Source organism: Adhaeribacter aquaticus DSM 16391 (genome assembly GCF_000473365.1).
Classification (GTDB): domain Bacteria; phylum Bacteroidota; class Bacteroidia; order Cytophagales; family Hymenobacteraceae; genus Adhaeribacter; species Adhaeribacter aquaticus.
Genome location: NZ_KI421517.1, coordinates 3,882,001 through 3,939,671, shown reverse-complemented (window position 1 = coordinate 3,939,671; position 57,671 = coordinate 3,882,001). Strand labels below are relative to the sequence as shown.

General features: G+C 43.3%; 47 protein-coding genes (1 of these 47 running past the window's edge). 19 read left to right on the top strand and 28 right to left on the bottom strand.

Features of this window, described 5'->3' with window-relative positions; all coding sequences use genetic code 11:
* Positions 1–523, top strand: partial view of an energy transducer TonB gene (locus ADHAQ_RS0119630; RefSeq protein WP_026464390.1) — the 3' portion only. It extends 155 nt beyond the left edge of the window; only the last 523 of its 678 coding nucleotides appear in the window; the start codon falls outside the window, past its left edge; its stop codon occupies positions 521–523.
* 39 nt (positions 524–562) lie between these two features.
* On the opposite strand, the gene ADHAQ_RS0119625 is transcribed toward ADHAQ_RS0119630, so the two are convergent.
* The 6 genes from ADHAQ_RS0119625 to ADHAQ_RS0119595 form a co-directional block, all read right to left on the bottom strand.
* Positions 563–1,354, bottom strand: a complete 792-nt coding sequence (locus ADHAQ_RS0119625; RefSeq protein ID WP_084523912.1) for a hypothetical protein — start codon at positions 1,352–1,354, stop codon at positions 563–565.
* 356 nt (positions 1,355–1,710) lie between these two features.
* Positions 1,711–4,650 (bottom strand): DNA polymerase III subunit alpha, encoded by a 2,940-nt coding sequence (locus tag ADHAQ_RS0119615; protein ID WP_026464388.1) that lies wholly within the window; start codon positions 4,648–4,650, stop codon positions 1,711–1,713.
* Positions 4,651–4,660: 10 nt separating this feature from the next.
* The gene (gene dinB, locus ADHAQ_RS0119610) at positions 4,661–5,827 is read right to left on the bottom strand and encodes a DNA polymerase IV (RefSeq protein ID WP_026464387.1); all 1,167 of its coding nucleotides are present in this window, start codon (positions 5,825–5,827) and stop codon (positions 4,661–4,663) included.
* A gap of 108 nt (positions 5,828–5,935) precedes the next feature.
* Positions 5,936–6,691: an SOS response-associated peptidase gene (locus tag ADHAQ_RS27385; RefSeq protein WP_051360045.1), complete on the bottom strand. Its 756-nt coding sequence runs from the start codon at positions 6,689–6,691 to the stop codon at positions 5,936–5,938.
* 622 nt (positions 6,692–7,313) lie between these two features.
* A complete protein-coding gene (locus tag ADHAQ_RS0119600) occupies positions 7,314–8,354 on the bottom strand; it encodes an LLM class flavin-dependent oxidoreductase (protein WP_026464386.1) in 1,041 nt (346 codons plus the stop codon).
* Positions 8,355–8,411: 57 nt separating this feature from the next.
* Complete coding sequence (locus ADHAQ_RS0119595) at positions 8,412–8,681, bottom strand: ArsR/SmtB family transcription factor (protein WP_034257488.1); 270 nt, start codon at positions 8,679–8,681, stop codon at positions 8,412–8,414.
* 305 nt (positions 8,682–8,986) lie between these two features.
* Here ADHAQ_RS0119595 and ADHAQ_RS0119590 point away from each other — a divergent pair, with 305 nt between their 5' ends.
* Positions 8,987–10,372: a four-carbon acid sugar kinase family protein gene (locus ADHAQ_RS0119590; protein ID WP_026464384.1), complete on the top strand. Its 1,386-nt coding sequence runs from the start codon at positions 8,987–8,989 to the stop codon at positions 10,370–10,372.
* A 31-nt stretch (positions 10,373–10,403) separates the two neighbouring features.
* Here ADHAQ_RS0119590 and ADHAQ_RS0119585 read toward each other — a convergent pair whose 3' ends face one another.
* The 4 genes from ADHAQ_RS0119585 to ADHAQ_RS26380 all read right to left on the bottom strand — a co-directional run bounded on the left by ADHAQ_RS0119585 (position 10,404) and on the right by ADHAQ_RS26380 (position 18,029).
* Positions 10,404–11,897 (bottom strand): GntP family permease, encoded by a 1,494-nt coding sequence (locus ADHAQ_RS0119585; RefSeq protein ID WP_026464383.1) that lies wholly within the window; start codon positions 11,895–11,897, stop codon positions 10,404–10,406.
* Positions 11,894–12,853: a D-erythronate dehydrogenase gene (denD, locus tag ADHAQ_RS0119580; RefSeq protein WP_245590643.1), complete on the bottom strand. Its 960-nt coding sequence runs from the start codon at positions 12,851–12,853 to the stop codon at positions 11,894–11,896. Before denD ends, ADHAQ_RS0119585 begins: the two co-directional genes overlap by 4 nt.
* Positions 12,854–13,122: 269 nt before the next feature.
* Positions 13,123–14,748, bottom strand: coding sequence for a SusD/RagB family nutrient-binding outer membrane lipoprotein (locus ADHAQ_RS0119575; RefSeq protein ID WP_034256935.1), 1,626 nt, complete (start codon positions 14,746–14,748; stop codon positions 13,123–13,125).
* A 26-nt stretch (positions 14,749–14,774) separates the two neighbouring features.
* Entirely contained in the window at positions 14,775–18,029 is a 3,255-nt protein-coding gene (locus tag ADHAQ_RS26380; RefSeq protein WP_051360044.1) for a SusC/RagA family TonB-linked outer membrane protein, read from the bottom strand.
* 290 nt (positions 18,030–18,319) lie between these two features.
* Here ADHAQ_RS26380 and ADHAQ_RS0119565 point away from each other — a divergent pair, with 290 nt between their 5' ends.
* The gene (locus ADHAQ_RS0119565; RefSeq protein ID WP_026464380.1) at positions 18,320–18,880 is read left to right on the top strand and encodes an RNA polymerase sigma-70 factor; all 561 of its coding nucleotides are present in this window, start codon (positions 18,320–18,322) and stop codon (positions 18,878–18,880) included.
* 119 nt (positions 18,881–18,999) lie between these two features.
* Here the strand turns inward: ADHAQ_RS0119565 and ADHAQ_RS0119560 are convergent, their stop codons facing one another.
* Both ADHAQ_RS0119560 and ADHAQ_RS0119555 read right to left on the bottom strand, forming a co-directional pair.
* Positions 19,000–19,467, bottom strand: coding sequence for a cupin domain-containing protein (locus tag ADHAQ_RS0119560; protein WP_026464379.1), 468 nt, complete (start codon positions 19,465–19,467; stop codon positions 19,000–19,002).
* 152 nt (positions 19,468–19,619) lie between these two features.
* Positions 19,620–20,000 (bottom strand): hypothetical protein, encoded by a 381-nt coding sequence (locus ADHAQ_RS0119555; RefSeq protein ID WP_026464378.1) that lies wholly within the window; start codon positions 19,998–20,000, stop codon positions 19,620–19,622.
* 553 nt (positions 20,001–20,553) lie between these two features.
* On the opposite strand from ADHAQ_RS0119555, the gene ADHAQ_RS0119550 reads away from it, so the two are divergent.
* Positions 20,554–21,435 (top strand): alpha/beta hydrolase, encoded by an 882-nt coding sequence (locus ADHAQ_RS0119550; protein WP_245590642.1) that lies wholly within the window; start codon positions 20,554–20,556, stop codon positions 21,433–21,435.
* Positions 21,436–21,541: 106 nt separating this feature from the next.
* Here ADHAQ_RS0119550 and ADHAQ_RS0119545 read toward each other — a convergent pair whose 3' ends face one another.
* Positions 21,542–22,603, bottom strand: coding sequence for a flavin monoamine oxidase family protein (locus tag ADHAQ_RS0119545; RefSeq protein ID WP_026464376.1), 1,062 nt, complete (start codon positions 22,601–22,603; stop codon positions 21,542–21,544).
* A gap of 132 nt (positions 22,604–22,735) precedes the next feature.
* Positions 22,736–24,142, bottom strand: coding sequence for an Nramp family divalent metal transporter (locus ADHAQ_RS0119540; RefSeq protein ID WP_169728018.1), 1,407 nt, complete (start codon positions 24,140–24,142; stop codon positions 22,736–22,738).
* Positions 24,143–24,330: 188 nt separating this feature from the next.
* On the opposite strand from ADHAQ_RS0119540, the gene ADHAQ_RS0119535 reads away from it, so the two are divergent.
* Complete coding sequence (locus tag ADHAQ_RS0119535; protein WP_026464374.1) at positions 24,331–24,840, top strand: 2'-5' RNA ligase family protein; 510 nt, start codon at positions 24,331–24,333, stop codon at positions 24,838–24,840.
* A gap of 257 nt (positions 24,841–25,097) precedes the next feature.
* Entirely contained in the window at positions 25,098–26,006 is a 909-nt protein-coding gene (locus tag ADHAQ_RS26375) for a YihY/virulence factor BrkB family protein (protein ID WP_034256934.1), read from the top strand.
* A gap of 41 nt (positions 26,007–26,047) precedes the next feature.
* On the opposite strand, the gene yjjX is transcribed toward ADHAQ_RS26375, so the two are convergent.
* Positions 26,048–26,608, bottom strand: a complete 561-nt coding sequence (gene yjjX, locus ADHAQ_RS0119525) for an inosine/xanthosine triphosphatase (RefSeq protein WP_026464373.1) — start codon at positions 26,606–26,608, stop codon at positions 26,048–26,050.
* Between the two features lie 370 nt (positions 26,609–26,978).
* Between yjjX and ADHAQ_RS26370 the strand changes: the two genes are divergently transcribed.
* On the top strand, positions 26,979–28,181 hold the full coding sequence (locus ADHAQ_RS26370; RefSeq protein ID WP_051360043.1) for a mannonate dehydratase: 1,203 nt from the start codon (positions 26,979–26,981) through the stop codon (positions 28,179–28,181).
* Between the two features lie 73 nt (positions 28,182–28,254).
* Here the strand turns inward: ADHAQ_RS26370 and ADHAQ_RS26365 are convergent, their stop codons facing one another.
* Positions 28,255–28,821: an HNH endonuclease gene (locus ADHAQ_RS26365; RefSeq protein ID WP_034256933.1), complete on the bottom strand. Its 567-nt coding sequence runs from the start codon at positions 28,819–28,821 to the stop codon at positions 28,255–28,257.
* Positions 28,822–29,456: 635 nt separating this feature from the next.
* Here ADHAQ_RS26365 and ADHAQ_RS0119505 point away from each other — a divergent pair.
* Positions 29,457–32,858, top strand: coding sequence for a DEAD/DEAH box helicase (locus tag ADHAQ_RS0119505; protein WP_051360042.1), 3,402 nt, complete (start codon positions 29,457–29,459; stop codon positions 32,856–32,858).
* A gap of 132 nt (positions 32,859–32,990) precedes the next feature.
* Positions 32,991–33,785 (top strand): hypothetical protein, encoded by a 795-nt coding sequence (locus ADHAQ_RS0119500; RefSeq protein ID WP_026464371.1) that lies wholly within the window; start codon positions 32,991–32,993, stop codon positions 33,783–33,785.
* A 426-nt stretch (positions 33,786–34,211) separates the two neighbouring features.
* On the opposite strand, the gene gdhA is transcribed toward ADHAQ_RS0119500, so the two are convergent.
* Positions 34,212–35,552, bottom strand: coding sequence for an NADP-specific glutamate dehydrogenase (gene gdhA / locus ADHAQ_RS0119495; protein ID WP_026464370.1), 1,341 nt, complete (start codon positions 35,550–35,552; stop codon positions 34,212–34,214).
* A gap of 476 nt (positions 35,553–36,028) precedes the next feature.
* Positions 36,029–36,928: a hypothetical protein gene (locus tag ADHAQ_RS0119490; RefSeq protein ID WP_026464369.1), complete on the bottom strand. Its 900-nt coding sequence runs from the start codon at positions 36,926–36,928 to the stop codon at positions 36,029–36,031.
* Positions 36,929–37,265: 337 nt separating this feature from the next.
* Here ADHAQ_RS0119490 and ADHAQ_RS28405 point away from each other — a divergent pair, with 337 nt between their 5' ends.
* Positions 37,266–37,403, top strand: a complete 138-nt coding sequence (locus ADHAQ_RS28405; protein WP_169728017.1) for a hypothetical protein — start codon at positions 37,266–37,268, stop codon at positions 37,401–37,403.
* Between the two features lie 127 nt (positions 37,404–37,530).
* Here ADHAQ_RS28405 and ADHAQ_RS0119475 read toward each other — a convergent pair whose 3' ends face one another.
* A complete protein-coding gene (locus ADHAQ_RS0119475; RefSeq protein ID WP_026464368.1) occupies positions 37,531–38,316 on the bottom strand; it encodes a ThuA domain-containing protein in 786 nt (261 codons plus the stop codon).
* A 266-nt stretch (positions 38,317–38,582) separates the two neighbouring features.
* Entirely contained in the window at positions 38,583–40,712 is a 2,130-nt protein-coding gene (locus ADHAQ_RS26360) for an acylase (RefSeq protein WP_051360041.1), read from the bottom strand.
* Positions 40,713–41,205: 493 nt separating this feature from the next.
* On the opposite strand from ADHAQ_RS26360, the gene ADHAQ_RS0119465 reads away from it, so the two are divergent.
* From ADHAQ_RS0119465 to ADHAQ_RS0119455, 3 genes are all read left to right on the top strand, one after another.
* On the top strand, positions 41,206–41,784 hold the full coding sequence (locus tag ADHAQ_RS0119465; protein WP_026464367.1) for a Crp/Fnr family transcriptional regulator: 579 nt from the start codon (positions 41,206–41,208) through the stop codon (positions 41,782–41,784).
* A gap of 161 nt (positions 41,785–41,945) precedes the next feature.
* The gene (locus tag ADHAQ_RS0119460) at positions 41,946–42,821 is read left to right on the top strand and encodes a pirin family protein (RefSeq protein ID WP_026464366.1); all 876 of its coding nucleotides are present in this window, start codon (positions 41,946–41,948) and stop codon (positions 42,819–42,821) included.
* A 45-nt stretch (positions 42,822–42,866) separates the two neighbouring features.
* Positions 42,867–43,466 (top strand): NADPH-dependent F420 reductase, encoded by a 600-nt coding sequence (locus ADHAQ_RS0119455; RefSeq protein ID WP_026464365.1) that lies wholly within the window; start codon positions 42,867–42,869, stop codon positions 43,464–43,466.
* A 297-nt stretch (positions 43,467–43,763) separates the two neighbouring features.
* Here the strand turns inward: ADHAQ_RS0119455 and ADHAQ_RS0119445 are convergent, their stop codons facing one another.
* Positions 43,764–44,669 (bottom strand): class I SAM-dependent methyltransferase, encoded by a 906-nt coding sequence (locus ADHAQ_RS0119445; RefSeq protein WP_026464364.1) that lies wholly within the window; start codon positions 44,667–44,669, stop codon positions 43,764–43,766.
* A gap of 272 nt (positions 44,670–44,941) precedes the next feature.
* On the opposite strand from ADHAQ_RS0119445, the gene ADHAQ_RS0119440 reads away from it, so the two are divergent.
* The 3 genes from ADHAQ_RS0119440 to ADHAQ_RS0119430 all read left to right on the top strand — a co-directional run bounded on the left by ADHAQ_RS0119440 (position 44,942) and on the right by ADHAQ_RS0119430 (position 46,800).
* A complete protein-coding gene (locus ADHAQ_RS0119440) occupies positions 44,942–45,373 on the top strand; it encodes an SRPBCC family protein (protein ID WP_026464363.1) in 432 nt (143 codons plus the stop codon).
* Between the two features lie 58 nt (positions 45,374–45,431).
* A complete protein-coding gene (locus tag ADHAQ_RS0119435; RefSeq protein ID WP_026464362.1) occupies positions 45,432–45,866 on the top strand; it encodes a VOC family protein in 435 nt (144 codons plus the stop codon).
* 328 nt (positions 45,867–46,194) lie between these two features.
* Positions 46,195–46,800 (top strand): hypothetical protein, encoded by a 606-nt coding sequence (locus ADHAQ_RS0119430; RefSeq protein WP_026464361.1) that lies wholly within the window; start codon positions 46,195–46,197, stop codon positions 46,798–46,800.
* A gap of 162 nt (positions 46,801–46,962) precedes the next feature.
* Here ADHAQ_RS0119430 and ADHAQ_RS0119425 read toward each other — a convergent pair whose 3' ends face one another.
* Positions 46,963–47,634: a hypothetical protein gene (locus ADHAQ_RS0119425; protein ID WP_026464360.1), complete on the bottom strand. Its 672-nt coding sequence runs from the start codon at positions 47,632–47,634 to the stop codon at positions 46,963–46,965.
* 333 nt (positions 47,635–47,967) lie between these two features.
* On the opposite strand from ADHAQ_RS0119425, the gene ADHAQ_RS0119420 reads away from it, so the two are divergent.
* Together ADHAQ_RS0119420 and ADHAQ_RS0119415 are read left to right on the top strand one after the other, a co-directional pair.
* Positions 47,968–48,387 carry a hypothetical protein gene (locus ADHAQ_RS0119420; protein WP_026464359.1) on the top strand — a complete coding sequence of 140 codons (420 nt, stop codon included), beginning with the start codon at positions 47,968–47,970 and terminating at the stop codon, positions 48,385–48,387.
* A gap of 124 nt (positions 48,388–48,511) precedes the next feature.
* Positions 48,512–48,916 (top strand): hypothetical protein, encoded by a 405-nt coding sequence (locus ADHAQ_RS0119415; protein ID WP_026464358.1) that lies wholly within the window; start codon positions 48,512–48,514, stop codon positions 48,914–48,916.
* Between the two features lie 109 nt (positions 48,917–49,025).
* On the opposite strand, the gene ADHAQ_RS0119410 is transcribed toward ADHAQ_RS0119415, so the two are convergent.
* The 3 genes from ADHAQ_RS0119410 to ADHAQ_RS0119395 form a co-directional block, all read right to left on the bottom strand.
* Positions 49,026–49,907: an SDR family oxidoreductase gene (locus tag ADHAQ_RS0119410; RefSeq protein ID WP_026464357.1), complete on the bottom strand. Its 882-nt coding sequence runs from the start codon at positions 49,905–49,907 to the stop codon at positions 49,026–49,028.
* Between the two features lie 274 nt (positions 49,908–50,181).
* Positions 50,182–51,252 (bottom strand): class I mannose-6-phosphate isomerase, encoded by a 1,071-nt coding sequence (locus ADHAQ_RS0119400; protein ID WP_026464356.1) that lies wholly within the window; start codon positions 51,250–51,252, stop codon positions 50,182–50,184.
* A gap of 10 nt (positions 51,253–51,262) precedes the next feature.
* Positions 51,263–52,558 carry an MFS transporter gene (locus tag ADHAQ_RS0119395; protein WP_026464355.1) on the bottom strand — a complete coding sequence of 432 codons (1,296 nt, stop codon included), beginning with the start codon at positions 52,556–52,558 and terminating at the stop codon, positions 51,263–51,265.
* 231 nt (positions 52,559–52,789) lie between these two features.
* Here ADHAQ_RS0119395 and ADHAQ_RS0119385 point away from each other — a divergent pair, with 231 nt between their 5' ends.
* Positions 52,790–53,185 carry a T9SS type A sorting domain-containing protein gene (locus tag ADHAQ_RS0119385; protein WP_026464354.1) on the top strand — a complete coding sequence of 132 codons (396 nt, stop codon included), beginning with the start codon at positions 52,790–52,792 and terminating at the stop codon, positions 53,183–53,185.
* Positions 53,186–53,358: 173 nt separating this feature from the next.
* Here the strand turns inward: ADHAQ_RS0119385 and ADHAQ_RS0119380 are convergent, their stop codons facing one another.
* The 3 genes from ADHAQ_RS0119380 to ADHAQ_RS28400 form a co-directional block, all read right to left on the bottom strand.
* Positions 53,359–53,835 carry a hypothetical protein gene (locus ADHAQ_RS0119380; RefSeq protein WP_026464353.1) on the bottom strand — a complete coding sequence of 159 codons (477 nt, stop codon included), beginning with the start codon at positions 53,833–53,835 and terminating at the stop codon, positions 53,359–53,361.
* 56 nt (positions 53,836–53,891) lie between these two features.
* On the bottom strand, positions 53,892–56,780 hold the full coding sequence (locus tag ADHAQ_RS26355) for an Ig-like domain-containing protein (RefSeq protein ID WP_281172392.1): 2,889 nt from the start codon (positions 56,778–56,780) through the stop codon (positions 53,892–53,894).
* Positions 56,768–57,671: immunoglobulin domain-containing protein (locus ADHAQ_RS28400; protein ID WP_034256932.1), on the bottom strand; the 904-nt coding region annotated here is incomplete at its 5' end. The genes ADHAQ_RS26355 and ADHAQ_RS28400, both read right to left, overlap by 13 nt.

Genomic DNA, 57,671 nt, shown 5'->3' with positions numbered 1-57,671 from the left:
ACGTTTTTTTAGTTCCAGACCAGGCGCTTTGGCCATAAAAGGCCAATATCAAGAAGATACGAAAGTGGGTACTTGGGAATATTACGACCCTTTTAACGGTGGACTGGTTCAGCAATATAATTTTACCGAAAACAAGCTGGAATTTACTACCCCATTAAAGGCTCTGCAAAAAATTGCAGTAGAAGAAAATGGGCAATTTATAGAGAAAGAACCGGATGAAGTACCTTATTTTATAGGCGGTGACTCCTTTTTATATGGGTACCTGGGAGCTAATACTATGTTCCCAACAGAAGCACTCCGGCGGCATTTTTCCGGTAGTGTTTTCGTTACGGCCCTTGTCACCAAAGATGGTCAACTAATTGATGAAAAAGTTGAAGAAGATCCGGGAATGGGATTAAAAGAAGAGGCCTTACGGGTAGCAAAGCTTCTGCCTGATGAATTTATTCCAGCTAAAATGATGGGCGAACCGGTTAATACCCGGGTAACCTTTGAAATGAGATTCAGATTTATGCCATCCCGGTAGGAAAGGTATCAAACCCCTCCTACCTTACCTAAACAGTTCTTATTTCTTATTTAAATCTACCGGATCAAAAGATGTAAAGGCGGTTTCGGGCACCTCCTCTAATACCTGAATATCCGTTATTTTGGCTTGTCCGCGGTCACCGGAAAGCTTTATTTTACCATATGTCTGGTAATTAAGCCAAGGCATGACAAACATTGGCACCGAATCATTTGCACTTTTGAAAAAAGCCCATTGCGCTACCAGGTGGGTATTCTTGTCCACGTATACTTTATATTTATTTTCTGGCGTTACGCCCACGTTTTCGTAAGTCAGCTGCAACACATGTGTTTCTGGTCCGGTCGTTAATTTTTCCTCACCCAGGTATTTTAAGGTTACGCCAGAATCTTTTAACTTATAAGGCATTACAAGCCAGTACGAATCGTTAATCCAGGCTTCCTTGCCTTTTTGCAGGTACTTGGCGAGTGAATCTGGTTGGGTTACTTCTGCCCCGTTTCGGAATACCTTTCCTTTTCCGGTATTTATATTCACCAATGTTTTGGTGTCATCCTTTAAATTTTCTACCCGGACATCACCTGTAAATTTATCCCACAAAAGCTGGCGGTTATTAAAGAAATTCCAGGCAATGTAGCGGGTGGCATCCCAATTTTGGCGACCGCCTTGTGCTGCCATCACCGAATCGGCCAACAGAATTGCCTTAGCGTCAGAACCGGCTGCATTGAAACCTTCCATAGGTGGGTTATCTATGTCCGCATTTTCTTTTGGTTTACATAATTGAAAAACAAATAAACAGGTAAACAAAGCCAGGTTTGCAAATTTAAAGGCAGCTTTCATTTTTTGATAATTAGAAGTGATTGTTGGGAATGCTAAATATATAAGTAATAATCTTAACTTCTATATATTTATGTTTACCAGCTCGATAACGGTTTTAAAAGTTCTGTAAATAGGTTTAAAAGACAGAAAAAGGAGAATATACCTCGCATAGAGGAATGAACAATAACGGGAGGATTAAACTAAAAATCAATTAAAGACCAGACAAAAAAAAGAGGCTAAACGTTTTAAGTTTAACCTCTTTTTACTTCGCTACACTTTCAAATTAGCTATATCTATTTTACGAAACTGGCCTCTACTTGGTTTTGATAAATCTGCTATTTTGTAAACTTTTTTGAGTTTATCCCGGGTTGCTTTAATCAATACCGGGGATCTTTCTGGAATGGCAACTTTGCCATTTTTTCTACTTCCATGCTTGGGAAGCCGAATTCTTCTACCACTTTGCCGTACAACAAATACACCCCATTGCCTTTAAAAGGCCATACTTTTAAGGAAGTAGGAAAATGCGTGGTGTCAAAAAAATCACCGGCCGCATCCAGGAAAGTCCCAAACTGCATGATCTCTCCCCTAACAGTACGCACGTATTTGGATGTTACCAGAATGCCCATCATGCGTACTTTCTGCCCTACATACTGCATCATGTCTGCCGTCAGCACATCACCGCGCGAAGCAGTCTGGAGTAAGTTAAAATAAGAGGAAGTAACCGGAAAGCCCAGCAATTCTATTTCGTCGTAGGCATCTTCAACAGCAGTATGGCATAATTCCGGTAAGGTGAAAGTCTTGGTTTGCGCCTGAAATAAAGCTGGTGTACCCGAAGCATTTACCTTATGACCGATTAACAAATGCGCTTCCCAGAGCAGGGTCTTTTTATCTTTTTGGGTAAAGCGGAGCGCCTGCATCCGGATTAAAATCAAAAGGGGTTCCAGGGTTAGTTGGGTCCGCTGAATAAAATCTTCCAGGCTGGTGTACAAGCCATTTTGCTCCCGTTCCAGAACAATTTGCTGCCCCAGTTTATGCTCCAGGTTCTGGATATGAACAAAGCCTAAATAAATATCCTGTCCGTAAATGGTGGTGGTGTACAAACTATGGTTGATGCAGGGCAAGTGAACAACCGCTCCGGCTTTCTGCGCCTGTTGCACGTAAACCCAGGTTTTATAAAAGCCGCCGAAATTATTGATAACGGCTACCATAAACTCCAACGGGAAATACGTTTTGAGGTAAAGGCTCTGAAAACTCTCGACGGCAAAAGAAGCCGAGTGCGCCTTGGAGAAAGAATATCCCGCAAACGATTCCACCTGCCGCCATACTTCTTTGGTAATGTGTTCGGGATAGCCTTTCTCGCGGCAATTCTCAAAAAACTTCTCTACCAGTTTCTGGAATTCTTTTTTAGACCGGTACTTACCGCTCATGGCCCGGCGCAGCACATCGGCATCTGATAAATCGAGCCCCGCAAAGTGGTGACACACTTTTATTACGTCTTCCTGGTACACCATCACCCCGTAGGTTTCTTTCAGCTGTTCTTCCATTACCGGGTGCAGGTATTCTATTTTATCTGGTTCGTGAAAGCGCTGGATATAGGCCCGCATCATACCCGATTGTGCTACACCTGGCCGGATAATAGAACTGGCCGCCACCAAAGATAAATAATTATCACACCGCAGTTTCTTCAGCAACCCCCGCATAGCCGGACTCTCGATGTAAAAACAGCCAATGGTATCGCCGGACTTTAGCTGTTCTCTTACTTTCTCGTCTTGCTTAAAGCGTTCTACCTGGTGGGCATCAATGCGTATTTTCTGGTTATGTTGCACCAGTTGCACACACTCTTTAATATGACCGATACCTCGCTGACTCAGGATATCCAGCTTCTCAAAACCAATATTTTCGGCTACGTACATATCCCATTGGCTCGTCGGAAAACCTTTGGGCGGCATATCCAGCGCCGTAAAACAAGTAATCGGTTCTTCCGAAATCAGCACACCCCCGGCATGAATAGAGCGCACATTCGGAAAATCGGTGAGCATCTGGCCGTATTGCAATATTTGCTGGGTCAGGTGGTCGGTATTAGCAGTGGCATACGGATTTGCTACCAGGGCATCCAGTTCGGTTTTCGGCAAGCCATATACTTTGCCTAGTTCGCGCAAAATAGAGTTTTGCTGAAAGGTACTCATGGCGCCCAGTAAAGCGGTGTAATCTTTCCCGTAGCGTTTAAAAATATAATCCAGCACTTCGTCGCGTTCGTCCCAGCTAAAATCAATATCAAAATCAGGCGGACTGGTGCGTTTGGGATTCAGAAAACGCTCGAAATACAAATCCAGCTCTATGGGATCTACGTCGGTCAGGCCCATGCAATAGGCCACCACACTGTTGGCACCACTGCCCCGCCCTACGTGGTAAAAATTCCGCGCCATGGCGTACCGGACAATGTCATGGGTAATCAAAAAATAAGAAGCAAACCCTAACTTATCGATAATGGCCAATTCGTGTTCTACCCGCTGTTTGGCTATTTTATGGTGCCGCCCATACCGGTTTTTGAGTCCGTCCCAGGCCCATTTCTCCAGGAGTAATTTGTCGTCGTAAGCGGTGTTGGTAAAATGGCGCTTGTTCCGGCGCTGGTTAAAATCAAAACTAAAAGCAGCTTGTTGGATTAATTTTTCGGTATTGCGAATAAGCTCCGGAAACCGGGCAAATTGGGCGAGCAATTGATTACACGCTATAAAACAGGCATCTTCCACCAAGCCATGTTCCGGCGTTAATTGGCTCAACAGAATGTTATTATCAATAGCCCGCAAATGCCGGTGCAACGCGTAACCTTCCGTGTTCTTACAGGTAAACAGCGCCTGCATCAGCAATTTAGAACCATGCTGCCGCAAATCTGAGAACAGTAATTTATTTATGTCGGCCGGAGCCACCCCGATAAATTCGTGGTCGCGCAGTTTTTGCAGATTACCGGAGGCAAACGGATAGATAATAATGGCCTGAGAGAAAGCTGGTGGCACATCCGGCAATGACTTATGCGCCAGTAAGTGTTCGCTCAGAAACGTATTAAGCTCCTGCAACCCTACCTGATTTTGTACGATGCCGGTATAGAGCAATTGATTATCACGGCGGAACTCAATCCCTATCAGCGGCTGAATATTTTGTTCCTGACAAGCCTTGATAAAAGGAAATATGCCGGAAGTATTATTAATATCGGTTAAAGCCAACGCTTTGTAGCCCTGCGCCACGGCCTCCAGAGCCAGGTCTTCTACGGAGAGCGTACCAAACCGCAAACTGTAATACGAATGTACAAAAGCCAGCATCTAGTCCTCCTTAAGCCAAACCAGCCCGTAACCCCACTGCCCGCTGCACCGCCGCCTCGCCGTAGCGATACCGGATTTTATCCATCGCCTGGTAAAGGTTAGCCAGTTCAGTAGTATCCTCAAATAGATCTATCTGCTGAAAACCCTGTACTAAATTACTTAGCCGAACACCCAGTAAACGAATCAACATCCGCCGGTTATACAACTTCTGGAAAAGCTCTTTGGCTTTCCGGATTAAAATATGATCGGAGGCATTATAAGGAATAGCTATTTGCTGGGTATGCGTATCAAAATTGGCGTAGCGGATTTTAACGGTAATGCATCCCGCCAGCTTTTGCTGTTTACGCAACTCAAAAGCCAGGCCTTCGGTCATGGCTACCAGCAGGTTATTCAGAAATATTATATCGGTGGTATCGGTGCTAAACGTGCGTTCAGTGCTGATAGACTTCTGCTCGGAATAAGGAATTACGGGTGCGCGGTCGATGCCATTGGCTTTTTCCCAAATGTGCACACCTTCTTTACCCAATACTTTCTGCATCATCTCCACGGGTACCATAGTGAGCACCTCGATGGTAGGAATACCCATGTTGCGCAGTAATTGGTAATTCTTTTGACCTACGCCGGGTATTTTTTTAATAGAAAGTGGCGCCAGAAAAGGCTTTACTTCCGGCTGACAAACCTGTTTGGCTCCGTTAGGCTTAGCCTGGCCGGTTGCAATTTTAGAAACCGTTTTATTGATAGATAAGCCAAAAGAAATAGGCAAACCGGTTTCCCTGATAACTTCATTTCGCAGTTCATTGGTCCATTGCCAGGTACCATAAAACTTATCCATACCGCTTACATCCAGGTAGTGCTCATCTATAGAAGCTTTCTCGTAAACCGGCGCTTTATTAGCAATTACCTGCGTTACCAGGTTAGAGCAGTTGCTGTAGGCTTCTATATCGCCCCGCATCACAATCGCTTCGGAGCAAAGCTGCCGGGCCATTTTCATGGGCATACCGGCATGCACGCCATAAAAGCGGGTTTCGTAACTGCAACTCGCTACTACACCTCTATCCGAAAGGCCGCCAATAATAATGGGCTTATCCTTCAGCGCAGCATTACGCAGGCGCTCACAAGACACAAAAAAAGTGTCCAGATCCAGGTGGGCAATGGTACGATTATCTGCTACAATCATAAACTTCTACATTTACTAATATTTTTAGCAAATACGGAAGTTTAATATAGTAAAGCTATATATATGCGAATTATTTATTCACATAATTACTAACATTTTTAGCAATAACTATTTAGAATTTAATTTAGGAGCTACGTAATGGCCTAACATACTTTCATAATCGTCAATGGCCATTACGTTCATCAACCGGCTTTCGTAAGGTTGTAGCACATTGTACCATTGTTTTTCCTGTAAGCGGTTATCCATCCAGATTTCTTCGGTCTGGGGCGTTAAGATAACCGGCATGCGGTCGTGGTAAGGCATTACGGCGCTATTGGCACTGGTAGTAATAATGGAAAAGTAGCGGGCCAATTCGCCGGTTTCCTGGTTCAGGCTTTCGCGCCAAAGACCGGCTAAGCCAAATGGTTCTTCGTCTTTTTGGGTAAAGCGGTATTTCTGTTTTTGGGGCTTTGTCTTCTTTAAGCGCTCTTTCTGCGCCTGGCTCCGGATCGGGTTGCCAAATAAGTCCAGGCCTAAATCAGATTCGGGTTCAGCGGATGGTTCCTCTGGTTCTATTTCTTTCCACTCAAAAAAGCCATCTACGGGTATAATGCAGCGGTTACGGGGCAGTAAGACTCTAAAGCGCGGAATAAAAAGCAAATTTTCCTGTCGAACATTAAAGGGTAATGTGGGCTTGCCATCCGGTTCTTTTTCCGGAGATGCCCAGGTAGCCATTAGGGCTTTTTCGGCATCGGGTAAAATAACAGGCAATTGCTGAGATGGCCGGGCATCAAAATTCTTCTCAAAAGGTACTCCTTCCAGTTTAGCAGCAAACCGATGTTCTTTCGGTACTTTCTTTTTATCCAAAGAGGCGCGTCCGCACATAGCCTTACATTTAGTTCCTGTTATTAATTACTGTTAATCTATTATTTAGATGCTTATCCACAATAGCAGCCTATTATTACCCTTTATTTGTCCTGTAGCCACTATCTTATATTTACCGTATTTTATAAGATGATAAATTCTATATTTAGTCTCTAAGTAACTTTGCATTTTCTTAAGAAAAACCTTTATTATAAACATAAGACACCTTCTTATGTTTAAGAAATACTAAGTTATTCCGAATATAGCAAAAGTAAAGATACATGATCCTTTCCACATGCTACTATATCCTGATTATTTAAGGATTAGCTTTGGCCTAAAATAAAACTTAAATTTAACAATAAGTTTATCCTGTAATGTTACCAAGTGCGGTCAGATAAAAGACCTAGAAACAACAACTGATATATTGCTAAAATCAATAATTTATATTATTAATTACTAACATTTTATATTCTCTTTAATCTGGTTTAAATCAGTTTACATATGCAGTATCGTATATTAGAAAATAATCCAAACAAGAACTCTCCAACTCCATAAGAGGATATCTTACAGAGTTGGAGAGCTATTGATTCTTATAAGAAAAGCCGATCTTATGGGGTAAAATACCGGCATAAGCCAGAGATTCTTACAAGTTAGCTAAGCTTGCTTTTACCTGCTGCTCTTGCTGAAGGCGGGAAAGTATTTCATAAGATCGCAGGCGAGCCGCATGATCGTAAATATGGGATACTACCATTATTTCATCTACCTGCGTTTGATCCAGAAACTTCTGCAGCTCGTTTTCTATTGTTTGAGGTCCGCCTACGAAAGCGTACCGGAACATTTGCTCCACGGCGTATCGCTCGTTTCCATCCCAGTACAGGTCTACGTCATCCACTGGTGCCTGCAGCGGCATGGTATTACCCCGAACTACTCCCAAAGCAAATAAATACAAAGAAGTAGCTAATCTGTTGGCTTCTTCGTCGGTATCGGCCGCCACTACATTTACACAAGCCAGTGCTTTCGGCTCTGATAAACTTTCGGAAGGCCGGAAGCTATCGCGATAAATTTTTAGAGCCGAATCTAATAAGGCTGGAGCAAAATGGCTGGCAAATGCAAAAGGCAGCCCTAACATACCCGCTAATTGCGCACTAAAGGTACTGGAACCCAATAACCAGATGGGTATTTGTAGCCCTTCCCCAGGAATGGCCCGCACGCGGGCTTTAGGATCAGCCGGAGCAAAATAATTCTGCAACTCCATTACATTATTAGGGAAATCATCTACCGAGCCATTTAAGTGGCGCCGTAAAGCCATGGCTGTAACCTGGTCGGTACCGGGGGCGCGGCCTAAACCCAAATCTATCCGGCCCGGGTAAAGCGACTCTAAAGTACCAAACTGCTCGGCTACTACCAAGGGCGCATGATTAGGCAACATAATGCCTCCGGAGCCCACCCGTATTTTAGACGTGCCACCAGCTATATGGCCTATTAAGACTGCTGTAGCAGTACTGGCAATGCTTTTCATGTTATGGTGTTCTGCCAGCCAGAAGCGTTTGTAGCCCCAGTTTTCGGTATGCTGCGCCAGGTCTAAACTGTTGTGCATGGCTTTAGCCGGTGTACCGCCGGCGGTAATGGTTACTAAATCCAGTACGGATAAATCTATATCGGAAAGCTTTTTATGCGTTTGCATCTTTACTTATATTTATATATTCGAAAGTTTCGATTGATTAACTAAAATTTTTATTACTTAAAGTGTTTGTATAGCCTGTACATACTCCTGCCACGTAGTTTGGTTAAGGGTATACAGGTAGTAACGGCCATCCTTTTGCGGCTCAATTAAACCGGCTTCCGTTAACTTTTTTATGTGGTGACTGATTGAAGGCTGCGCCAGATTTATAATATTGCCAAGTTCCATACACTCTACCCTACCATCGTGCTGGTGCATGTACTGCAGAATTTTTAGCCGGTTTATATCCCCTAAGGCTTTGGCTATTTTTTCAACCTGCTTTAATTCCATTTCTGCTGATATATTGATAAATGCAAATCTATAGATTAATAAAGCCAATAACAACCAGAAAAGTTTCCTTACCTTATAATCTAAATTTTTTAGCAAGCTCTTACCCGCATTCTGGGTTAAACATTATTGGTATATTTCACCTTCTTTCCTACCCCCTGGTTTAACCAAAGTAAATTAAGGTTCCGTTTTTTAAAAGTGGCTGAAGGAGATATCTTCTTTTAAAGCTTCTATATCGTTTTTACTATTTTTTCCCTAGCTTACAACCAGGTTATAAACTTTTAAAACCGACATAGAATTGCTTTTTTATGATAGATCAACTACCGGCAGAATATTCTGGAGAACTGTTACCTGCCATACGGGAAGAATTTCTAAGCTTAGGTAAAACCCTGGTAGTTCTGGACGATGACCCCACCGGAACGCAAACCTCTTATGATGTTACCGTACTTACTTCCTGGCAGGTTCCTTTACTGGTAGAAGAATTGCAAAAGAAGCCTTCTGTTTTATTTATTCTGACGAATTCCCGGAGTTTACCGGAACCGGCTGCCGTCCGGCTTACTTTAGAAATCGGGCAAAATTTAAAAGAAGCTTCCCAATTAAGTTCACAGGAGGTTGTTGTAATAAGCCGGAGCGATTCTACCTTACGCGGCCATTTCCCGGCAGAAGTAACTGCACTAGCCCAGGCCATGGAGTTAGGAGAAGCTGTTTGGATTCTATTACCCGCTTTTATTGAGGGTGGGCGGTACACCATAAACGATATCCATTACCTTAAAGAACAAGGCGAGTGGGTGCCAGTAGCAAACACCCCGTTTGCCCAGGATAAAGTTTTCGGCTATACTCATTCTAACCTGAAAGAATGGGTAGAAGAAAAAACCAAAGGCCAAGTAAAAGCAGCAGAAGTCATTTCTTTTTCCCTGGAAGATATTAGGTTGGGCGGGCCAGAGAAAATCCGGCAAAAACTGGCAACCTGTCATTCCGGACAGGTATGTATTGTAAATGCCGCCTCTAATAAGGATTTAGAAGTATTTGCTCATGGCGTATTGTTGGCGGAGAAACAGGGTCAGAATTTTGTTTACCGGTCTTCGGCTACCTTTGTACCCATTCGGGCAGGTATGGCACCGGGCAAAGTTTTTAAACCAGAGGCTAGAACGGAGAATAAACATGGGTCTTTAGTTGTAGTTGGGTCTTACGTTCCCAAAACCACTGCCCAGCTGGAATATTTACTTAAGCAGAAAACCCATTACCCTATCGAGGTAAATGTTCCATCCCTCCTGCAGGCCCCTCAAGCTTCCGCGACTTATGCCACTTCCATTATAAACCAAACAAATGAACTTCTTGCGGCCGAAACCGATGTCGTGATATATACCAGCCGGGATTTACAAACCGGCCAGGATGCAGAGAGCAATCTTAGAATAAATAGCCTGGTTTCCAATTTCCTGGTGCACATTGTCCAAAGTTTAACTGTTCGTCCCCGGTTTTTGGTGGCCAAAGGCGGTATTACATCCAGCGACCTGGCTACAAAAGGACTTCAGGCTGAAAAAGCTTTAATTATGGGGCAAATATTACCAGGGGTTCCTGTCTGGAAAATGGATGAGAAAAGTAAGTTTCCGCACCTGATATATGTTGTTTTTCCTGGCAATGTAGGTGACCATACCGCTTTAGCCGAAGCCTGGAAAAAATTAAAAGGAGACTAGGTTTAGCAAAGGCTGTAAAACCTACAAGCCTTTAAGAAGCTTTGGAAATGCTTACCACCTGGGTAGCCTGCCGACGGGCAAAAAACAGGATAACTACCAAAACCAGCAAAGGAAAAAACGGATCTAAAAAATTACCATCAGCGCTAAAAATCAGATTAAGTAAAGCAATGCTGCTTCCCCCAATAGCCCAGGCAATGGTGGTCGTCACCGACCAGGTTAACATTTGCTGCTTTACCTCCTTTATGCCCATCATGCGGTTTACTACCCAAAACATACTATCGTTGAAATAACTAAAAAACAAGGAACCCATGGTTGCCGCCTGGGCAGCAAAGAGCATATTTACGCCTGGTACCTGCGCTAAAACAGGAGCACAAATTGAGCCGGCTGTTACCATGGCTACGGTGCCGGACCCCTGAATCAGCCGCACCAAAGTAGCTACCACAAAAGGAATCATGATGGGGGAAATAGGTAAACTGGCAATTTGGCTGGCTAGCTGGGAGCCGGCACCACTATCGCGTACGACGGTGCCCAAAGCCCCACCAGCACCGGTTACCATTAAAATAATGCCAGCTGATTGCAAGCCGGCTTCCAGTTGAGTACTAACGGTATGCTTATCCAGGTGGGGCATTAAAGTATAAACGGCTAGCAAGGTACTTATGGAGAGTGCTATAATGGGGGCTCCCAAAAAGTTAAAAAGCTGAACCAGCACCTCCCCGGTTTTACCTGCCTGAGAAGTAAGTCCCGGAAAAGCACCAAAAATGGCATCCAGAAAAATAAGTACAATGGGTACTACAATGGGCAGCAACGACAGCAGCAAACTTGGTAACTGTTTAGTTTCCTTTCCTCTTAAATAATTTTCCTGAATTGCTTCAAAACTTTCCGCCACACCATTACCATCAGCTAAATCAGGATATTTTTTCTCCAGCCATTGCGCATAAAATACTACTCCTAATAAACAAGGTATGCTTAAACATAAACCCAACAACATCATGGATCCCACTTCCACGTTAAATAACCCCGCTACTCCCAGAGGTCCCGGGGTGGGCGGAACAGTAGAATGCGTAATTACCAGGCCTCCTGCCAAAGCAACTCCTAAGGCCAGTAATGAACGGTTTCCTTTTTTGGCCAAAGCTTTCGTTACCGGGTACAATATCACAAAAGCCGAATCCACAAAAATAGGAATACTGACCAGGTACCCCGTAAAAGCCAGGGCCCACTCTTCCCGCCGCTTACCTAACCATTTAATAAAGCTATAAGCAATCTGTTCGGCCGCTCCCGTTACTTCCAAAACTCTTCCCATCATGACGCCTAATCCTATTACAATGCCTATACTGCCCAGCGTAGAACCAAATCCCTTCGTGATGGCTCCCAAAGTATCATCCAGCGACATGCCACCCATTACCCCCGCAATAGAGGCGGCTATGAGCATAGCAATCAGGACATGCACTTTGGTGCGCATTACCAGGAATATCAGCACAAACACGGCGGTAACTAAGCCAATAATGGGCAAGGGAATAGCGGTCATACTATTTGTTGCAAATCCTGCTTTCTATACTGCTCTATAAATACATCAAAATTTTTGTCTACCTGAAACCCCAGGGCCAGGGCCCGGCTGTTATCTATAGTGCCTGGCCAACTGCTGACAATCCGGTTTATGGCTTCGTTGGGCTCAAATTTTACCCGCGCCAGGGTTTCGGCATCTGTTTGCTTTTCCAGCGATTCCAGCATCTGATTTACGGTAACCCCTATACCCGGCAAATTTACGGTCCGCCAGCCACCAAATTCGCTTTCCTCCAGTTTGGCCGCATGAATCAGGTTCCGGATGACCGTATCGGGACTGGAAAGCCAAAGCGCTAATTCCGGAGAAACCGGGCATATGGCTGTTTCGCCTTGCAAAGGCTCCCGGATGATGCTGCTAACAAAAGAAGAGGCCGCCAGGTTGGGCTTGCCAGGACGAACACAAATAGTAGGCAGCCGCACCACCCGGCCATCCACCAAACCTTTGCGGGCATAATCGTTTACCAGCAACTCGCCCATAGCTTTCTGAGCACCGTAAGAAGAGCGGGGTGTTACCGCAGTCATATCGGTTACTGTTTCCGGCAAATCGCCGCCAAAAACAGCCAGCGAACTGGAGAACACAAAACGAATACCGGGTTTGGTATGCCGGCAGGCTTCCAGTAGCTGACGGGTAACATCCAGGTTTATTTTCCAGCCTAAATCAAAATCGTTTTCGGCGTGGCTGCTTACGATGGCAGCTAAATGAAAAACAACAGAAGTATTTTGGGTTATTAAAGACTCGGCGGCACCGGACTGGGCTAAATCCAGTTGCAGGCATTTAACCCGGCCATCGGCTGAAGGATTAGCAGGCTCCACTATATCTACTAAAAGCAATTCCGTAAATGCTTCTTCGCTTTTCAGAAGGGCTTTAGCAAGCCGCTGACCTAAAAAGCCACCTCCTCCGGTTATGATAATTTGCATCATTCTGGTTTAGAAAATCTGTTTCAGAACTTAAAATAACTATTAAAGTGAAAATTCTATAATTTACCTATTCTAAAACCATTTTTTTTTAGATAATTTTAAATGTATTCAAATGCTTTAATTTTAAATTCTTTGAAACCAAAGCGTATCGAGGAATAAATACTTATACCTCCTGATTTACTAGGATAGCCTTTATAAAACAAAAAGCTCCAGTAAGAATTAACTTATTCTACCGGAGCCTCTTTCAATTTACGGCCAATAATTAGTCTGGTCTATAATTTATCCCAGAATATGCGGGTTCCTAAATTATTGCCTCCCATACGTTTGATTGCTTCATTTACACTGGCGGCATTCACCGATAACTCCCGGTTTGGATATTGTAAACGGCGGATAAATCCTTTGGCCGGAGAGTTTGGCGTGGTAGACGGATCAGCTCCCGAATAATTCATTGGGGTTAAGCGGGGATATTCCGTTCTTCTGAAATTGGACCAGGCTTCGTACCAACTGCCAAAAGAAGCTACCCAATATTGCGTATTTATTTGTTCAAGGGCCTTTTCTGCATTGGTTAGGTCATACAATACACCTACCCGGGCCACCGGGTCAGAATTGGTTGGATCTCCGGTTTGCATTAAGTAGGCGGCTTTTTGAGCATCCGTAATGTTTACGATATTGGCATTATAATCCCGCATTTGATCCATGTGCGCTTTTATGCCGGTTTCGTAGTAATTTTTAGCTGCTACCGGGTCGGGCGCTCCTAAAAATCCTCGCTGGGTGGCATCGGCCAGTAAAAGCTGGGTTTGGGCATAGGTCACATAATAAATAGGTGCCGATTGGTCTAATACGGTATTGCGTCTTAAGCGGGAGTAACCGCCGGCCGGCGGAGCAGGTAAATTTCCCTGGGTAAAGCCAACCGGTGCGCCCACTTGCTCCGATAAAGTAGTAGTCATGGTTCCTCCGCCGGCACTACCGGCATCCGAATATTTCACTACTATGTATTGTGCCCGCGGATCATTATTGGCTTTAAAGAAATTTACCAAAGGCTGTCCAGCATAATAATTGGCCCTTTCTGATCCCGTCAGTGCCTGCGAAACCGGGTTATTGAATGAAGGCGCAAAAAAGGAGACTTTGGCATTATCAGTATTTGAGGTCATCACGCCTCCTCTGTCTGGTTTTAAGGCAACCGCAATTACAGCTTTTGCTTTATTCTGATCTAGTTCTGTATACCGCATTCCGGCCCGCAACAATAAAGAATTACCTAACCTTCGCCATTGCCCTACGTTTCCGCGGAAAAAAATATCATGGTTGCCCGCGGTGCCGCCTCCGGGCGCACTGTTGCTGGTATTGGTATTTAATTTATCGGTGGCATCCTGCAATTCAAATAAAATACCGCGGGTCGGATCTTCATAAATAGCTTTTTGATCATCCAGGGCCGGTGTCCAGTTACCCGTTGCAAATCCCTGACCTGCATTAAAGTAAGCTACGTCGCCGTAGGTATCCACTAATTCCATATAATAGTAGGCTTTTAGAATGCGAGCCATGCTGTTCAGGTTTATTTGCAGCGGATTCCCTTTGGTCATTTCTATAATAGTAACGAGACTCCGAATGGGATTAGCAAAAAGGGCATTAAACGTCTCGCTGGAGTTTTGGTCAACGTTTACATTATGGTTGCCGCCTTCCAGGGTACCGGTAAAAGGCGTATGAAAATGTTGAACTATTTGCGGGCCATAATGGTGCAGCGGATAATTGCTGCCATTAAATTGAGCACCGGTAAACAGGTAAAGTGGATTGGTGGATTGGGCCAGTACCGGGCTGGTATTTATTTGTTCGAAGTCCTTATCGCAACTACTGGCTCCAGCTAAAAGTACCGCAAGAGCAAAGGATATATATATCTTCTTCATAAGAATTAAAAGCTAGATGAGATAAATTACAATTTAATGTTCACGTTTAAGCCATAGCTGCGGGTAGTAGGCAAGGCATGCGACTCTAAGCCAGTCAGGTTATCAGAGGCCGAATAAGTAGATTCCGGATCCAGGTTGTCTACATATTTTTTAATAACCAGCACGTTGTTTACAAAAGCATTTACATTTAAACCTTTAATAAAGCTTTTGTTTACAAACCGGGAGAAGTCATACCCGATAGAGGCAGTTCGCCATCTTACAAAGCTGGCATTGTAAACAAAAGGAGTGGCCACAAAAGTGTTCCGATAATCGGTATAGAAATCCTGCACGTTTACGGATGTAGTATTTTGCTGATTATCCGACTCCCGGGTACCTGGGAATACCACGCCGTTTTCCCGGCCTACTAAGGTAGCCTTGTGCAAACCATGGCGGTAGTAGTTAAAGTTGGAATTCGATATCAATTTATGACCGGCTTTAAAATCAACCTGCGTAAACACCCGGATGCCTCTGAAGGTCAATGTGTTTAACCAGCCACCGGTATGCGTGGGAATAGCGCTACCAAATGTTACAATATTCCCCTGCTGAATCCGTCCCCCATTGGTTAACAGTATTTGTCCCTGGGCATTGCGCTTGTAATCAAACCCCCGTAAAGATGCCATTGGTTTACCTACTTCATGCGAAAGAATACCTATGAATTCGCCATTACCAGTGTCAAACCGCTGGGCGCCTTCGGCTAATTGTAGTACTTTGCTTTTGTTGTAAGTAAAGTTAAAGGAAATGTTCCAGGTTAAGTTTTCGGTCCGCACTGGTTCTAAACTCAGCAACATCTCAATACCCCGGTTCTGGAGTTTACCTACGTTTACTTTACGTTGCGAGAATCCTGATTGAATAGATACATCCACATTCAGTATTTCATCCACGGTTTTTTTATCATAGGCCGAAATGTCCAGGTTTATGCGGTTATCCAAAGTTCTTAACTCCAGGCCTACTTCTTTTTCTCTTACTTTAAGTGGTCTTAAGTTGGGGTTAGGCGCCACATTGCCATTTATATAGCCCAAGGGCACATTGCCATTGGGAAAAAGGTTGGCATTAATGTTATAGAAAATCCGGTTGGTATATGGGTCGGTATCGCCTCCCACCTCGGCGTAAGCAGCCCGCACTTTTCCATAGTTTAACCAGGCTGGTAAATCGCCAAAGGCTTGGCTAAATACAAAGCTAGTGCTCACAGATGGGTACAGGTAGCTGTTTGAATTTGGATTTAAAGTAGAAAACCAATCGTTACGCCCGGTTACGTTTAAGAACAGGTAGTTGCGGAAAGAAAAATCAACGGTTCCAAATAAAGAATTTACCCGCTTATGGGAAAAAGTATAATTAGGTTCTTTTACCTGCCCGTTATTAATGGAGTACAAATCCCGCACAAAGAAATTGGTCACGTTGGTACCAATTCTGTCCGACTTCTGATCCATGGAGTTACCGCCCAAAGTAGCATCAATGCCAAAAATCCCAAATTCTTTGTTTATCCCAATCAGGAAGTCCATGTTCCGCTCGCGGAAGGTACTCACACTCTGGTAAAATTGCCCGTTAAACCCAAGCCCAACTGTTGCCAGACTGGCTGAGCCGGTAGGGCGGTTAACATTATAGGGATTACTAAAGTAATCCTGACCAAAGCGGCCTTGTACGTACATCCAGGGCATTAACTGGTACCGCAGCGAAGCATTGCCAAACATCCGGTCGCGACGCGATTCTTCTAACCGTTTGTTTATTACCCAGTACGGATTGGTACGAGGCGTAAAGCGCCCGATGTTTATTTCATTACCAAAACTTTCGCCAGGGGTAGTATTAATCCAGGCTGCTTTTAACCACGCTACATCTATGCTGTTGGCCAGCGTGTAAATGCTTTGGTTTACGTTAAAGGTCTGCTCTGAAACAACTGGCGGGTTGTGATTGTACTCGTTCGAATAATTAATATTTAACTGCGATGATAGCTTCTCGGTGAAATTATAATTCATGCCAAAGTTCAGAATCTTTTTATGGAAATCGGAATTGGGCACGATGTTATTAGCATCGGTATTGGCAAACGACATCCGAAAATTACCTTTTTCATTGCCCCCCGACAGCGCTACAGAGTTAGTCCAGGTAGTACCAATCCGGTAAAAGTCTCTTATGCGGTTTTTGTGCGGAAGGTAAGGATGTTCTTGACCATCAAAAGCAATGGTAGGTTTGCCATCAAACTTTTCCCCAAAGCTCCAGCTGCCTGAACCACCCCCGGTGCCCCGGGCTGCCACTACCGTGGAACCTCCTTCTAATACCTGGGGCCTTTTACCGTATTCCCCCTGCCCATATTCGTATTGAAAATCCGTAAAGTCTAAAGCCTGGTCTGCCTGGAAGTTGGAATTGACCTCAATCCCTACCCCGGCTTGGCCTTTACCCGTTTTTGTAGTGATAATAATGGCCCCGTTAGCCGCCCGGAAACCGTACAGCGCGGCCGCCGCCGCACCTTTCAATACGGTCATGGATTCGATATCATCCGGATTGATGCTTTGTAAACCATCTCCGGTATCTGTTCTGGACTGACCGGAAAATTCATTGGCACTGGCCGCATTGGCGGCTCCGCCTGGCGTATTATTAATGGGCACTCCATTTACAATAATTAAAGGAGAGTTATTGCCGCCAAAAGAAGCCTGACCCCGGATCCGGATTTTAGAAGACCCTCCTGCCCCGGTGGGTGGCGCCTGTACCTGCAAGCCGGCCACTTTACCAACCAAGCTATTTCCAACGTTGGTAGTCCGGTTAGCCTGTAAATTTTCGGTACTTACGGTAGCCGTAGAATAACCCAGTTTGCGGGCTTCTCTTTTAATACCCATTGCTGTTACCACTACTTCTTCCAGGGCTTTGGAGTCATCGGCTAAGGTAATATTTACTGTACCTGCGCCAGAATAAGCCCGCTCCTGCGTGGTATATCCAATGTAAGAGAATACTAACGTACCGGCTCTTTCGGGTACGTTTAAGGTATAAGAACCATTAGCATCCGTAGTTGCGCCAATGGTGGTACCTTTCACCAGTACGGTTACACCTGGCAAGGCCTCGCCTTTATTAGAAACTACTCTACCTGTGAGGCGCCAGTCTAAAAAACGATTAAAATTAACTTTGTTGGTGGAGCTATTTTTAAGTAAGTAGTTATTTGCTGCCTCCCCGGCCACAGCTTCTGTAGCTACGGAAAAAGCAGAAATAAACGACATACCCAATACAGCTTTCTGCAACTTGTGCGTAAAGTTTTGCATAGGGATTTTGTTTAAGGTTAACTGAAAGATTTATTTGTGTGGTAATCAAAAACAGCTTTATAAAATCAAATCCTGATATCAACCTTCCATCCTCCTACCTTCACTTATTTACCATACAAGTAATACCTTTTGTGCACCACTTCCTCAACCCCATATTTTTTTATTTTTTCAAAAAATTTGTTTTAAATTTTATTTTCACTATATTCCTGTTAATAAAAAAGCATGTTTTTGAATATTTCAAACATATTCAATTTGTTTAGTTAATATTATTAACCACTATCTCTAAGCAAATGCAACAAGTCTACAATCCAGTTTTAGTTCAAGAAATTGAGGCCTTAAAGCAGGGAGACCGGCAGGCATTTGGGCTTATTTACAACCGCTTTGCACCTAAGCTGTATAGCTTTGCCCTAAAATTGGTTAGGGAAAAAGAAACCGCTGAAGAAATAGTACAGGAAGTTTTTTTAAAACTCTGGGATAGAAAACAGATGCTGGATCCTGAGCAAAACCTGGAGGGGTATTTATACCGCATGGTCCGCAACCTAATATATAACCAGGCCAAGCATGCGGTTTATGAAACGGCTTACGCCAAATACCTTATTGGCAAAGGCAATTTGATGGAGAATTACATTGAAGACAATGTAAATTTTAACGAACTAAAAGAGCTATTAGAGACAACATACGCTGCCTTACCACCTAAACGAAAAGAAGTATTTTGTTTGAGTCGGCTTGAAGGGCTAAGTAATGCCGAAATAGCTGAAAAACTACATACCAGCAACAGTAATGTAGAAAATCATATAAATAAAGCCCTTCACCTGATCCGGGCTAAGCTAAAAAAATATAGCCTCCTGTAAAAGGAAATTTACTAATGTATAAATGGTTTCAGGCAAAATAAAACCTACCCATTAAGGCCAGCACATGGGTAAAGAAGGGAAAATAGTTTAAGTTTTGTGGTGAATTAGCACTTTTTGCCTTATCGGTTTACTTTGATTTTTGTAACCAGGTAAACAAAGGTTGTTCCTTTTTTCAGAATAAGTTGGTGCGGCATATTGGCCGGAATCATAATAATATCCCCTGAGATAAGTACCTGCTGAGTTCCACCTTCTATTTTACCACCTAACAGTTCTGGTCCATTTTCTTTTATATCGCCTTTGTGTTCCCCGCCATAAATAATGGTTGCCTGCCCTTTTTGCACAATAAAAATATCGTCCAGTTCTTTATGTACCTCCACCTGGCCAGATTCTTTCCGTCGAATAAGCTTATAAGTATAAACCGGTCCGCTCTCAACAGTCTGGTTTAAAATATTAGTGCCCGTGTCGGAACCCAAAGCTGTCTTATCCATCAACGTTTTAGGTATGAAGTCTACTTCAGCCGTTTGCGCTTGGCTAAGCTGCATGCCCATAAAAAATACCAAAAAAGTTATGCTAATTTTAAACCACATAAAATTCGTCTTTTCAGGATTGAAAATGATAAGTCCAACCAAATACCAAGCGGAACCGATACTAATTTAGTTAGGGTAAATTAAAAGAATTTATTGCGACCTGGTCTCCGTAATTTGCTTTCCTCGATCAGGCAGCAGCAACATGCTCTTTGTTATGCCTTCCCCAAAAAATCAAAATAAATCCCTAGCCAACACACCCCCAGAAACATTAATATAGATATTAAAATCTTTAACAAGAACTTAATTCTTTTTTTTCTTCCGTTTATTTTATTCTTTTCAAAGGTGGAAATTACCTCATTTTTTTGCTCCTCCGGCTTAGAACTTATTCTTTTATTTAACTGAGCCAAAATTTTATCCAACGCTGGTTTATTTTGAGACAGATCCTGGTCGGGGTTTGTTTCCTGCCATAGTTGCTGAAAAACCTTTTCCTGCTTTTGATTTAATTCCTTGGTTGAAAACCATTTTAGAACCTCCTCTACTTCTTCAGGCGTACATGCTCCATTAAAATATTTTTGTAATAATTCATTGTCCATTCCCTTTCCGGCAGGTTATTATTTATATTATACAATTCAACTAAAATCTTCACCACTCCTTTTGTAAAAATTTTGCTAAAGTTTTAAATTTTTATTTTTAGCCAATTTTAATGTAAACACCATAATAAAATAGTGTTAATCTACATTTAAATTTGAAAATTTCAATTTACTGTATATTTAACAATAAGAGGCTTCTTTTGCAAGAATTTTTATTCTTGATTTATTTTTTGTATTTAAGGGGCGGTAATAATTCAACCTTACCTGGATGACCTAGGTTAAGGTGGGCATTACCTTTTAACTGTTTTTGTAACTATAACTTAGGCTCTTTTATAACAATCAGTTTTTTACTATAATCCATGTCTCCAGATTTAGAATCCTAAACCTCGACTGCAAAAAAGATCTATAGTAAAGAACCAACCTAATTATCCACCTAAGGTAAACCTGGGTAAAATGCTTAGCTCCTCTAGGTTATAAATACGTAAATGCTGGGTTACCTAAAACGATTCCCTCCTTACCCGGTATAAATAAGTGCTAAACTTTCCTAAGGGCAGCGATGAAAGTATACCGGAGAAAAAAGCAGGAAATCAATAGTTGCACAAAAGGAAACAAAAGAGGTTTTTTCCTGGATCGGTTGAAGTTAGGTCAGAGGGGGTTCTGCTGTATTTTTCCCATTTGGTTAATACTTTCTGCTGCTTGTACTTTTCAGGAAAAGAGTCCGGAAAATAGAGAAAAACCAATGATGGTAAGCAAACGAGATCAATATGGAACCGGACGTCTAACCGCCCGGCCACAATCTACTATTTCCAACGCAGTCTTTAAAACAGGCTTACAGCCCCTGCACCTGGATACCGGTAAGGATGCTGTTTTGTATGTACCCCAACAGTATAGTCCGGATAAACCGGCGGCTTTAGCACTAATGCTGCACGGTGCCGGCGGAAACGCGGATCATGGCATGTCCTTACTTCGGCAGTATGCCGATGAGGGAAATATTATCCTGTTGGCTCCTCCTTCCCGGGCAGGAAGCTGGGACATAATCACCAATAGAGCCTTTGGCACCGATGTCTTATTTATTGACCAGGCTTTAAAATTAGTCTTCGAACAATTTACCATTAATCCGGAGCACCTGGCAATTGGCGGATTTTCCGATGGCGCCTCTTATGCTTTGTGCCTGGGCTTAACCAATGGTGATTTATTTACCCACATCCTGGCCTTTTCTCCGGGCTTTGCCTATACCTCCGAACCTACCGGCAAGCCTGCAGTATTTATTTCGCATGGGGTGGATGATCAGGTTTTACCCATTAATCCTTGCAGTCGCCGGATTGTACCTCAACTGAAGAATCAGGGACTGCAGGTGAATTACCTGGAATTTAACGGGCGGCACGAAATTCCAAAGAATATACCCAAAAGTGCGGTTAATTGGTTTATAGAAAAGTAATTGGCACCAGGTTATTTTTGTTACCGGCAAGGCTACTGGGACTAACCAAACTATTTCTTTAGCAACCATAAATAATGGCTACGAAAAAAATAAAAAAGGCTCCCTCTTATTCTTTAGTTAAAATGTTTTGCGCAACAGCTAATCCACTATAAACCGCCCCATCCATGTAGCCACCAAAATAAGGAGAGGTTTCTGTACCCGCCAACCATAACTTATTTCCCATTAAGGCCTTACTATAAAGGGGATGACCGTTGTTTTGATGCGGCATTACAAATTTGGGATAATCCTGGTAAGTGTATACCTCCTTTTGCCAAAGCTTTTCGGTATACGAAAGGTAGGTGGTAGCCTTTTTTCCAAATAACCGGGTTAATTGCTCCAGTAAACTTTCTAATCTTTCATCTTTCGATAAAGCTGTAGCTGCGGAGGTAAGAAACCCTTTTATAGCAAAATGGGTTTCTTCCGGATTACAATGGTCATACATTTCCGGGGCTATGCCCACCTGACTAAACAAGGTGCCGGAAAAACCTTCTTCGCGCCAAAAAGGCGTTTCATATTCCAAAGCAAATTTAATGGACTCGCCCATCCAGGTATGGGTATTTTGCAAGACAGCAATCAACTCATCCGGAAGTGGCGGGTTAAACTTTAAACCGGAGCTAAGCAAGAATGGAGGGATAGTGCTAACCAGGTGCCGACAGAAAAAGCTTTCCCCCTGTGTACTGGTTACCTCTATATAATCCTGGTGATCCGTTACCAGGCTGATGGGAGTGTTCAACCGAAAGTTATTGGACCCAACCTGGTTTGCCAGTGCCTGAATAATGGCCGAAGTTCCTCCTGTCAGCCGGTAGGAAGGCTCTTCGGTATCCGGTATTTTAAATAATTGGGGCTCCTGTAAAATATCTGTTTCAAAAACACTAATACCAGTTTGATACTGCTTATAAAAAGGCAGCGCCAGTTCCTGAAGGATTTGCATTAAATAAATATGCTTATCTGCAAACCAGGTGGCTCCGATTTCCACCGGGGTTTGTCTTCCCGGAGCAGCAACTGTATGAATACGGCCGCCCAATCGTTCTCTTGCTTCTATAACCAAAGGCTTTATACCTGCCTTTTGCAACTGGAATGCCGCCGTTAAGCCACTTAAACCCGCCCCTATTATTATAACTTCCCGCATTTGTTTTGAACATTCACTCCACCAGCAGAGCTTACACACCTGCAAATATAAAAGTCAATTTTACCAACTTGACTAATTTTTATAACCTCTATTGGAACGGAATATAATATTTTAGTCTTAAACCATTTAAAGCTATCCTTTTAAAACCTGTACCATACCATAAATAGCCATAACCCAAATGGTACCTGCACTTAACCAGAAAGCCAGGTCGTAAAAAGTACCTGGCTTTAAAGCTGCCGGCAACCGGCGGTAGCGAAAATGGAGCGCTACAAACACTACCAGCAGCAACAAAAAAGATGTCATAAAGCCACCAATCAGGATCATGCCTACCGGCAGTTTTATAAAAAGAAACAACACACACCAGGAGGCCGGGAAAGCCCAAGCCAACCAGGCCAGCATCCGCTTCCGGGCCGGAAAATCATAAAATTGGAGCCAACCTAATTGGGCAAATACATCCGTAAAAATCCGCGAAAAACTAGCGGTTGCTGTAAAAAGTGTAGAATATAAGGCCATGAAAGCTCCAATCATAAATACCACTTCGGCCCAGGAGCCCAGAGTTTGGGTATACATTTCCGATAGTGTTTTTATAACGGCATAACCTTCCGGTACTAGTTCCTGCCGATGCAATACCGCCGCTCCCAACATATAAAAGGCTGCCGTAACCAATGTATAAACCACCATAGCCAGAAAAGCGTCCAGGTACATAATCCGGATCCAGCCCCGTGCCCTTTTCTCCCACTCCGGCGAATCTTGTTTAGGTCCGGTAAAAGCTGCATACCCTTTTTCCAGGCACCAATAGTTATAATACATTATTTCATCACCGCCAACGCCGGTTATGCCAAAGGCGGCCACCGCCACCATTACCATTTCCGGAGGCAAAGCAAAAGTAAGCCCTTGCTGCACCTCAGGCCATGAAATTTGAAAAGGCGTAAATTGCAAAGCATAAACCGAGGCGAAAGTGAAAACGGTAAAGAACAGCATCATAAATAAAGAAAGCTTTTCAATGGGCCGGTAATAGCCTCTGTAAACCAGTAACGAGGTAACCAAAGTCATAAAAACTGCCCAAACCGAGATAGGGATTGCTGGAACCGCCATGTGCAACGTAATGGCCACGCCTCCAACAATGCCACCCATTTGCAGAAATTTAAAAACCTGAATAAAGAGCCATAACCAGATGCTCCAGTTCACTTTCCCCAACTTCTTGCCAGGTAATTTATTAAGAGCCGTCATAGTGGTTTCGCCGGTGTAAATAGCGTGTTTGCCCCACTCCAATTGCAAAGCTACCTTAACCAAACAACTCAACATAATTAGCCAGAAAGTAACAAACCCGGCTCTGGCGCCTAATGCAGTAGTAGCTATAAGCTCTCCGGAGCCCACTACCGCTGCCGACATAACAAAGCCTGGCCCCAAATACCGCAAAGCCTCCCGTAATTTTTTAGGTGGGTCCTGAATTTTATCCAGGTTGAGGATATAAGGATCCGTGGTTACAGACGCAGTTTCCAAAACAGGTACTTTTACTTTTACAGCTGGAGTTGGCATGGGTAGTATAATTAGCTTCTGCTTTTAATTTAAGGGTTTCTTTCAAAATTTCTTACTTCTTTCTATTTAAGAATCTAAAAATTTAAAAAATTGCAAAAAAAATCATCCCGCTGGTACCTGGTTATAAAATTCCTCCAACCCCAACTGCCCGCTTTTACCTTTATAAGTATCTCCCCGTAAAAAGAAATATGGCCGAAACAGCACCCTTAATTCTGACCCTCCAACTTAATCCGGCAGCTTTTGCTTTCTTCAACCAATTGCGGAAAAAGCATTTTCCTGAGAAAATCAATTACCTGGATGCTCATTTAACCTTGTTTCACCATTTACCTAATGTTCCGGCGGTGAAAGAGCTCCTGGAGGAAGTTGCTGCCAGGCAAAAGGTTATTTCTTTGGAAGTAACTTCCGTAATAAAACTTGGACGGGGGGTGGCCTATAAATTAGAAAGCCCTGTTCTAAAAAATCTACATGCTTATTTGCAAAAGCAATGGCAACCATATCTTACACCTCAGGATAAACAAGGACTTCGCCCCCATGTAACCGTGCAAAATAAAGTAGAACCAGAAATAGCTAATAAGTTGTACGAAGAACTTACAGCAGCATTCGAGCCAATACGGGCCGAAGGAGTTGGGTTTGGGTTGTGGGAATACCGGGGCGGGCCCTGGGGAAAAATTAAAATTTATGATTTTTCAGCTATTTAATTCCCAAAAGCAATAACAACACCCACTTATTGCCTATAAACCGTTTCTTACCTCAAAACCAGGTTAAATTTTGCCTTATAAATCCCTTTCTGCCCTATACCTAAAAATTACTTAAAACAGTTATTAAATAGCCGATCCAGCACTTCTTAAATTCTCTGCTATCCTGACTTCCTAACCCCCGCTTTTATATTACCGTACCTTTAAAATTTACCTGTTTTATAGTTTTGTAACTATATTAAACGCTCTTTAGCTGAAGCATGATTAATAAATTGTCATTTGCCAAACGCTTAATAAAACTTACTTTTAAAGAATTTGCAGAAGATAAGCCCTTAGATTTTGCGGCCATAATTGGCTTTTACACCATCTTTTCGCTACCCGGAGTATTAATAATCCTCATCCGGATTGCCGGAGCAGCCTTTGGGCGGGAAGCAGTAAGAGGCGAGCTGGTACACCAGATAAGCGGCATTATTGGCCGGGACGGAGCGGAACAAATCCAGAGCATCATTGAAAATGCCAGTTTGTCGCCGGCCAGTACGTGGGGTACCATTTTAGGTATAGGCACCATGGCTTTCACCGCTACTACTGTTTTTGTGGCTTTACAAGACGCCCTGAATGCTATGTGGAATGTAAAAGCAAAAGCAGAAAAAGGTTGGCTGAAACTTATTGTTAGCCGGCTGTTATCATTGGCCCTTGTGGTAAGCCTGGGTTTCCTGCTCCTCGTATCCTTATCTATCGAGGTAATGCTGGGCCTGCTGAATGATTTTATCCGACAGAAGTTTTCCGGTATAGCCGTTTACTTAATTACTATAGGCAACCAGATTTTCACGGTTGGCCTCAGTACCGTCATATTCGCGGCTATTTACAAAGTACTGCCAGATGTAAACATCCGGTGGCCAAACGTATGGGTGGGAGCCTTGGTTACGGCCATACTTTTTGTAGTAGGGCGCTTTTGCTTAAATTTTTATTTACAGTACGAGCCCTTAGGCGATACCTACGGAGCCGCTGGATCAGTAGTATTATTACTGGTTTGGGTTTATTATTCTTCCATCATTTTTCTGTTAGGCGCCGAATTTACACAGGTGTACTCCCGTGAAAAAGACCGTAAAATAGAACCAGCTGATCATGCTATTAAAGTAGAACAACACGAAATCGAGAAGGAAGAATAAAGGGTTAACTGAACTTAAAGCTTTTATTTTTTCAGATGAATTTAAGGGACTATTTCTGGTTGATTATACAACTCCGGGTTTTTAAAAGAAACTAATGCCAGTACCACGGCCTGTTCGTCCAGAAGCGTGCGATCTACAGCATTATCGGTAAGCAAGCCAATAGCACCACTTTTTTGCTTTGAATTTGATTTGCTGAATACGATATCATTGGCTTGCCCCAACTCCATCCCCTGGGCTACCAGGTCAGCTATGGCTTTAGGTAAAAAGAAGGTACCCGAACGTGCTTTTCCCAATTGTGTTCCGGAGCGCACCACTACCCAGGCCAAAGCAGCTAATTCATCTTGTTCAAATTGAACGCCTCCCTCAATCCCAATCCAAAAATCCGCCTCCGGATAGGCGGCAAAGGCATGATTTACCCGGTTAGTAGCCCCCATTAGCGTTTCCGCATCCGTCATCGGTTGGTCGGCCACATCGGAGGGTACCGAAACCGGCACCGCCCGGAAAGAGCAATCCGGGAAAATCTTGCTAAAGCCCGTCAGAGCAGCCTCTACTTTTACTGGGTTTTTAGAAGCAACTACAATTATTTTTTCGATATTACTCATGCTATTTTTATTTTCAATCAAGCCTTCCCCCTCTTTCATTCCTGAAATCTGCTTTTTGGGGAAAGCTTGGCTGGCAAAATTAAAAGAAGGCTTTAAAATGCTGCTGTTTCATTGGATCAAATTTTTTACCGACATTACTATCCTTAATCCGAAAAAGCAATATTTTTAATAAACCTGATTAAGAGGTTAAAGCTTGTTCTTTATAATTCCACTTGCTTTAGCTTTAAAAATTAGATCTTAAAATTGTTAAACATTGATTTATCCTTTAATATAACTATCTAATATTCTTTAGTTTTTATAGATAAGAATTAATTATTAGTTTAAGTAAAAACTCAACTTTATCCACCACCCTAACCACCACTTATTCTGTATGAAAAAAAACCGACGCGATTTTATAAAAAAGGGGACAGCTTTAGCCGCTTTGTCTGTAGTGGGCTTGCATGCCTGTACCGATGCAAGCCAGGCAGCCGAGGCAGCCGGCAAAAACGACGAGCCCACCGGAAATCAGGGTAACAATTCGGTAGCGGCCTGGCCTATTAGCGAAACGGCCAGCACCCCGAAAATCCTTATGTTTTGTGCCCTGGATGCCGACGAGAAAACCATTCGTCGCATTAAACAAATGGGGGTTACCAATATAAATGGTGCTTATCCGGCCAATGGACCTATCCCTTGGCAAGAGGCGCATTTGCGGAAACACCTGGATCGGTTAAAAAGTCAAGGATTGACCGTGCTCAACCTGATGCATCCGGTAAGTTCCAACATTGTATTGGGGCGTGAAGGCCGCGATAAAGATATTTTAAATTTTAAAGAATCCTTGCGGGTAGCCGGGATCTGCGGCTTGCCAAATGTAGAATACAACTTTTATGTAGACCGGCTGGACGAAGGGTACTATGAAATGGAAGGACGGGGTGGCTCCGGCGTTACCGGCTACGACTACAGTCGGGTGAAAGATTTGCCTGCCAAACCCGAAATAGGTACCCACAAAGCAAATGAAATTTGGGCCAACCTTACGTATTTTTTAAAAGCCGTTATTCCAGCTGCCGAAAAAGCCGGTGTGCGTATGGCTCTGCACCCTAACGACCCGGTAGCTCAGGTAGCCCATGGCTCCGACCAGATTATGGCTAACCTCGCGGGTTGGAAACGCCTGATTTCAATAGTGGATAGTCCCGCCAACGGCATTACCTACGACCCAGGAGTAACCCGTGAAATGGGTGAAGATCCGGTAGAAGTTTGCCGCTACTTCGCTTCCCGCGACCGCATTAACCACATGCACTACCGTAATGTAACCGTCGATAAAGATTACGACAAATATGTTGAATGCTTTATAGACGAAGGACAGGCTAATTTATTTGCCGTAATGCAGGAGGTACTGCGAAACGGCTATAACCGCGGCTTGCTGCCCGAGCACCCCCATATCCTAGATTACGACCTGGAACGGGGTGGCATAAAAGGCGGTGGCGTAGCTGGTGGCGGCGGCGGAGGTGGATATGCGGGCGATGTATTTAACGTCGCCTTTACCCGCGGTTTAATGATGGCGGCCATGTCTTTACCCAGTTATAGTAAAAAGGTCTAAACGCTTTTTACTTCTTAACTTCTTTCAAGTATCTATCATTAAAACTTAAAAAGAGCAGCAGATGAGGCTCTTTTTAAGTTTTAACTTTAATAGGTTTTTCAGCCTTTTTTTGCTTCCACCCAAAATCTTTGTTGGTTTTGCTTACATGGCAGGTGTGGCACAACAATTGAAAATTAGAAAGCCAGCAACCGCCTCCCCCGTGCTTAACCGGTACTATATGATCTACTTTTAAATCGCGACGGGCCCGGCAAATAGCACATACCCGCTGGTTATATTTAGCTACGTAATATTCAATATGCCCTACCTGCCCATCAATAATACCCCAAACCGCCAATGCAAATTTAGAACAATCGTCAGACACCCAACGCCTGCGCCGGCCACTAAGGGGTTCGCCGCAACCACAGGAGCAAAAGCCATCTTTGCGGTCCGGGAACATGTCTTTAAATGCCATGTGGGTTTGCAGCCGTTGGTAAAGGTTAATAGGCAACCGCCTGTAAATTTCGGTTGGGTCAAAAAATATAACCCGGTTCTGCCAGGGGTATTTGAGTTTGAGTTTTTTAAAGGGTAAAGCAAAAAAGACTAATCTTTCCTGCCTTTCTGGTATCTCCGGGGTTAATACCTGCTTCTGCTCTTCCTGCACGTTTTTGCTGCTTTTTAATGCAAACTTAAGGAATCAGGATGATAAATTTCATAAGTTACAGGAGTCCATTAGAAAGGCTACGGGCTATTTTTGAAAGAATACCTCTTTCAATGCATTGGTGCTAAGGGTTATTTCTGCCTAAGTAGGCTCACGGCCGCGAGGCCCCGTCTGAATAGGGTGGGCTGCCTTCGGAATGTTTTCCTTGCTCCGCTGCGGAATGTTGCTGCGCAACACCACAACCTCAAAAGGCCCACCCTGTTCAAACTAGTGAAACTCTTTTTTACTTTGCTCTCTGCACTACTTATTGGTCATCCTGAGCTTGTCGAAGGATCTAAATCATACCACTATTGGCGGTAATACTTAGATTCCTCGACATGCTCGGAATGACACTTTTAGTATTTACATTTTAAGTATTATGAGGGTTTAGCAAATAATACTCCTCCTAATCTACTCCTATAAAATGTTGAAAAACCTTATATTGTAATAAAACCAATACTTCATAAATACAATGCTAATTATCTGATTATAAAGTTTTATATTTTATTTTAAACCTTTTCATTCATCTCTACTTAAACCGGAAAGCAGATAAACCAGAAGATTCTGCTTAACTTTCTGAGCAGGAAGAAAAAGGTTAAATGCCGGAAAAAAATACTGAAATAGAGCAATCAAAAATAAGTAAGGTGCACCCCACAGATTATGTACTGGAGGGCATAGCCATACCGGATCTTACGTATACCCACCTAACTCAACATAGCGCTACCGGATCAGTTGGCATTATGGGGTCATCCTACGATTTGTACCCCACCTTTTTGGAAGTAAATGCCGGTGCGTTTGCCAGTGCGGTCGGGCCAGACCGTTTTCCGGGGGTAGCCATAATCCAGGGCAACCAAGCCATTCGGTTATCCTGTGCCTGTGGTGTGCCCAAAACTAATTTGTGTTCGCACATGGTGCAGGTGCTGCAGGCCATATTGCTGCGGGCTGAGTTTCGGGTATTTTTTGACGAGAAGCTGCGGCTCGAGAAAATAGAACCGGTAGCCAAAGATTACGGCCTTTCTAAAACCGACAACCTGGAGCGGTATTTTGAATTGGAGTATGAGAACAAACGCCTGACGGTAAAACCCAAGCAAAAAGAACTGCTCTTGTTTAATGAGAAAACGGCCCAGGATTTAAAAGAGCAACTCTTACCCAAAACCAAACTTCCTAATCCCAAAGCCAACCCCGAAGAGCCGGAGAAAACCCAGTTGGTGGTGGTATTGGGCGAGCATAAATATTACAAGCATTTGTACCTGGAGCTCTATCAGGCAAAGGTAACCCAGGCGGGTAAACTAAAGAATCCCTTAAAAAGCATATTCCCTACCGATTTAATCTGGTTAACCGATAAACCCGAAGAAATGAAGTTCTACGCAGCGGTAGCCAAATTCCAGAATAATTACAACCAGGAACCCGGTGAAGCCGATTACGAAGCTTTGAAAGCATTGGTAAAAAACCCGCTGCAGTTATCTTTTTACCAGCCCAGTATAAAAGCAAATAGTTCCGTTTCAGCTAGCACGTTAGAGCTGGTACAGGTGCAAGATATGCCGGTAAATATGGTGCTGGATGTAGTGGTAAAAGACCAGTTTTATGAAATTACCGGTAACATTATCCTGCAGGACCAGACTTACGATTTGCAGAAATTGCAGGTAAAACACGGGTATTTTATTCAGCACAAAACCAGCTTGTATTTTATGCACAACCCCGATGTGCTGCGGGTAATTCAATTCTTCCGGAAGTACGACCACAAAATACTGGTGCCCGAAAGTAAGTTTAACGATTTCCGGGAAAGCATTCTGGCTAACCTGGAAAGCAAGATCAGGATAAATTATACCTACATAAAACCGGCCACCCCTAAACAAATTGCCGAATTTAAACTGGATACAAGCCGCGAAGAGCTGATTTATTTATCGGAATCGGAAGATTTTATTTTGCTGACGCCGGTTATAAAATACGGGCCTTTGGAAATACCCGTAATGACGCGTAAACAAATTTACGGCACCGACTCCCGCGGCAAAGCCTTTACATTGGCCCGCGACGAAGAAGCCGAGGACAGCCTGATTGCCGCTATTCTGCGGGAACACCCGTTTTTTGCCGAACAACTGCAAGGCGAAAACTTTTACCTGCACCGCAGCCGCTTTTTAGAAGATGGCTGGTTTCTGGATGCTTTTGATGCCTGGCGCAACCGGGGTATTACCATTTTGGGCTTCAAAGAACTTAAAAACAATAACCTTAATCCGCACAAAGCTAAAATAAACATACAGGTTACGAGCGGCATTAACTGGTTTGACACGACGGTAAAAGTAAAATTCGGCAACAAAGAAGTACCCCTGAAATACCTGCACAAAACCATCCGGAACAAAAGCCGCTTTGTAGAACTCGGTGACGGCACCCAAGGCATTTTGCCCGAAGAATGGCTGCAAAAGTTTACCCGCTATTTTGGGGCCGGCGAAGTGGTAGGAGATAAAATCCGGACGGCCAAAGTAAATTATTCGGTTATAAATGAGCTGTACGAAGACGAGGTACTAAGCCAGGAAGTACAAACCGAGCTAAGCTTGTATCGCCAAAGACTGGCGAATTTTAAAGCTTTACCCGAAGCTGAAGTACCCATAGAATTACACGCGAACCTGCGTCCTTACCAGAAACAAGGCCTCAACTGGCTAACTTTCCTGGATGATTTTAACTTTGGCGGCTGCCTTGCCGATGATATGGGTTTAGGTAAAACTATTCAGGTATTGGCATTTTTATTAAGTCAGCGGCAAAAAGTACAGAAAAACACCAACCTGATAGTGGTGCCTACTTCCTTGCTGTTTAACTGGCAGGATGAAATTGCTAAGTTTGCGCCATCGTTGAAAGTTCTGACTATTTACGGCCAGAATCGGGTAAAGAATCTGCAGGATTTAGACCAGTACGAAATAGTGCTGACCTCTTACGGCACTTTGCTGATGGATGCGCCCCTGCTCCGAACATATATTTTTAACTACATTATCCTCGACGAATCGCAGAACATAAAAAACCCGGAAACAGAACGGTACCGGGCGGTGCGCTTGCTGCAATCCCGGAATAAACTGGTGCTAACGGGTACACCCATCGAGAACAATACCTATGATTTGTACGGCCAGCTTTCGTTTGCCTGCCCTGGTTTGCTGGGTAGTAAACGCTATTTCCGCAACCATTACTCCACGCCTATTGATAAGTTCAAAGACAGCCGCCGGTCCGCCGAACTGCAGCGCAAGGTTAGCCCGTTTATTTTGCGCCGCACCAAAGACCAGGTGGCCCAGGATTTACCTGACAAAACCGAAATGGTCATTTATTGCGAAATGGGCCCAGAACAGCGCCGCATTTACGACGACAATGAGCATGAAATCCGGGATTATGTTGCCTCGCAGTACGAAGGCGAACAGCTCCGCAACAGCATGCAGGTGCTCCGCGGCCTGACCCGTCTGCGCCAGATCTGTAACTCCCCTGCTTTAATATCCGGTGGCGATAGCCAAAACCATCCCTCGGCCAAAATAGATACTTTGCTGGAGCAAATAGAAAGCAAAGCGCCGCACCACAAAATACTGGTGTTTTCGCAGTTTGTTTCCATGCTGGAACTGATTAAAAAAGAACTACTGGCCCGCGGCATCCAATTTACCATGCTCACCGGGCAGACCAAAGACCGCGCCGCCGTGGTAAATACCTTCCAGGAAAACGCCGCCGTACGGGTATTTTTAATAAGCTTAAAAGCGGGTGGCACCGGCTTGAATTTAACCCGCGCCGATTACGTGTACCTGGTAGACCCATGGTGGAACCCCGCCGTCGAAAACCAGGCCATTGACCGGGTGTACCGCATTGGACAGGAGAAACACGTGGTGGCCGTCCGGCTTATCTGCCCGAATACCGTGGAGGAAAAAATCCAGAAACTGCAGGAAAGTAAGAAAGCGCTGGTAAAAGAGGTAGTTAAGACGGATAATGCTTTGCTTAAGTCTTTGAATAAGCGGGAGTTATTGGAATTATTGGGGTGAGATTTTAATTTATTATAATATTACAATCTGTAGATTGACTTGATGAAAAGTGCTAAGAGCAATAAGCCTTTTTACACATAGCAAAAATTGAATTTTAATATGGGAATACAATTTGTAAACATTATTTAAAATATGAATGAAGATAATTCTTATGTACTAAAAGAACTAATTGATGTAGGCTCAGATATAGCGGGAAGTACTAGTGGTGCAATGGTAGGATCCTTTATAGCAGGACCACCAGGTTTAGTTTTTGGATCTATGGCAGGACCTTTAATCAAAAAGGTTGTTTGTAATCTTGGTATTGAAATTTCGAAACGGCTAATTAGCCCTAGAGAAGAAAAAAGGATTGGTGCTGCTTATATTTTTGCCTTAGAGAAAATGGCTATTTATCAAGAAAGAGGCCTAACTATAAGAGATGATGACTTTTTTAATGAATTAGAATTTGATAGGTCAAATGCCGAAGAAGTTTTAGAAGGAATCCTTCTGACTTGCCAAAGAACCTTTGAAGAAAAAAAAATACAATATATTGGCTACTTATATGCCAATATCATTTACAATTCCAATATCAACAGGAATTATGCAAACTTTCTGATAAAACTCTCAAATGAATTAACCTTCAGACAATATTGCTTAATTTATTTATTAAAAGATTTTATGATTGATGCGGAAATAGATTACCCAGAAGATAAAAATCATCCTGATATCACTATAAAACGTGTTGATGTAATTTCTGAAGTTAGAGATTTAATTACACGTGGGCTTTACAGGGAATATGTATTTATGGCAGATGAAGAAGTTGATAACACTAAACCTATATTTAAAAAACATTTATCAATTACGAGGTTAGGAAATGATTACATTAATTACCTTCAACTCAATGAAATTCCTTTTGCTTATTTAATTGAAATTCAAAATCAGTTCCTTTAATCCAAATCAAAGTAAATCACCTTTTGTTACGGATTTATAACACTGTATTTGCCATACCCACATGCTGCAAGTTTGTAACTTGTGGCCATTATAGCTCCAGTTTGCACCTGGAACAAGTTTTAAACTTGTTTAATTTATACTACAAGTTAAGCTTCGCTAAACTTGCAGAAAATGGTTAAAAAATCCAAAGTAGTGCTACTAAAAATTACCAGTTGGGAAGCAGGCTTTCCTCTACTATTTAATTGTTTTTATTGAACCGTGAAAAATTTAAATGGCAAACAGGAAATTTCTTTTTGCATTTGGTCATAGGTAAAAAAGAGAGGCCTTAACTAATCCATAGGCCTGTACCTTTATATATTTATGGATTAATTAAGGCCAGTTAAAATTTAAAAGTTGTCTTCTGCAATACAGGCTTAAAAAAGTAAATTATACAATTCCCTGGGCCAGCATTGCATCGGCGACCTTAACAAAACCGCCGATATTCGCACCTTTTTCATAGTTAATATACCCATCTGCTTCGGTACCATATTCTACACAAATCCGGTGAATATCTTTCATGATTTCGCGCAGCTTGCTATTAACTTCTTCGCGGTTCCAGGAAATACGCAGCGAGTTCTGGGACATTTCCAAACCGGAAACGGCTACCCCACCGGCATTAGAGGCTTTACCAGGGGCATATAAAATTTTAGCTTCGGTAAAAACATGAATGGCTTCCGGCGTGCTGGGCATATTGGCACCTTCGGCTACACATATACAACCATTACCTACTAATGTGCGGGCATCTTCTTCGTCTAGTTCATTTTGGGTAGCATTGGGAAAGGCCACATCACATTTGATATTCCAGGGCTTTTGTCCCGCAAAAAATTCACAACCATATTTTTCGGCGTATTCCCGGATGCGTCCCCGCTGCTCGTTTTTCAAAGTCATTACATAAGCCAGTTTTTCTGCATCAATACCTGCCGGGTCATAAATAAATCCTTCCGAGTCAGACAGAGTTACTACTTTGGCCCCGGCTTGCAGGCATCTTTCTACGGTATACTGGGCCACATTACCGGAACCCGAAACCACGACGGTCTTTCCAGCTAATGTTTCGGCCCGGGTTTGCAACATGTCCTCAGCAAAATAAACCACCCCGTAACCTGTAGCCTCTGGCCTGATAAGGCTTCCACCCCAACTGGTTCCTTTACCCGTTAAAACTCCGGTAAATTCGCCTTTTATGCGTTTGTATTGCCCAAACAAGAAACCTACCTCGCGGGAGCCTACTCCAATATCACCCGCCGGAACATCTATATCGGCACCAACATGCCGGTAAAGCTCGGTCATAAAGCTCTGGCAAAATTTCATTATTTCCCCATCTGATTTTCCTTTCGGGTCAAAATCAGAACCACCTTTGCCCCCGCCCATTGGTAGTCCGGTAAGGCTGTTTTTAAGTACCTGCTCAAAAGCTAAAAATTTAAGGATGCTTAGGTTTACGGAAGGGTGAAACCGCAACCCACCTTTATAAGGCCCGATCGCACTGTTCATCTGCACCCGAAAACCGCGGTTAACTTCCACTTCGTTACGGTCGTTGAGCCAGGGCACCCGGAACATAAGCACGCGTTCGGGCTCCACCATGCGGTCCAGAATTTTAGCTTTTTTATATTTAGGATTTTCTTCTAAATAGGGAATAATTGTTTCTGCTACTTCCTGTACGGCTTGCAAAAACTCCGGCTCATGCGGATTTCTTAAGGTAACCTTTTCCAGAAATTCTTTTACCAGTGCATCCATACCATTAGGGGTTATATTATGTTTTAACAGGTGTTTATTAAAAAAGTTTAGGAATAAATATGCTTTTACTCCAGCTTATTACCTTCTGTTGCGGTTTTTTTTACATTATAACCATTAGCCTAATAAATAGTTATGCCCTATTTATTAGTATTTAATGAAAGCTCGGCAGTGATTGCCTCTAGAAGAAGCACTTTACCAGTTTAGAATTCTTAAAGTTTTACTTGCCGGAGTTGAAGCAAGACCGTAAGCAGGCTGTTGCCTATAAAACCAGGTAATCAGGGTAGCACTTTTTAAGGATTTTTCTGCCAATACCCTTTTAATATTTATAGAGCGGCAGCAACCTGAATTTTAATCTTACTATAATTAGCGTTAGGGCCCTCTACGCACATACCCGAAATCCTATCTCCTGCTTGGCTTAAATAGCGTTTGTATAACTAAAACAACACCATAAAATGTTATTCTATTTTTCAAAGTTGCTAAATATTATAATTAACCCCTACCCGTAAAGCTTTTAACCCCGTTACCCCTTGCAGCTCTTCTAAATCCAGATATTCCAGATCGTGATTTAACACATTTCGTTCCTGCAGGTATTGGATGTATTCGGTATATTCATCGGCTTCCCGGTTGTTGTAATACACAATGGCAATCTTATCGGGTTGGGTCAGTCGTTCCTGCGAGTTTATCAGGTGAACTTTATCTATCCTCTTTTTAATAATTTCATACTGCACATTATGGGCCCCTTCTACATCAAACCGACGCTCATCGGTCCGGAAACTAATGGTTATGGGATGCGCATGCACAAAAATTAGTTGAGTGGTTTCTAATGCCTTCGGAAGTTTTGTTTGCAGGGCTTTAGTAAGTTTTGCAATAGCCGCCATGCCATTTAATTGCCACAAACGTAAATTTTTTAAATACCAGGGATTAAATGGTCTTTCCGGAACAAGAGATAGCCCCAGATAAAAATCATATTCAATGCCGTCGCTCCGGAAGGTTTCATAATAACACGGGTAAGATGCCTGCAACTCATCCTGAAAATGCTCCAGGTATTCTAAAATAGTTTTGTTAATGGTTTGAATAGAGCTTTCCACTTGAGACCGGTTCTCAGACATAAGCCCGTTATTATGGAGGGTATTATCAAAATACGATTGGGTAAGGGCCGCCGTATTAGGATAATTCTGGTTAACCAACTTTAGATAAGGTATGGTTTCATTTTTCAGGAAATGGGATATTTTCAATTCTTCTTCAGAACTGATACCAAATTCTAGCTTATCAGCCCATTTGTGCACTTTATAAATAAATTCATCTGTAATATTAAATGGTACCTGATTTTTTATATTCTCCAGGGTTTTATTCAGAATCGTAATTTGATATTGCAAATCGGCCTGTAAGGCCTAGTTCCTTTCCAAATTTTTTCCGGCAGGTATACTATGAGGTCTTCTTAAAATCAGGAATGGTAAATCCAGGCTTTTGTAATTCATTTATCTAAGAGCTTTTAAACTAATTGTTTTCCCTTAAATCATACCTAATAGCTGCTGGCTGTTTCGCCCCAAAAATCCTGCTGGATGGGGGTTTTAAAAATAATGTAAAATAATTCCGGTTGCTTTCAAGTTTAATCCGTTAACCATTATAGTTACCAGTAACATATTCCTTTTTACCCTAATTAAAAACTTCATTAACCATTATCTAATAAAATAGGTAATTAAACCAAACAATATGAGCAAAGATAAAGGCGGTAAAAACCTGAAAAAAGCACCTAGCGCCGATGGGCATAAAGGGCAATCTGATTACCAGGCAGGTAAATCGGGCGGATCGAAAACGGAAATAATGCCAACCAATCTTAAAAAGAAATAAACCTTAATTGCTGGAAGTTAAGCTACGCTAAATTTACAGAATTAGGAGAAATACATATAAAAAGGGGAGCTAATAAAGCTCCCCTTTTCTATTTATAACAGCAAAACAACTTGCCCAGGGCCATTCGTTATTTAGGTACTCCCAAACCAGTGGCAGCCCAGTAAATACCCCCATAAATATGCGCCAGAAACCAGGGATCTTTATAGGCGGCCGGAATATGACCCAGCGCCGTATAAAACGACCGTCCCCCGTCGTATTCGTGGTACCAGGAAATGGGATGAAACTTGCCCATGGCTGTTTTCCGGTTGGGATTGTTCCAGGTCCGGTCCGGATCATAGGTTTTCTCATCCACGGTCATTAAAAGTTTTAAATTTTTGTTGAAAGCTTCGCCAAAGGAGTACCACTCATCAGTCCAAACCCATTTTTCGGGCAGGTGCATGGTGGCCGGAAAATTTCTATCCTGCACGTTCATAACAGCCGTTTGCTCTTCCGGATGATCGGTAAAAACCCGCCCAATTAATTTTTGAAACCACTCTTGTTGTCCCTTGTTGGCCGCAGGCGCATGAATACCTACAAAACCGCCCCCGTTGCGAATAAACCGTTTAAAACTTTCCATTTGCTTTGCCGAAAGATCGTATCCCCGGGAGTGCAGGAAAACAACTACTTTAAATTGCTTCAGATACTCATCAGAAAATGGGTCGGTGGTTTTGGCATTGCCATCTTTCTGCGCCCAGGCTAATTCAAAGTGATGCTTAAGGGCCATTTCCCGGAATTCCTGCATGGCTACCGGAATCGTCGGGTCGTGCCACCGATCGGGACTGGTGTAAACCAACACTTTAAACTGTTGCCCCCAGGCCGGCGCCACCAGCCACAAAAGCATTAAAATAACCAGCGGGAAATGATATTTTTTCATAGGTCTTATTTAGGAGCTTAAATATAAGATAATGGCTGAAATTTCCATATCTTAAATATCTGCTCAACGCCTCACCCGTAGGCAAATTTATACCCTGAAGTTGGTTAAGACCCTCCATTTATCCAGCTGGTATTTGCGACGATTATAACTTTAGCTTCCAACCAGGACAACTTAACTACTTATTTACCAGGTTAACCCTCCTTACCCCTTCCTAAACTTATCGTAACGGCAAGAAGGCTTTCGTCAACTATACAAAACCAGAACAATTACTTTTTATGATTTTTTTCCGGGGAATAAATTATCCGTTCTCGCTTTTCTAAATTTTGCAGAACAGCAGCTTTTTCCAGCAGAGCCGGCCGAAGTTTTTTATCTGCCAATAACTGGAGCTGATCGCTGATATGTTTACTACCGGGCTGGGAAGCATTGCCATAAGCCAGTAAAACCTGGGCCTTTACTTTTGGCCCGAATTCTGTAACCGCAATATACCCTTCTCCCGCAATAGCATACGCTTTTTTATCTGGCGCTTCTCTAAACTGCATAGTACGATAAATACCTAAAAGGCCATTGCCACCATTACCTGGAATATCCAAACTTCCTCTTTTAAAACGATTTACGTCTCCCCAGGCTACATCCATCGCCCCATATTTTTGCTTTACTTCATTAGCAGCTTGAACCAGCAAGGCTACCGCCTTTTGCGGATCTTTTAAACCATTGGGAGTAGTAACCGGCTGCTCTAAACGCCAGAGATTCGTAATCATATCCGGGTTAAAATTCATAGAATTACCAAACATTCCAGGGTTTACCTTATCAAACCAGGTGGCAAATAAAACAGCGCCTTTACTATTGGCATTGGTTTGTTTATCCCAAGCTTTTAGAACCTGAGCCGCCCTACTAGCAGCCGAATCAGGGTATTTTTCTACTGCCTGAAGCAAGTCATTTAAAAAACGGTCTGCGGCCTCTAAACCGGTATTCATCTTATAGTTTACCAGTTCCTCAAAGGTAATGGAAGAATCGTCTTTTATAAGGTTTACGCCGCGCTGGGCCCGTAAATCCATTTTTAAAGGTGCCATGTAGGCCGGGTAGTTCTTTGGATTTAAAGCTACCGGGTAAGTACTGGTCCAGGGGGCATCGTTGGCATTATGCACAAATCCACTTTTAGGGTTAAAAAGCTTGGGCAAATCCTGGTAAGGGTGGGTCTGGGTCCAGATATATTTAGATTCCGTTCCGGGAACTGCTCCTTCCCAGAAAGCCCCATTCCCTTCCGACCTTTTGGGAACATTGCCCCCGAATAAGTAAAAAATATTACCAGCTTTATCGGCGTACAGGAGGTTAAACATGGGCATTTGCATCATTTTTACATTGGCTTCAAATTCCTGCCAGTTTTTAGATTGCCCCATTTTATGATATTGCCACATTAAATCGTAATTATCCCAACCTGCTGCCCGGATGGCATAGGATTTTCCGTTTTGACCTATTAATACAGGGCCATGCTTCGTCGATTTCAGTTCCACCTTCTTTTCCTGAAAGCTGCCATCGGGTTGCCTAACTTTAAAAGTTACTTTTTTTACTTCAAAGGGCTGTTGCACGCCATCCAATAAATAGCCATCGTTTTGTAAAGTTAACTCATACCGGTCTACGGCATCAATGGTATTTACCGTGTGGGTCCAGCCCAGATTATCGTTAAAGGCAATGGCTAAAAAAGGCATACCCACCAGCGCAGCTCCATAGGCATTAAAATCCGGACCATTTAAATGTGCTTCAAAAAAAGTAAACAGGTACTCCCAGGCGAGATGCGGATTAGCGACTAACATGGCATTCTTAGAAGCTGACTTTGACGGACTAATAGCCATGGCATTTGAACCAGGTGGTGAGGCACGCTCTTTACCCGCTTCAGCACCCACCATAAATTCAATGTTTATTACGCGCATGGTATGGGAGAGTACATCAGTTGGTTTAATTGGCAATACCTGTTTTATTTCCTCCGCAATAGCCTCAGGATGCGCCTTTGCATAGGCATTTACTCCGTTTGTAAAAGCATCTAAGTATTTTTTATAGGTATTATTTTGTTTATTATAACTGGCAATAGCTCGTTCCGGCAAATTAAAAAGGTGCACAGCCCTGTCAAAAAAGTTAGCTCTTTCACCCCAATATTCACTCCCTTTGCCTCTTGCTTCCCCATAAAGCCGGAGTATTAAATTGCCATGGTTATGCATCTGCGACCAGCCAAAACCATAGTACATTTCTTCTATGGAGGTGCCATAAATATGCGGCACACCATAATTATCCCATAATATTTCAGAAGATTTGTTTTGAGCGTGGATTTGCTTTACAGGAAATTGACCCATTATTATAATGAGTAACAGCCCCCAAGGTTGTCTAAATAATTTGGCTTTCATAGTTTAAGAGTAAAATGGACATAGATTTTGGGTGGTAGGTTAGTAGTTAAGTAAGAGATTCTAAAATAGAACAAAATCCATAAAATTTATAATAATTTATTTTGATCAGATTCTGATAAAACATTAAATCATAACTAATTAGCCTAAGACAAATTTAGGTTTATTACTTTTTTACTATCCTTTCAATTCAAATTGGCTGGAATTTTAAAACAGCCTCTGCTCCTTTATGTGAAAGGTTTTGGTGGGTAATCAGTAAACTCCGTAATAAATAATGTTTAGTGTTTTTATTGGATGTAAAATAGTTGAAGAAGCAAGTTGGCAGGTTTAGGAAAAGCGAAAGTAAACTTATATTTTTCCCGCACCGGCAAAAAAAGCTCCTGTAGCTTAGTATATTAATAAAAATTTCAACGGCAGAATAAATAATTGGTGAAAAGCAGATAACTCTTAACTTGATTATAAATATTTATAAATTGCTGTACCAAATTTTTATTCCATGCACGAAGCGCTGTTCAACTATATTTTCCGCTATACCGGCTTACAGCTATCGGAGACGGAAATGGAGCTGGTAACAAGTGCTTTCACTTTTAAAAAGCTCCGGAAAAAGCAATACTTGTTGCAGGAAGGTGAAATTTGTAAATACTTTGCTTTTATTGTGCAGGGCGCCATGCGCCAATACAGCGTAGATGAAAAAGGAGTTGAACATATTTTGCAACTAGCTATTGAAAACTGGTGGATTGGCGACCGGGAAAGTTACCTGATGCTTACGCCAACGCCCTATAATATTGATGCCTGGGAAGATTCAGAGTTATTGCTCATTACCCGGGCCGATTTGCTAAACTTATTCGACCAGGTACCCGCCATATCCCAAATGACCCGGCAAATGGATGATAAAAATTCCTTTGCTACCCAAAGGCGCCTAAAAGCAACTATCAGTTATTCCGCCGAAAAGCGTTACCAGGACTTTTTAACCACTCATCCCGATTTCCTGCAGCGGTTTCCCCAACACCAGATTGCCTCCTACCTGGGTATTACCAAAGAAACCTTAAGCCGCATCCGCAAACAAACTATTTAGCCACGTTATAACTCTTTTTAATTTTAAACTTCTCCTCGTTGATATATATCAACAGTTTATTTTAACATAGGTCATCGCCTGTAGCCCCTTCCTTTTCCCAAATTTGTATCGTTAACGGCAGCTACTAAACAGCAGCCGACAAAACTTTAACCGATACTAAAATGAAAAAAGAAGTAAGCTTTTCAACCACCGGCCAACGCGCCGATATAGGAGATTTAACCATTTACCGGATTATCCCGAATCGTTATGCCCGGGCAATTGGGCCATTTGTATTCCTGGATCATATTGCGCCTAAACTGCATGCCCCCGATGCTCCGCGCATGACAACCGGTACCGGCGCCCATCCGCACCGGGGAATTGCTACCTTAACTTATTTGCTTCACGGCGAAGACGAACATTTCGACAGTGCCGGTAACTATGCCAAAGTAAATTCTGGCGGAATTCAATGGATGAAGGCCGGTAACGGTATTATTCACGACGAAACCCTGAATGTGGACCCTCTGGAAACTACCGGCCTTACGCATGGCTTGCAGTTCTGGGTAAACTTGCCCTCCCGGCAAAAAGCAGAAGCACCGCAATACCTATCTGTACAGGCTCCGGATGTGCCGCAAAAGAAGCTGGACGAAAAAGGTAGTTTTATAAAAGTAATTGCCGGCCAGTATGAAAATTTAACGTCTGCTATTCCTAGTTATTCCGGCCAGTTTATCTATCACCTTCACTTGCAGCCCAACGAACTGTTTTCCCTGGATACCCAAGCTGGTTGGGAATACGGGGCCTTTTTACCCGAAAACCCGGTAGAAATTAATGGCATACGATACCAGGCTGGGGAGTTTGTAGAATTTGACCGAAATGCCGGCCATATAGAAATAAACTCTACCGGCTCCTCAGCAATTGATGTAATATTATTTGGCGGCGAACCCTATACCGAACCCATCGTGGCGGAAGGTCCTTTTGTAATGAACAGCAAACTTCAGATAGCCGAGGCTTACCGCGACTTTTTTAATGGTAAATACGGCACCATCGCCTATAACAATTAAGCTTTAATTAGAAATAATATCCCAAATATTAAAACAAAAGAAATCATGAAAACAATAGGAATAATTGGTGCTGGCAAAATAGGAAAAGCATTTGCCGCACATGTTGCCAAAGCAGGTTACCCAACCATTATCAGCAACAGCCGCGGCCCGGCTTCTTTAACCGAAACAGTAGAAGAAATAGGTCATGGTATCAAAGCTGGCACTACCGCTGAAGCGGCTTCGGCCGATATAATTTTTCTTTCGGTTAACTGGAACAAAGTAGAAGAAGCTTTGGCGGGAATATCCAACTGGGAAAACAAAATTGTAATAGACGCCACCAATGCTATTTTACCCGGTTTTGTTCCCGCCGATTTAAGCGGAAAAGTATCCAGTGAAATTATTGCTTCTTTGGTACCGGGAGCGCAGGTGGTAAAGGCTTTCAATACCTTACTGGCCGCTGTCCTGGCTTCCGATCCCCGGGATGAAGGTGGAAACCGGATACTATTTTATTCAGGAAATAATGCCGAAGCCAAAAAGGCAGTGCAGGAAATAATAAATAAAATAGGATTTGCGGCCATTGACCTGGGTAAGCTGGATGAAGGCGGCAGGCTGCAGCAGTTTCCAGGCGGGCCACTGGCAGCACAAAACCTTATTAAAATTAAATGAAATCAGCTATTTTAAAAAGAAGCCTGCAATCTTTAAAAGGCAGACTTACTATTTATATGTTTAGTTTGAATAAAGAGTACCGGGAAGAAATAAATTCTTTCCGATGCTCTTTTTAAATAAGTTATTGGTTCTTCTGGTAGTGTTATTAATTTATTTCTCCTTCCCCTCTTGCTCTAATTTACAAGCTGTACATCCGGCAGGAGTTCCTAAAATTTTTCACCTAAGCACAGGCAAGCATTAGCCTTTGCAAAAGCAACAACTACCAAATCTTTCCCTTAAAATAACCGGAAAGGAAACTTATACTTTTTCAAAAACCAGCCGAAAATGATCCATTACTTCCAGTTCAAAACAAACCCGGTTCGGGCTGATGCGAAAAACTTCAACCTGGTTTCTTAATTCTTTATTGGTTAAATATTTAGGTAAAAGCGACAGGTATAATCCGTATTTCCGGAATGAAAATTTTCGGAACCGTTTCCGCCACTGGCCAATAGTCTCAATATAATCTAAGCGGCCGCTGCTCTGGGAAATAAGCTTAAAACCGGGGGCGGCATTCCGGATAACCATTTCGGGACCATACGGCAACCAGGAACCGGGAAACTCTTTTATCATTAAAGCCAGCACGTGCTCTGCCGAACCCCGGGGAGCATCTACCGAAACATCTTCAAAAGCCGGCATGTTTTTACTAAAGGTCATGGTTTGCATGTAAAACCGACCACCTACCGGTAATAGATTGTACAGGTGTTGGAAAAAATCGTGGTAAACGCTTTCCTGTTTGCCCGCCTGCCATTCTTCAATCGAGCAAAAATGCTCTAATCCGCCTATGCAAACAATGGCATCAAAGGTCCCGAAGTCTTCGGGTTTTACGTAGCGGCAATCTTTAATCAACACATTCAGGCCATTTTTCTGGCAGGCTTTTGCTTGCCCTTCCGATAAGGTTAAGCCAATACTTTGGGCACCACGTTCTTTGGTGATGTAAGTAGAAAAAGGCCCCCAGCCACAACCCATATCCAACACCTTACTGCCTTTTTTTATATGTAAACTATCAGCAATAAATTTATGCTTGGCCCGCTGGGCTTCTTCCAGGGTCATGGAAAAATCGCCGTCGTATTTGGCTCCACTGTAATCTGCCGATTCTCCTAAACTTAATCGGAATAGCTTATCAATAGTGGTATAGGTAAAATCTAAGTCTTTTTTATCAGCCATAATTTTATAGATGGGTTAGCCATGGGTTTAATCTAAATATCTGATAATTAATTGATAATATCAACTTAGATTGTTGCGTACTTTTAAATCTTTCTTTAAAAAAAACCTGTAATAATTTAAACCTTTCAATACTATAAATGAGGCAAAGGCTGATAATTTAATAAGTTGTAAAAAACCTTATTTAACCCTGTTTTACTCCTCCTAATTTTTATGGCTCATTATGTTTGTAATTACAAAGGAGTTAAATAATTTATACCCCTAAACTAACTACTATGGAAAATACCACCACTCCTCCCATTACCATTTCTGCTACCGTAGCAGCACCCATCGAGCAAGTCTGGCATTTTTGGAATGATCCGCAGGCTATAATCCAATGGAATGCCGCTTCCGACGATTGGCATACCCCAAGCGCTGAAAACGACTTGCGCGTAGGCGGCACCTTACAATCGCGCATGGAAGCCAAAGATGGCAGCTGGGGCTTCGATTTTAAAGGAACATATACCGCTATACAGGAGCATACCCATATTGAATACGTGTTGGATGATGGTCGGAAAGTACAGGTTACTTTTAAGCCGGAGGATAACAATACTATAGTTACCGAAACTTTTGATGCGGAAGATACCATGCCACGTGAATTCCAGGAGGCTGGCTGGCAGGCCATTCTGAACAACTTTAAAAAATACGCTGAAGCTCAACAAAACTAAGGTATAACCAAATTTTTCAAAATTAACCCTTTCCTCATTAACTTATAACTCTATAAAAATGGCTAGTGTTAGTACCTATTTAAACTTTCAGGGCAATACCGAGGAAGCTTTCTCCTTTTATCGTTCGGTTTTTGGCGGCGAATTTATTGGCGGAATTTCCCGCTTCCGCGACATACCGCCCATGGAAGGTATGCCCGCACTGCCGGATGCCGATCAGGATTTAGTAATGCACATTGCCCTGCCCATTCTGGGTGACCATTTATTGATGGGTACCGATGCCGTGGAATCAATGGGCTTTCGGGTGCAGCCCGGCAACAATGTGTACATCAACCTCTTGACAGATACACGGGATGAAACAGAGCGTTTATTTGGGGCCCTTTCGGCTGGTGGTCAGGTAGAGCAGCCTTTGCAGGATATGTTCTGGGGCGATTATTACGGTAGTTGCAAAGATCGGTTTGGAGTGCAGTGGATGGTAAACTGTTCTAATAAATAAGCCGGGAGGTTTTTACATTTATTTACACCCGCTCCGATTTATAATATAAAACCAGGACCTTAAAGCTTTATCAGGTTGTAGTTTTTATTATTTGGAAAATCAAATTCTTTTACCCGTTTTTGAACCAGTGGCGTGCTACTTTTTAACTTTTCTATCGTCAGGAAGCGAAATAAAACGAAGAAATTCTAAAGCAAAATTATATCCTAAAACTTTATTTTTACTATATACAAATTTGGTATATAGTTTGTATAAGATTAACTAAATAACTTTTTCGGAAAACTGACCAGTTTTCAGGCTTAAATTGTATTTAGTTAAATCACCCTTTAGTATGACAATTAAAAATATACTCTCTTATTTTTTACTGAGCCTAACGTTAGTAGTATCGGCCTGTGGCGACAAAAATGATCAGGAAGCAACCGTTACGCCGGCAGCAGAATTAAGCTTAAACCATTTTTTTGCTTATCATGATGGTAATCCCAAAACTAAAACCCAGGCACCTTCCGAATTAAAAGCCGAAGCTTTAAAATCTGAAACAGAGTTTTATTTTTATTCCGGAAACCAAAACCAAATAGGTCGGGATGCTACCGGAGACGATCATATCAGCTTTAAGATTCCGGTTGCTAATTTAAAATCCGATTATATTGGAAAATATAACTTAAAATCTTTACCCGAACCGGCTAATGGCCAGGCTTCCGTTTATTATGTACATTATGCAAATGCCAGTGGTGGCTCTATGTTTGATAGCCGTTGGAATACCCTGGAAGGGCTATATGAGATAAAATCTTATGATGCCAAACATCAGTTGGTTAGTGGAGAATATACCTTAACGATGAAGCAGGTAGGTGATCCGTACACCGCTGATCAGGGCTTCCCGGATAGAAAAAAGGTGGATATTACAGTATCCGGAACCTTCAAAAATGTTAGAGTAAACTAGTATTAGGATTTATAATCATGCTTAAAATTACAGCTAAAGGCAGGTTAACTCCTACCTTTAGTTTTTATAAGTGCTTACCCTAAAAATCTAAAATTACTTTTGGTACTACATTTCTCATTTCACCTAACTAATTACGAATTCTATCATAAATGTAATCACCTGCTATTGTAAGCCACGGTAGCCAATCCCCAGGAGGGTATGCAACGCCAGGTTAGGTACCTGGGCTTTACCTCCTCCCGATAGCGGCATTTGTGCCCAGGCGCCGGTAATTTTTATTTCCGGACGAATAAACCAGTGTTTAGCCATGCCCAGCTGGGGGCCTATGGCCGCCTGCCAAGCTACCCCGGATATATGGTAACCGCCGCCCAGCCAACTCCGAACCGGGTTAATAGCCTTGCCCCGTATTTGGCCTTCGGGATGACCAACAACCAATCCTACCCCTACCCGAAACCAACCCTCCTTTTGGTTTCTAGGGAACGACCGGCTTACTAAAGCCAAGTTATAACCGTGCGACACTTCAAAGTGTTGTATTTCGGGTGAGGGATTTTGAAGATACACTTTGTGGTGAATCAGCTCCACCTGCCAGTTGCGGTATCCCAGCCGGTAAGCGTAATACGGGGAGCCATGCCAGGGACGGGTGCGGTACCTCGCCCTAAACTGAATAGTGGCTTCACCCGGCTGCTCAATCCGTAATGGCGTAGGTAAACTAAAAGAAGTACCTCCGAATAACTCCGCCGTTAATCCCTGGCCTTTACTTGTTTGTATAGAGCAACACGAACCCAATAAAATAATTATTATATAGGAAAAGATGGAAATAATTTTGTTAAGATACATGCTCCCGGAATTTTTCTTACCTTCTCTAAACGGTTATAACTAGATCAGGATGCTGCGTTCCTAACGTTAGGAAGGATTGATGTAACTACCCAATTGCTCCTTACAGAAACAGCTGATATATCTTATGATAAAAAACTAAAGAAACTTTAGAGGCCGCTACTTTAACCGTTACGAAATAATCTGAATCGTATTTTTTTAAGGCTTTATTTTTACCACTTCTGGGCAGCCACCGTTTATGGGAGGTTGTTTTTTAGCGGTAACAAGTCGTATTTCTACGAAATTTAACGTAAATAAAACTGCCACTATTTAAAAGTAAATAAATACAGGAACAACATGGAAATTTTAAAAAACCGCGGGTACTTACCTTATCCGTTAAGTCAGGTAAAAACTTTGTTCAAAGGAAGTGGGCCTATGTCGGCAGAAGATACCATTCGGTATGTTTATGCGATATTGAACCAGGAAGATTGTTTGTTTATTGCCTCCATTGATCCGCCTAAAATGAAAGATGTTTTAAAAAACCTGAATTCCAAAGGCAGTTTGCTGGCCAAAGAACTTAACCCCGCTACGGAGGTTTATATAAAAGCTTTTTCTGACGCCGAAGTGGCCATTCAGGAAGAAAATGAAATTCGGACCTTAATTAAGCCAAAGTATAACGCGCTGGCCCTTTTCCACGGCATTTTTGAAAGTATTAAAAGCCCCGAAGCAGAAGAAGACAATGCCACGCCGGAAGGTAACGAAGAGCCACAGGAGTAAATCAGGCAAATTTATAACTTTATAAAGGTTTATTTTTAAATACAATTATTTATCACTTTCCGGTGATTTATAATTTTATCCGGAATTAGCTTTTTTCTACCTTTGTAGAAATATAAATTACCTAATGAAAAAAATATTACCTTTTTGTTTGCTCTTTTTATCTTTTTCCTGCAAAAAAGAAGAAATAAGCCCCGACCATTTGCTCATTATGCATAGATGGGAGCGCACCTCTTTACAAATTACAACGCCTGATAAGGTAACTACGGAACAATTAACCCTTCCTTGCCAAAAGGATGATCTTTATATTTTTGGAGCCGGCTACAGTTTTATTATTGTTAATCGAGAAAGCTGTAATACCAGTGAATACGCCATGTTTTATGATTCTTATGCTTTACGGAATAATAGGCTTACGATTTTAAATGAGCCGCGTGAAATAAAAGAACTGAATAAAAAAAGAATGGTATTGTTCTTTACCAGGAATGACACTGTTTTTACCGAAACGTTTAAAGCCATTCCATTATATAAATAAATTGATATTACTTTTGAAACACTTTAACCTCGTTGAGTTTCAAGTATGGTAAAAAATAAAGGAGCAACTTAAAACTGCTCCTTTATTTTCTGGTTTATTTTGGCCTTTCTTACGGCAATCCACTGCCACCCATAGCCCCAAATATAGACCCGTTGGTATAGCTGGCATCGTTAGAAGCTAATTGCACATAGATAGAAGCCAGTTCGGCTGGCTGCCCCGGCCGCTCCATGGGGGTGGCGCCACCAAAGCTTTTTAGCTTTTCCATCGTGGCCCCTCCGCTTACCTGCAAAGGCGTCCAGATAGGTCCGGGAGCAACCCCGTTTACCCGAATTCCTTTAGAAGCCAATTGTTTGGCCAGGGATCGCACAAAGTTGGTAGTAGCGGCTTTGGTTTGGGCATAGTCGTACAAATCTTCGGATGGTGTAGTGGCCTGCTCCGAGGTAGTAGCAATAATAACCGACCCGGGCTGCAAATGCGGCAAAGCCGCTTTTATAATCCAGAAAGGCGCATAAATATTGGTCTTCATGGTGCGGTCAAAATCCTCGTTGGGTATATCCAGAATAGACGGGTGCGTTTGCTGGTAAGCAGCATTACTGACCAGTATATCCAGACCACCCAGCTCCTGCACGGCTTCTGCTACCAGACGCTGGCAAAAAGCTTCTTCGGTAATGTCGCCCGGAATAGCTACGGCTTTTCGTCCTTCGGCCTGAATCAGGGCAATAACTTCCTGCGCATCCGGCTCTTCGGTAGGGTAATAATTAATGGCTACATCGGCTCCTTCGCGGGCATAAGCAATGGCGGCTGCGCGCCCAATGCCCGAATCGCCCCCGGTTATCAAAACTTTCCGGCCTTGCAACCGCCCCGAACCTTTATAACTTTTTTCCCCGTGATCCGGCAGCGGATCCATCTGCCCCGCCAACCCCGGCCAGGGCTGCTCTTGTTCTTTAAACGGCGGTTTAGGGTATTTCTTAAGTGGGTTTTCCAGACTCATCTTATATGTCCTCCTTCATAGTTTTAAACTCGCATTACTCCTCGCTTAAACCGCTGTTGCAAAAGAAATGTTGTCTCTTATCCGCTCTTCTGTTTATATGCCCCACCTGTTTGCCTTACTGGACCTGCCGCCAAAAAAAATTATTTGATTTATTTAATATAAATAAGTCTGAAACCTAATAAAAAAGGCACGAGCCAGGCTGCTCGCGCCAATGAACTAACAGGTCGATTCTCCATTACATAAACGCTATTATTCCCTATATAATTTTGGAAGCTTAGGCCGGTGGCATGGCCAAAACCAGCGTCATACCATCGGGTGCATTTACAGTTAGCGATTCAGCAGCGGCCGGTATAAAAAATTTATCTCCGAATCGGGCCTCCATAATTTCATCATCTACCTGCAATTGCCCGGCACCTTCGGTTACAATGGCTATGTAAAAGCCGGGTTTACTAAACTGGTATTGCCCTTTTACTTCCAGGCGGTTCATCCGGAAACAATTGGTAACAGCATCATCAAAAATAACCTCTTCTTTGGCCAGTTCGTTTTCGAATAAAACCCGGGGCTTCATAAAATAATCCTGCCGGATGGTTTGGACCGGTAAGGCCGACAGGTTAAACATCGACAAGCCAAAATCAATGCCGCGTTCCATAAACCGGGCTTTTTCCGGCAATACATAGCCGGCTTTTTCAAATTCGATGCGGGCTACCAGGTCGGTAGGTTCCATAATTTCAATCATGAAAATCCCCTCGCCAATGGCGTGCGGCAAACCTCCTGGCACATAGAAAGCATCGCCTTTCCTTACCGGCACTTTCTCAAAGCACGATTCCAGGAAGGCGATATCCTGTTCTTCCACCGCTCTTTTTAATTCGGGCAGCGAAGGCGGTTTCTGAAATCCCAGGTAAATGTAAGGTTCCGGCACATCGTCGCGGGTTCCTAAAATATAATATCCTTCTGTTTTGCCGTGGTTGCTGTTCAGGTATTGCTGCGCAAAAGCAATGGTGGGGTGGCATTGCAGGTGCAGCCGGATGGCCGAATCCAGGAACTTAAGTAAAAAAGCGGTATGGGAGCCATATTTTTGGAAATGTTCCTCCCCTAAAAAATATTCCGGATGCTGTTCCAGTAATTGTTTAAAAATGACGGACTGCCCGTTAAATTTTACTTTAGATAAACCTTCTTCCTCTAGATGTTCCCGGCCCGGATTGATAGCCCGGGTAACTGAAGCAATCCAGTCTTCCGGAAAATGGCTATCCGCCGGCGCTCCCTCCTGGTTTAGCTCAGCCAGCATTTTGCCGCCTACATAGGTACGCCATACCCGGTTGGGTGGCAAAGCAATTATTTTATTCATAAGTAAATTTCTATTTGTTTTCGGGTTTTACGCCTGAAGCAATAAAGGTAATACATAACCAGGCCAAGGGCACCAAAACAGCACCCAGGGCAAAAAAAGCATAATAACTGGTGCGGGTAATAACCGGTACCGCCCAGGTGGTAAATACCGTGCCCACTACCGCGGCCGTACCAGCCATTCCGGCTACCGTTCCCACATTCTTACCGTTAAAATAATCGCTGGGCAAGGTTTGTAAATTACAGATCAGGAACTGGAAGCCAAACATGGTAATTCCTATCAGCACCATAATTATTTCCGGGTAATGGATTAAATCATCCAGGTACAGCACCGAGGCTACCAACGCCAGCAACATGAAGATACCACCTAGGGTAATGCCATTTTTGCGGGCCTTATGCGACGGCACGCCGGCATTAATCTGCCGCATCGAAAAAATGCCGCCTAATACACCTCCTACTACCGCCAGCGTGTACGGAAACCAGGAATACGCCCCTACCTGCTGAATATCCAGGTGAAACTGTTCTTTCAGAAAAGTAGGCATCCAGGTAATAAACAGCCACCAAACCGGATCAATAAAAAACCGTCCCAGCAAAATGCCCCAGGTATTTTTAAACCACAATAATTCGCGCCAGGTATAAACGGTATCAGAAGGAGGTTCAGCTACGGTGGCCGGGCTATCACTGGCCGACACGATATGCGATTTTTCCTCATCCGTGAGCCAGGGATGCTTATCCGGAGAGGCTTTATTGACGATAAACCAGGGTATAATCCACAGAAAGCCCAGGGCCGCCATCAGAATAAAGGAAATGCGCCAGCCAAAAGCTACGTACAGCAGGGCAATTACCGGCGCCGCTATAATAGAACCAATGGCGGTGCTACTGCTAAACAAGGCTTGGGCAATAGCGCGCTCCCGGGCCGGAAACCATTCGGCATTGCTTTTAGTAGCTCCCGGCCAGTTGCCGGCCTCAAATAAACCCAAAAAGAAACGGAAAAAACTAAAGGCAAAAAGCGACCTGGCCAGCGCATGCAGGGCAATGGCAATGCTCCAGCCGGCAATGGATAAAGCCATCCCCACGCGGGTACCCACCAGGTCCATTACCTTGCCTAGGGTGGTTTGGCCCAGGGCATAGGCAATCAGGAAAAAGGTAGTAATAACGGCCAGGGCACTTTTACTATCAGCGGTACTTATGCCGAACTCTTTATGAATGTAAGGCCATAAAATATTAATGGCACTGCGGTCAATAAAATTAATAACGGTAGATAAGGATATTAACCCTATGATATACCATCTTAATCCCTTAAGCTTCATGTGGTGGTGGTTTATGAAAGTCTGGGTAAGGCAGATTTAATTTTAAACCAACAATATAGAAAAGGGAAAGAGATTTAATACGGTTTTGAACCGAATTAAATAAAAGAATTTCTTAATTAACAGAAGTAACTGTAGCGTAGAGTTTGGCCAAAGCAAGGCTTTTACCAATACCTTCCCTATCAGTGCCGGAGGTCATAAAAGGTTTAAACTTTTAAATGCCCGGGCGGGCAATTGCATCCGCCGGTTAAAAAGCCGGTTGGTATCCGGACGGCTAGTGGAGCCAGAGGTTCCGTTTTTGGAGAGAACATTCCGTATTCCGGTCCTATTCGGGACACCCCCAACTCGTATGCTAATGCTGAACCAACGGCAGCAGTTGAATCCCAGGATATTGTTATTTATCCAAATCCGGCTCCAGGTGGTCAATTCAGAATTTCGACAGGTAACCTGAAAGCAACGGATAAAGTCTCGGAACGGGTAAGTGATTTAGCCGGAAAAGTCGTTTACAACAAAGAGGAATCGGCCGGAGGAGCTGTATTGGTAAACAGCTCTTTAAATCCAGGCGTTTATATGGTAGAAGTAAAAAATAACGCTACAATCCTGAGCCAGAAACAGGTAATCATTAAATAACCTTATCATGAAAAAGCCACCATGAAGTTTAGTCCCATGGTGGCTTTTTTACTACCAGCTTCTTAGCCTAACTTTTAGCTATTGTTTTTGCTTTAAAGCCTGTCTAGAATATAATCTGGCGTTTTTTTTACTAAAGCAGTCCAACTAAAGGATAAGCGAAGATAGTTTTACAGCTATTGCCTTACGGTTATCGGGAAAGCAATACTTTTGCTCTTATCTGCTTTGGTAAGGGTAACATTTAAGGTACCGTCTCCTGTTGATTTGGTGGTTAGGGTTGGGGTGGCACCTCCGGTTATAGTAGCATCTATCCCGGTAATCCTATAAGAAACAGTATAGTTTTTTGTTACCGTTGCCTTGGGCGTCTTACTTTCATCTTCTAAGGTTAGGGTTCCGGTGTATATCGTATTAGCATCTACGGTAACCGAAGTTACTGCAGTTTGGTTAGATATGCCATTCGGATCAGTAAAAAAAGCAACAGCATCTAATTTCCCTTTGGGCGCATCCAAGGCCAACTGAAACCGGGTTATCGTATCCGAAGTGGTACCGCCAGGTCCTGGTTCTTCTTTTTCTTTTTTACACGAAAAAACACTCAATACTAAACCTCCAATCAGGCAGCTTTTAAAAAAATAAGATTTGATTTTTGTTTCCATTTAACGTAAATAAATCTCTGAAAAGGCAATTATAGTTCTGGCCAATTAGAGGTAAATTAATAATGTTTTATAATCCGTTTAGTTATTACGCCATCATCCAGAATTAACTGGAGCAGGTATACCCCCTGGACGTTTCCGCTCATGTCTATTATTTGGTTGAAATTCCCGGACACCTGCTTATGATTTTGTTTATATATCACCGCTCCTTTTGTATCCAATAACCTTATTTCTAAAGCTGTTCTGGTTAGCAGCGGTAATTGTAACTGCAACTTATCATGAGTCGGGTTAGGATAAATAGAAAGATTGGCGGCTAATTTACTTTCTGGTATACCCGTACAGGTATTTACAATGATAGACTGCGTAGTAGGAGCCGTAACCCAACAGCCATTTTCTTCATAGGTATAATAAATAATATGAGTCCCTACTCCGGCTACAGAAGCATCGAAGATATTTTTGCTTACCCCCACTCCGGAATACACGCCCCCGGCTGGTTGCCCACCAGTTAAAGGGAAGTTGGTTACGGTACTGCATATGGTAATCGAAAATTCGGCCAGGGTAACCATTGGTAAGGCTTTGATTTCTACCTCTATTTTGGCTCTTTCACTCTCCACTCCATTCATGGTTTGGCTTACGTAATAAGAAGTAGTACCTACAGTAGCCGATGAAGGAATAGGTGCAGTGGCTGATCCGGTGCCACCCGTAGCAGCAGTATACCATAATAAGTTAGCTCCTAAAGCTGTTAACCCAGATACCGGAGCGTCCTGGCAATAATTTAAATTTTTAACTACCGGAGCAGCAACCCCATTGGTGGGCGCAGCGGTTACATTTATGTCTATTTTGGCTCTTGGGCTCTCACAACCATTCAGCATTTGCGATACATAATATGAAGTGGTACCAACTGTAGCGGTAGATGGTGTAGGCGCGGTTACGGATCCGGTACCACCCGTAGCAGCCGTATACCACAGCAGGTTAGTGCCCGTAGCTGTTAGTGCTGTAGCCACAGCTCCCTGCTGGTAGCTAACAGTGCTCACGGCTGGTGCTGTTGGCAACGGATTTACTACTACATCTAATTTGGCTCTTGCACTTTCCACCCCTGCTACCGTCTGGGTTACATAATAAGAAACAGTACCTACAGCAGCCGTTGAGGGTGTAGGAGCAGTTGCCGAACCAGTACCTCCGGTAGCAGCGGTATACCACAGCAGGTTTGTGCCCGTAGCTGTTAGTGCTGTAGCAGCCGATCCCAGGCAATAATTTTTACTACTTACCACCGGGGCAGCAACCCCATTGGTGGGCGCAGCGGTTACAGTAACCTCTATCCTGGCTCTGGGACTCTCACAACCATTCAGCGTCTGCGATACATAATATGAAGTAGTACCAACTGTAGCGGTAGATGGCGTTGGGGCAGTTGCCGAACCAGTGCCTCCGGTAGCGGTGGTATACCACAGCAGGTTAATGCCCGTGGCTGCTAATGCTGTAGCTACAGCTCCCTGCTGGTAGCTAACAGTGCTCACGGCTGGTGCTGTTAGCAACGGATTTACTACTACGTCCAGCCTGACTCTGGGACTTTCCACGCCATTCAGCGTTTGCGATACATAATAAGAAACAGTACCTACAGCAGCCGTTGAGGGTGTAGGAGCAGTTGCCGAACCAGTACCTCCGGTAGCAGCGGTATACCACAGCAGGTTACTGCCCGTAGCTGTTAATGCCGTAGCAGCCGATCCCAGACAGTAACTCACATTACTCACTACTGGTGCTGTTGGAACGTTGGGCGCTGTTATTATCACTTCTATTTTGGCTCTTGGGCTTTCACAACCATTCAGCGTCTGCGATACATAATAAGAAGTAGCACCTACCCCAGCTGTTGAGGGTGTAGGAGCAGTTGCCGAACCAGTGCCTCCGGTAGCAGCGGTATACCACAGCAGGTTTGTGCCCGTGGCTGCTAATGCTGTAGCTACAGCTCCCTGCTGGTAGCTAACAGTGCTCACGGTTGGTGCAGCGGCTAGCGCATTGACAACTACATCTACTTTGGCTCTAGGGCTTTCCACCCCATTCACCGTCTGCGATACATAATAAGAAACAGTACCGGGTGTAGCCGTGGATGGGGTTGGTGCCGTGGCTGAACCCGTGCCTCCTGTAGCTGAAGAATACCACAGCAGGTTACTGCCCGTAGCCGTTAAGGCTGTTGCCACAGCTCCCTGGCAGTAACTAACACTGCTTACTACTGGTGCCGATGGAATATCAGGTGCTGTTACAGTAACCTCTATCTTGGCTCTTGGACTTTCACAACCATTCAGCGTCTGCGATACATAATATGAAGTGGTACCTACTGTAGCTGTAGATGGCGTTGGGGCAGTAGCTGAACCCGTACCTCCGGTAGCAGCGGTATACCACAGCAGGTTAATGCCCGTGGCTGCTAATGCTGTAGCCACAGCTCCCTGCTGGTAGCTAACAGTGCTCACGGCTGGTGCTGTTAGCAACGGATTTACTACTACGTCCAGCCTGACTCTGGGACTTTCCACGCCATTCAGCGTTTGCGATACATAGTAAGAAACAGTACCTACAGCAGCCGTTGAGGGTGTAGGAGCAGTTGCCGAACCAGTACCTCCGGTAGCAGCGGTATACCACAGCAGGTTAGTGCCCGTAGCTGTTAATGCCGTAGCAGCCGATCCCAGACAGTAATTCACATTACTCACTACTGGTGCTGTTGGAACGTTGGGCGCTGTTATTATCACTTCTATTTTGGCTCTTGGGCTTTCACAACCATTCAGCATCTGCGATACATAATAAGATGTAGTACCTACCCCAGCTGTTGAGGGTGTAGGAGCAGTTGCCGAACCAGTGCCTCCGGTAGCGGTGGTATACCACAGCAGGTTAATGCCCGTGGCCGTTAATGCTGTAGCTACAGCTCCCTGCTGGTAGCTAACAGTGCTTACTAATCGGGGCAGCAGGCAAAGGGATTTACTACTACATCTAATTTAGCTCTTGCACTTTCCACCCCTTCTACCGTCTGGGTTACATAATAAGAAGTAGTACCAACTGTAGCGATGGATGGTGTGGGAGCTGTGCCCGAACCAGAACCTCCTGAAGCCGAAGTATACCACAGCAGGTTAGTGCCCGTAGCTGTTAATGCCGTAGCAGCCGATCCCAGACAGTAACTAACACTGCTTACTACTGGTGCCGATGGAATATCAGGTGCTGTTACAGTAACCTCTATCCTTGCTCTGGGACTCTCACAACCATTCACCGTCTGCGATACATAATAAGATGTAGTACCGGGTGTAGCCGTAGATGGGGTTGGTGCCGTAGCCGAACCCGTACCTCCGGTAGCAGCGGCATACCACTGCAACGAATTACCCGTGGCCGTTAATGCTGTAGCTACAGCTCCCTGCTGGTAGCTAACAGTGCTTACTATCGGGGCAGCAGGCAACGGATTTACTACTACATCTAATTTAGCTCTTGCACTTTCCACCCCTTCTACCGTCTGGGTTACATAATAAGAAGTAGTACCAACTGTAGCGATGGATGGTGTGGGAGCTGTTGCCGAACCAGAACCTCCTGAAGCCGAAGTATACCACAGCAGGTTAGTGCCCGTAGCTGTTAATGCCGTAGCAGCCGATCCCAGACAGTAACTAACACTGCTTACTACTGGTGCCGATGGCACCTTGGGTGCTTCAGATAAAACCTGCAACTTTCCAGATTCTGTTATCACTTTAATTGTAACAAAATCTTTATTTAAAACCTCTATAACAGCTGGAGTATTGGCAAAACTTATCGGAGTACTTGCTCCTGCCCCACCTGTAACTTTAAACCGGATTAAAAACAAAATAGCATCCTTG

Coding starts and splice junctions, on each gene's coding strand:
- ADHAQ_RS0119435 (WP_026464362.1), top strand. CDS start 45,432: ATGGCTAGTGTTAGTACCTATTTAAACTTTCAGGGCAATACCGAGGAA.
- dinB (WP_026464387.1), bottom strand. CDS start 5,827: ATGATTGTAGCAGATAATCGTACCATTGCCCACCTGGATCTGGACACT.
- ADHAQ_RS0119535 (WP_026464374.1), top strand. CDS start 24,331: ATGGCCGAAACAGCACCCTTAATTCTGACCCTCCAACTTAATCCGGCA.
- ADHAQ_RS0119475 (WP_026464368.1), bottom strand. CDS start 38,316: ATGAAAAAATATCATTTCCCGCTGGTTATTTTAATGCTTTTGTGGCTG.
- ADHAQ_RS0119555 (WP_026464378.1), bottom strand. CDS start 20,000: ATGGACAATGAATTATTACAAAAATATTTTAATGGAGCATGTACGCCT.
- ADHAQ_RS26380 (WP_051360044.1), bottom strand. CDS start 18,029: ATGCAAAACTTTACGCACAAGTTGCAGAAAGCTGTATTGGGTATGTCG.
- ADHAQ_RS0119615 (WP_026464388.1), bottom strand. CDS start 4,650: ATGCTGGCTTTTGTACATTCGTATTACAGTTTGCGGTTTGGTACGCTC.
- ADHAQ_RS0119440 (WP_026464363.1), top strand. CDS start 44,942: ATGGAAAATACCACCACTCCTCCCATTACCATTTCTGCTACCGTAGCA.
- ADHAQ_RS0119425 (WP_026464360.1), bottom strand. CDS start 47,634: ATGTATCTTAACAAAATTATTTCCATCTTTTCCTATATAATAATTATT.
- ADHAQ_RS0119445 (WP_026464364.1), bottom strand. CDS start 44,669: ATGGCTGATAAAAAAGACTTAGATTTTACCTATACCACTATTGATAAG.
- ADHAQ_RS0119560 (WP_026464379.1), bottom strand. CDS start 19,467: ATGTGGTTTAAAATTAGCATAACTTTTTTGGTATTTTTTATGGGCATG.
- ADHAQ_RS0119410 (WP_026464357.1), bottom strand. CDS start 49,907: ATGAGTCTGGAAAACCCACTTAAGAAATACCCTAAACCGCCGTTTAAA.
- ADHAQ_RS0119595 (WP_034257488.1), bottom strand. CDS start 8,681: ATGGAATTAAAGCAGGTTGAAAAAATAGCCAAAGCCTTAGGGGATATA.
- ADHAQ_RS0119625 (WP_084523912.1), bottom strand. CDS start 1,354: ATGAAAGCTGCCTTTAAATTTGCAAACCTGGCTTTGTTTACCTGTTTA.
- ADHAQ_RS0119550 (WP_245590642.1), top strand. CDS start 20,554: ATGAAAGTATACCGGAGAAAAAAGCAGGAAATCAATAGTTGCACAAAA.
- ADHAQ_RS0119575 (WP_034256935.1), bottom strand. CDS start 14,748: ATGAAGAAGATATATATATCCTTTGCTCTTGCGGTACTTTTAGCTGGA.
- ADHAQ_RS0119505 (WP_051360042.1), top strand. CDS start 29,457: ATGCCGGAAAAAAATACTGAAATAGAGCAATCAAAAATAAGTAAGGTG.
- ADHAQ_RS28405 (WP_169728017.1), top strand. CDS start 37,266: ATGAGCAAAGATAAAGGCGGTAAAAACCTGAAAAAAGCACCTAGCGCC.
- ADHAQ_RS0119415 (WP_026464358.1), top strand. CDS start 48,512: ATGAAAAAAATATTACCTTTTTGTTTGCTCTTTTTATCTTTTTCCTGC.
- ADHAQ_RS26360 (WP_051360041.1), bottom strand. CDS start 40,712: ATGAAAGCCAAATTATTTAGACAACCTTGGGGGCTGTTACTCATTATA.
- ADHAQ_RS0119395 (WP_026464355.1), bottom strand. CDS start 52,558: ATGAAGCTTAAGGGATTAAGATGGTATATCATAGGGTTAATATCCTTA.
- ADHAQ_RS0119430 (WP_026464361.1), top strand. CDS start 46,195: ATGACAATTAAAAATATACTCTCTTATTTTTTACTGAGCCTAACGTTA.
- ADHAQ_RS0119500 (WP_026464371.1), top strand. CDS start 32,991: ATGAATGAAGATAATTCTTATGTACTAAAAGAACTAATTGATGTAGGC.
- ADHAQ_RS0119380 (WP_026464353.1), bottom strand. CDS start 53,835: ATGGAAACAAAAATCAAATCTTATTTTTTTAAAAGCTGCCTGATTGGA.
- ADHAQ_RS27385 (WP_051360045.1), bottom strand. CDS start 6,691: ATGTGCGGACGCGCCTCTTTGGATAAAAAGAAAGTACCGAAAGAACAT.
- ADHAQ_RS26370 (WP_051360043.1), top strand. CDS start 26,979: ATGAAAAAAAACCGACGCGATTTTATAAAAAAGGGGACAGCTTTAGCC.
- ADHAQ_RS0119590 (WP_026464384.1), top strand. CDS start 8,987: ATGATAGATCAACTACCGGCAGAATATTCTGGAGAACTGTTACCTGCC.
- ADHAQ_RS0119585 (WP_026464383.1), bottom strand. CDS start 11,897: ATGACCGCTATTCCCTTGCCCATTATTGGCTTAGTTACCGCCGTGTTT.
- ADHAQ_RS0119565 (WP_026464380.1), top strand. CDS start 18,320: ATGCAACAAGTCTACAATCCAGTTTTAGTTCAAGAAATTGAGGCCTTA.
- ADHAQ_RS0119600 (WP_026464386.1), bottom strand. CDS start 8,354: ATGCAAACGCATAAAAAGCTTTCCGATATAGATTTATCCGTACTGGAT.
- ADHAQ_RS0119455 (WP_026464365.1), top strand. CDS start 42,867: ATGAAAACAATAGGAATAATTGGTGCTGGCAAAATAGGAAAAGCATTT.
- ADHAQ_RS0119465 (WP_026464367.1), top strand. CDS start 41,206: ATGCACGAAGCGCTGTTCAACTATATTTTCCGCTATACCGGCTTACAG.
- yjjX (WP_026464373.1), bottom strand. CDS start 26,608: ATGAGTAATATCGAAAAAATAATTGTAGTTGCTTCTAAAAACCCAGTA.
- denD (WP_245590643.1), bottom strand. CDS start 12,853: ATGATGCAAATTATCATAACCGGAGGAGGTGGCTTTTTAGGTCAGCGG.
- ADHAQ_RS0119460 (WP_026464366.1), top strand. CDS start 41,946: ATGAAAAAAGAAGTAAGCTTTTCAACCACCGGCCAACGCGCCGATATA.
- ADHAQ_RS0119540 (WP_169728018.1), bottom strand. CDS start 24,142: ATGCCAACTCCAGCTGTAAAAGTAAAAGTACCTGTTTTGGAAACTGCG.
- ADHAQ_RS0119420 (WP_026464359.1), top strand. CDS start 47,968: ATGGAAATTTTAAAAAACCGCGGGTACTTACCTTATCCGTTAAGTCAG.
- ADHAQ_RS0119400 (WP_026464356.1), bottom strand. CDS start 51,252: ATGAATAAAATAATTGCTTTGCCACCCAACCGGGTATGGCGTACCTAT.
- ADHAQ_RS0119545 (WP_026464376.1), bottom strand. CDS start 22,603: ATGCGGGAAGTTATAATAATAGGGGCGGGTTTAAGTGGCTTAACGGCG.
- ADHAQ_RS26375 (WP_034256934.1), top strand. CDS start 25,098: ATGATTAATAAATTGTCATTTGCCAAACGCTTAATAAAACTTACTTTT.
- gdhA (WP_026464370.1), bottom strand. CDS start 35,552: ATGGATGCACTGGTAAAAGAATTTCTGGAAAAGGTTACCTTAAGAAAT.